The sequence below is a fragment of the Mesorhizobium calcicola genome, from assembly GCF_042682105.1.
Lineage (GTDB): Bacteria > Pseudomonadota > Alphaproteobacteria > Rhizobiales > Rhizobiaceae > Mesorhizobium > Mesorhizobium calcicola.
On record NZ_JBHUGY010000080.1, the window covers coordinates 1 to 55,086 of the forward strand.

58 protein-coding genes and 3 pseudogenes (1 of these 61 only partly in view) are annotated in these 55,086 nt (G+C 62.1%); 29 read left to right on the top strand and 32 right to left on the bottom strand.

Features of this window, described 5'->3' with window-relative positions; genetic code table 11:
- The 3 genes and pseudogenes from ACFSQT_RS38430 to ACFSQT_RS38440 form a co-directional block, all read right to left on the bottom strand.
- Positions 1-640: pseudogene (locus ACFSQT_RS38430) on the bottom strand (DUF7007 domain-containing protein); the annotation flags it as partial.
- Entirely contained in the window at positions 579-1,046 is a 468-nt protein-coding gene (locus ACFSQT_RS38435; RefSeq protein WP_379027550.1) for a hypothetical protein, read from the bottom strand. The pseudogene ACFSQT_RS38430 and the gene ACFSQT_RS38435, both read right to left, overlap by 62 nt.
- A gap of 620 nt (positions 1,047-1,666) precedes the next feature.
- Entirely contained in the window at positions 1,667-2,053 is a 387-nt protein-coding gene (locus tag ACFSQT_RS38440; protein ID WP_379027188.1) for a hypothetical protein, read from the bottom strand.
- 39 nt (positions 2,054-2,092) lie between these two features.
- Between ACFSQT_RS38440 and ACFSQT_RS38445 the strand changes: the two genes are divergently transcribed.
- From ACFSQT_RS38445 to ACFSQT_RS38455, 3 genes are all read left to right on the top strand, one after another.
- Positions 2,093-2,326, top strand: a complete 234-nt coding sequence (locus tag ACFSQT_RS38445) for a hypothetical protein (protein WP_379027189.1) — start codon at positions 2,093-2,095, stop codon at positions 2,324-2,326.
- Positions 2,323-2,871, top strand: a complete 549-nt coding sequence (locus ACFSQT_RS38450) for an RBBP9/YdeN family alpha/beta hydrolase (protein WP_379025694.1) — start codon at positions 2,323-2,325, stop codon at positions 2,869-2,871. The genes ACFSQT_RS38445 and ACFSQT_RS38450 overlap by 4 nt, the downstream gene beginning before the upstream one ends.
- Before the next feature lie 146 nt (positions 2,872-3,017).
- Positions 3,018-4,175 (top strand): acyltransferase family protein, encoded by a 1,158-nt coding sequence (locus tag ACFSQT_RS38455; protein ID WP_379027190.1) that lies wholly within the window; start codon positions 3,018-3,020, stop codon positions 4,173-4,175.
- A 32-nt stretch (positions 4,176-4,207) separates the two neighbouring features.
- On the opposite strand, the gene ACFSQT_RS38460 is transcribed toward ACFSQT_RS38455, so the two are convergent.
- Together ACFSQT_RS38460 and ACFSQT_RS38465 are read right to left on the bottom strand one after the other, a co-directional pair.
- Complete coding sequence (locus tag ACFSQT_RS38460) at positions 4,208-4,981, bottom strand: HpcH/HpaI aldolase family protein (protein ID WP_379027191.1); 774 nt, start codon at positions 4,979-4,981, stop codon at positions 4,208-4,210.
- A gap of 109 nt (positions 4,982-5,090) precedes the next feature.
- Positions 5,091-5,411, bottom strand: coding sequence for a DUF1476 domain-containing protein (locus tag ACFSQT_RS38465; RefSeq protein WP_379027192.1), 321 nt, complete (start codon positions 5,409-5,411; stop codon positions 5,091-5,093).
- Positions 5,412-5,685: 274 nt separating this feature from the next.
- On the opposite strand from ACFSQT_RS38465, the gene purC reads away from it, so the two are divergent.
- The 7 genes and pseudogenes from purC to ACFSQT_RS38500 all read left to right on the top strand — a co-directional run bounded on the left by purC (position 5,686) and on the right by ACFSQT_RS38500 (position 9,492).
- Positions 5,686-6,480 (top strand): phosphoribosylaminoimidazolesuccinocarboxamide synthase, encoded by a 795-nt coding sequence (purC, locus tag ACFSQT_RS38470; protein WP_379027193.1) that lies wholly within the window; start codon positions 5,686-5,688, stop codon positions 6,478-6,480.
- A gap of 29 nt (positions 6,481-6,509) precedes the next feature.
- Complete coding sequence (gene purS, locus ACFSQT_RS38475) at positions 6,510-6,752, top strand: phosphoribosylformylglycinamidine synthase subunit PurS (RefSeq protein ID WP_379027534.1); 243 nt, start codon at positions 6,510-6,512, stop codon at positions 6,750-6,752.
- An 18-nt stretch (positions 6,753-6,770) separates the two neighbouring features.
- Entirely contained in the window at positions 6,771-7,025 is a 255-nt protein-coding gene (locus tag ACFSQT_RS38480; RefSeq protein ID WP_379027194.1) for a hypothetical protein, read from the top strand.
- Positions 7,022-7,690 carry a phosphoribosylformylglycinamidine synthase subunit PurQ gene (gene purQ, locus ACFSQT_RS38485; protein WP_379027195.1) on the top strand — a complete coding sequence of 223 codons (669 nt, stop codon included), beginning with the start codon at positions 7,022-7,024 and terminating at the stop codon, positions 7,688-7,690. Before ACFSQT_RS38480 ends, purQ begins: the two co-directional genes overlap by 4 nt.
- Before the next feature lie 87 nt (positions 7,691-7,777).
- Positions 7,778-8,443 (top strand): glutathione S-transferase family protein, encoded by a 666-nt coding sequence (locus ACFSQT_RS38490; RefSeq protein WP_379027196.1) that lies wholly within the window; start codon positions 7,778-7,780, stop codon positions 8,441-8,443.
- Positions 8,440-8,847 (top strand): hypothetical protein, encoded by a 408-nt coding sequence (locus ACFSQT_RS38495; protein WP_379027197.1) that lies wholly within the window; start codon positions 8,440-8,442, stop codon positions 8,845-8,847. The genes ACFSQT_RS38490 and ACFSQT_RS38495 overlap by 4 nt, the downstream gene beginning before the upstream one ends.
- 4 nt (positions 8,848-8,851) lie before the next feature.
- A pseudogene (locus ACFSQT_RS38500) lies at positions 8,852-9,492 on the top strand (Pr6Pr family membrane protein).
- Positions 9,493-9,527: 35 nt separating this feature from the next.
- Here the strand turns inward: ACFSQT_RS38500 and ACFSQT_RS38505 are convergent.
- Positions 9,528-9,779: a DUF1127 domain-containing protein gene (locus ACFSQT_RS38505; RefSeq protein WP_379027198.1), complete on the bottom strand. Its 252-nt coding sequence runs from the start codon at positions 9,777-9,779 to the stop codon at positions 9,528-9,530.
- Between the two features lie 93 nt (positions 9,780-9,872).
- Here ACFSQT_RS38505 and ACFSQT_RS38510 point away from each other — a divergent pair, with 93 nt between their 5' ends.
- The 4 genes from ACFSQT_RS38510 to ACFSQT_RS38525 all read left to right on the top strand — a co-directional run bounded on the left by ACFSQT_RS38510 (position 9,873) and on the right by ACFSQT_RS38525 (position 14,621).
- Positions 9,873-11,291: an aminotransferase-like domain-containing protein gene (locus tag ACFSQT_RS38510; protein ID WP_379027199.1), complete on the top strand. Its 1,419-nt coding sequence runs from the start codon at positions 9,873-9,875 to the stop codon at positions 11,289-11,291.
- Between the two features lie 163 nt (positions 11,292-11,454).
- A complete protein-coding gene (gene purL / locus ACFSQT_RS38515) occupies positions 11,455-13,686 on the top strand; it encodes a phosphoribosylformylglycinamidine synthase subunit PurL (RefSeq protein ID WP_379027200.1) in 2,232 nt (743 codons plus the stop codon).
- Between the two features lie 47 nt (positions 13,687-13,733).
- On the top strand, positions 13,734-14,255 hold the full coding sequence (locus ACFSQT_RS38520; protein WP_379027201.1) for a hypothetical protein: 522 nt from the start codon (positions 13,734-13,736) through the stop codon (positions 14,253-14,255).
- 132 nt (positions 14,256-14,387) lie between these two features.
- Positions 14,388-14,621, top strand: a complete 234-nt coding sequence (locus tag ACFSQT_RS38525; RefSeq protein WP_142868106.1) for a BolA/IbaG family iron-sulfur metabolism protein — start codon at positions 14,388-14,390, stop codon at positions 14,619-14,621.
- Here the strand turns inward: ACFSQT_RS38525 and ACFSQT_RS38530 are convergent.
- Entirely contained in the window at positions 14,618-14,890 is a 273-nt protein-coding gene (locus tag ACFSQT_RS38530) for a hypothetical protein (protein ID WP_379027202.1), read from the bottom strand. The two genes, ACFSQT_RS38525 and ACFSQT_RS38530, sit on opposite strands and share 4 nt — an antisense overlap.
- Between ACFSQT_RS38530 and grxD the strand changes: the two genes are divergently transcribed.
- Complete coding sequence (gene grxD, locus ACFSQT_RS38535) at positions 14,889-15,224, top strand: Grx4 family monothiol glutaredoxin (RefSeq protein WP_379027203.1); 336 nt, start codon at positions 14,889-14,891, stop codon at positions 15,222-15,224. The genes ACFSQT_RS38530 and grxD overlap by 2 nt on opposite strands.
- 144 nt (positions 15,225-15,368) lie before the next feature.
- A complete protein-coding gene (locus ACFSQT_RS38540; protein WP_379027204.1) occupies positions 15,369-16,637 on the top strand; it encodes a multidrug effflux MFS transporter in 1,269 nt (422 codons plus the stop codon).
- Between the two features lie 98 nt (positions 16,638-16,735).
- Here ACFSQT_RS38540 and ACFSQT_RS38545 read toward each other — a convergent pair whose 3' ends face one another.
- The 5 genes from ACFSQT_RS38545 to ACFSQT_RS38565 form a co-directional block, all read right to left on the bottom strand.
- On the bottom strand, positions 16,736-17,143 hold the full coding sequence (locus ACFSQT_RS38545; protein ID WP_379027205.1) for a hypothetical protein: 408 nt from the start codon (positions 17,141-17,143) through the stop codon (positions 16,736-16,738).
- 73 nt (positions 17,144-17,216) lie between these two features.
- On the bottom strand, positions 17,217-18,044 hold the full coding sequence (locus ACFSQT_RS38550; protein WP_379027206.1) for an inositol monophosphatase family protein: 828 nt from the start codon (positions 18,042-18,044) through the stop codon (positions 17,217-17,219).
- On the bottom strand, positions 18,034-18,921 hold the full coding sequence (gene ttcA / locus ACFSQT_RS38555) for a tRNA 2-thiocytidine(32) synthetase TtcA (RefSeq protein WP_379027207.1): 888 nt from the start codon (positions 18,919-18,921) through the stop codon (positions 18,034-18,036). The genes ACFSQT_RS38550 and ttcA overlap by 11 nt, the downstream gene beginning before the upstream one ends.
- Before the next feature lie 227 nt (positions 18,922-19,148).
- Positions 19,149-19,766, bottom strand: coding sequence for a 30S ribosomal protein S4 (gene rpsD, locus ACFSQT_RS38560; RefSeq protein WP_013895883.1), 618 nt, complete (start codon positions 19,764-19,766; stop codon positions 19,149-19,151).
- A gap of 482 nt (positions 19,767-20,248) precedes the next feature.
- Entirely contained in the window at positions 20,249-20,437 is a 189-nt protein-coding gene (locus ACFSQT_RS38565; protein ID WP_379027208.1) for a DUF3008 family protein, read from the bottom strand.
- 165 nt (positions 20,438-20,602) lie between these two features.
- Here ACFSQT_RS38565 and ACFSQT_RS38570 point away from each other — a divergent pair, with 165 nt between their 5' ends.
- Positions 20,603-21,985 (top strand): RNB domain-containing ribonuclease, encoded by a 1,383-nt coding sequence (locus ACFSQT_RS38570; protein ID WP_379027209.1) that lies wholly within the window; start codon positions 20,603-20,605, stop codon positions 21,983-21,985.
- A gap of 39 nt (positions 21,986-22,024) precedes the next feature.
- On the opposite strand, the gene ACFSQT_RS38575 is transcribed toward ACFSQT_RS38570, so the two are convergent.
- The 3 genes from ACFSQT_RS38575 to ACFSQT_RS38585 all read right to left on the bottom strand — a co-directional run bounded on the left by ACFSQT_RS38575 (position 22,025) and on the right by ACFSQT_RS38585 (position 24,757).
- Positions 22,025-22,968, bottom strand: a protein-coding gene (locus ACFSQT_RS38575) for an IS630 family transposase (RefSeq protein ID WP_379018015.1) whose coding sequence is annotated in 2 segments (ribosomal slippage) — positions 22,025-22,632 and positions 22,632-22,968 — 945 coding nt in all. Because the reading frame shifts where the segments join, the coding sequence is not laid out codon by codon here.
- Between the two features lie 84 nt (positions 22,969-23,052).
- Positions 23,053-23,841 carry a glutamate racemase gene (gene murI, locus ACFSQT_RS38580; protein WP_379027210.1) on the bottom strand — a complete coding sequence of 263 codons (789 nt, stop codon included), beginning with the start codon at positions 23,839-23,841 and terminating at the stop codon, positions 23,053-23,055.
- Entirely contained in the window at positions 23,834-24,757 is a 924-nt protein-coding gene (locus tag ACFSQT_RS38585) for an RNA methyltransferase (RefSeq protein ID WP_379027211.1), read from the bottom strand. The genes murI and ACFSQT_RS38585 overlap by 8 nt, the downstream gene beginning before the upstream one ends.
- Before the next feature lie 583 nt (positions 24,758-25,340).
- Between ACFSQT_RS38585 and ACFSQT_RS38590 the strand changes: the two genes are divergently transcribed.
- The 4 genes from ACFSQT_RS38590 to ACFSQT_RS38605 all read left to right on the top strand — a co-directional run bounded on the left by ACFSQT_RS38590 (position 25,341) and on the right by ACFSQT_RS38605 (position 29,819).
- The gene (locus ACFSQT_RS38590; protein ID WP_379027212.1) at positions 25,341-26,318 is read left to right on the top strand and encodes a right-handed parallel beta-helix repeat-containing protein; all 978 of its coding nucleotides are present in this window, start codon (positions 25,341-25,343) and stop codon (positions 26,316-26,318) included.
- Between the two features lie 441 nt (positions 26,319-26,759).
- The gene (locus ACFSQT_RS38595; RefSeq protein WP_379027213.1) at positions 26,760-27,737 is read left to right on the top strand and encodes a right-handed parallel beta-helix repeat-containing protein; all 978 of its coding nucleotides are present in this window, start codon (positions 26,760-26,762) and stop codon (positions 27,735-27,737) included.
- 218 nt (positions 27,738-27,955) lie between these two features.
- Positions 27,956-29,167, top strand: coding sequence for an NADP-dependent isocitrate dehydrogenase (locus ACFSQT_RS38600; RefSeq protein WP_379027214.1), 1,212 nt, complete (start codon positions 27,956-27,958; stop codon positions 29,165-29,167).
- A gap of 25 nt (positions 29,168-29,192) precedes the next feature.
- Entirely contained in the window at positions 29,193-29,819 is a 627-nt protein-coding gene (locus tag ACFSQT_RS38605) for a glutathione S-transferase family protein (RefSeq protein ID WP_379027215.1), read from the top strand.
- A gap of 34 nt (positions 29,820-29,853) precedes the next feature.
- On the opposite strand, the gene ACFSQT_RS38610 is transcribed toward ACFSQT_RS38605, so the two are convergent.
- The 4 genes from ACFSQT_RS38610 to recA form a co-directional block, all read right to left on the bottom strand.
- Complete coding sequence (locus ACFSQT_RS38610; RefSeq protein ID WP_379027216.1) at positions 29,854-30,648, bottom strand: PhzF family phenazine biosynthesis protein; 795 nt, start codon at positions 30,646-30,648, stop codon at positions 29,854-29,856.
- A 79-nt stretch (positions 30,649-30,727) separates the two neighbouring features.
- Entirely contained in the window at positions 30,728-31,894 is a 1,167-nt protein-coding gene (locus ACFSQT_RS38615) for an acyltransferase family protein (protein WP_379027217.1), read from the bottom strand.
- Between the two features lie 160 nt (positions 31,895-32,054).
- Positions 32,055-34,721, bottom strand: coding sequence for an alanine--tRNA ligase (alaS, locus tag ACFSQT_RS38620; protein ID WP_379027218.1), 2,667 nt, complete (start codon positions 34,719-34,721; stop codon positions 32,055-32,057).
- Positions 34,722-35,016: 295 nt separating this feature from the next.
- Complete coding sequence (recA, locus tag ACFSQT_RS38625) at positions 35,017-36,114, bottom strand: recombinase RecA (protein WP_379027219.1); 1,098 nt, start codon at positions 36,112-36,114, stop codon at positions 35,017-35,019.
- Positions 36,115-36,498: 384 nt separating this feature from the next.
- Here recA and ACFSQT_RS38630 point away from each other — a divergent pair, with 384 nt between their 5' ends.
- Both ACFSQT_RS38630 and ACFSQT_RS38635 read left to right on the top strand, forming a co-directional pair.
- Entirely contained in the window at positions 36,499-37,443 is a 945-nt protein-coding gene (locus ACFSQT_RS38630; protein ID WP_379027220.1) for a carbohydrate kinase family protein, read from the top strand.
- A gap of 77 nt (positions 37,444-37,520) precedes the next feature.
- Positions 37,521-38,438 carry a pseudouridine-5'-phosphate glycosidase gene (locus tag ACFSQT_RS38635; protein WP_379027221.1) on the top strand — a complete coding sequence of 306 codons (918 nt, stop codon included), beginning with the start codon at positions 37,521-37,523 and terminating at the stop codon, positions 38,436-38,438.
- Positions 38,439-38,598: 160 nt separating this feature from the next.
- Here ACFSQT_RS38635 and ACFSQT_RS38640 read toward each other — a convergent pair.
- Positions 38,599-38,922, bottom strand: a pseudogene (locus ACFSQT_RS38640) (TfoX/Sxy family protein).
- A 91-nt stretch (positions 38,923-39,013) separates the two neighbouring features.
- Between ACFSQT_RS38640 and ACFSQT_RS38645 the strand changes: the two are divergent.
- On the top strand, positions 39,014-39,511 hold the full coding sequence (locus tag ACFSQT_RS38645) for a GFA family protein (protein WP_379027222.1): 498 nt from the start codon (positions 39,014-39,016) through the stop codon (positions 39,509-39,511).
- 32 nt (positions 39,512-39,543) lie between these two features.
- Here the strand turns inward: ACFSQT_RS38645 and sufA are convergent, their stop codons facing one another.
- The 7 genes from sufA to ACFSQT_RS38680 all read right to left on the bottom strand — a co-directional run bounded on the left by sufA (position 39,544) and on the right by ACFSQT_RS38680 (position 46,643).
- Positions 39,544-39,924: a Fe-S cluster assembly scaffold SufA gene (sufA, locus tag ACFSQT_RS38650; protein WP_013532156.1), complete on the bottom strand. Its 381-nt coding sequence runs from the start codon at positions 39,922-39,924 to the stop codon at positions 39,544-39,546.
- A gap of 109 nt (positions 39,925-40,033) precedes the next feature.
- Positions 40,034-40,426: an SUF system Fe-S cluster assembly protein gene (locus ACFSQT_RS38655; protein ID WP_379027223.1), complete on the bottom strand. Its 393-nt coding sequence runs from the start codon at positions 40,424-40,426 to the stop codon at positions 40,034-40,036.
- A 21-nt stretch (positions 40,427-40,447) separates the two neighbouring features.
- Positions 40,448-41,692 carry a cysteine desulfurase gene (locus ACFSQT_RS38660; protein ID WP_379027224.1) on the bottom strand — a complete coding sequence of 415 codons (1,245 nt, stop codon included), beginning with the start codon at positions 41,690-41,692 and terminating at the stop codon, positions 40,448-40,450.
- A 4-nt stretch (positions 41,693-41,696) separates the two neighbouring features.
- Positions 41,697-42,965, bottom strand: coding sequence for a Fe-S cluster assembly protein SufD (gene sufD / locus ACFSQT_RS38665; protein ID WP_379027225.1), 1,269 nt, complete (start codon positions 42,963-42,965; stop codon positions 41,697-41,699).
- 25 nt (positions 42,966-42,990) lie between these two features.
- The gene (gene sufC, locus ACFSQT_RS38670; protein WP_352602716.1) at positions 42,991-43,746 is read right to left on the bottom strand and encodes a Fe-S cluster assembly ATPase SufC; all 756 of its coding nucleotides are present in this window, start codon (positions 43,744-43,746) and stop codon (positions 42,991-42,993) included.
- Between the two features lie 27 nt (positions 43,747-43,773).
- On the bottom strand, positions 43,774-45,291 hold the full coding sequence (sufB, locus tag ACFSQT_RS38675) for a Fe-S cluster assembly protein SufB (RefSeq protein WP_379027226.1): 1,518 nt from the start codon (positions 45,289-45,291) through the stop codon (positions 43,774-43,776).
- A gap of 188 nt (positions 45,292-45,479) precedes the next feature.
- Entirely contained in the window at positions 45,480-46,643 is a 1,164-nt protein-coding gene (locus ACFSQT_RS38680) for a cysteine desulfurase family protein (protein ID WP_379027227.1), read from the bottom strand.
- A 239-nt stretch (positions 46,644-46,882) separates the two neighbouring features.
- Here ACFSQT_RS38680 and ACFSQT_RS38685 point away from each other — a divergent pair, with 239 nt between their 5' ends.
- Together ACFSQT_RS38685 and ACFSQT_RS38690 are read left to right on the top strand one after the other, a co-directional pair.
- Entirely contained in the window at positions 46,883-47,557 is a 675-nt protein-coding gene (locus ACFSQT_RS38685; protein WP_379027228.1) for an alpha/beta hydrolase, read from the top strand.
- A 17-nt stretch (positions 47,558-47,574) separates the two neighbouring features.
- A complete protein-coding gene (locus ACFSQT_RS38690; protein WP_379027229.1) occupies positions 47,575-48,243 on the top strand; it encodes an FMN-binding negative transcriptional regulator in 669 nt (222 codons plus the stop codon).
- Positions 48,244-48,263: 20 nt separating this feature from the next.
- Here ACFSQT_RS38690 and ACFSQT_RS38695 read toward each other — a convergent pair whose 3' ends face one another.
- From ACFSQT_RS38695 to ACFSQT_RS38710, 4 genes are all read right to left on the bottom strand, one after another.
- The gene (locus ACFSQT_RS38695) at positions 48,264-49,016 is read right to left on the bottom strand and encodes a phosphatase PAP2 family protein (protein WP_379027230.1); all 753 of its coding nucleotides are present in this window, start codon (positions 49,014-49,016) and stop codon (positions 48,264-48,266) included.
- Between the two features lie 111 nt (positions 49,017-49,127).
- Positions 49,128-50,777 carry an ArnT family glycosyltransferase gene (locus ACFSQT_RS38700; protein WP_379027231.1) on the bottom strand — a complete coding sequence of 550 codons (1,650 nt, stop codon included), beginning with the start codon at positions 50,775-50,777 and terminating at the stop codon, positions 49,128-49,130.
- Positions 50,778-50,832: 55 nt separating this feature from the next.
- The gene (locus ACFSQT_RS38705; protein ID WP_379027232.1) at positions 50,833-51,168 is read right to left on the bottom strand and encodes a lipid-A-disaccharide synthase N-terminal domain-containing protein; all 336 of its coding nucleotides are present in this window, start codon (positions 51,166-51,168) and stop codon (positions 50,833-50,835) included.
- Entirely contained in the window at positions 51,161-51,895 is a 735-nt protein-coding gene (locus ACFSQT_RS38710; RefSeq protein WP_379027233.1) for a glycosyltransferase family 2 protein, read from the bottom strand. Before ACFSQT_RS38710 ends, ACFSQT_RS38705 begins: the two co-directional genes overlap by 8 nt.
- A gap of 324 nt (positions 51,896-52,219) precedes the next feature.
- On the opposite strand from ACFSQT_RS38710, the gene tyrS reads away from it, so the two are divergent.
- The 3 genes from tyrS to ACFSQT_RS38725 all read left to right on the top strand — a co-directional run bounded on the left by tyrS (position 52,220) and on the right by ACFSQT_RS38725 (position 54,220).
- Complete coding sequence (gene tyrS / locus ACFSQT_RS38715) at positions 52,220-53,473, top strand: tyrosine--tRNA ligase (RefSeq protein ID WP_379027234.1); 1,254 nt, start codon at positions 52,220-52,222, stop codon at positions 53,471-53,473.
- A 148-nt stretch (positions 53,474-53,621) separates the two neighbouring features.
- Positions 53,622-53,810 (top strand): type II toxin-antitoxin system HicA family toxin, encoded by a 189-nt coding sequence (locus ACFSQT_RS38720; RefSeq protein WP_379027235.1) that lies wholly within the window; start codon positions 53,622-53,624, stop codon positions 53,808-53,810.
- 5 nt (positions 53,811-53,815) lie between these two features.
- Positions 53,816-54,220 (top strand): type II toxin-antitoxin system HicB family antitoxin, encoded by a 405-nt coding sequence (locus tag ACFSQT_RS38725; RefSeq protein WP_379027236.1) that lies wholly within the window; start codon positions 53,816-53,818, stop codon positions 54,218-54,220.
- Between the two features lie 44 nt (positions 54,221-54,264).
- Here the strand turns inward: ACFSQT_RS38725 and ACFSQT_RS38730 are convergent, their stop codons facing one another.
- Positions 54,265-55,086 carry the 3' portion of a hypothetical protein gene (locus ACFSQT_RS38730; protein ID WP_379027237.1) on the bottom strand. 2,577 nt of this gene lie beyond the right edge of the window, so 822 of the gene's 3,399 nt are visible here — the last part of the coding sequence; the start codon falls outside the window, past its right edge — the gene reads right to left on this strand; its stop codon occupies positions 54,265-54,267.

A 55,086-nucleotide genomic window follows, 5' to 3' on the forward strand; every position in this document is an offset into this window, starting at 1 on the left:
AGGGACCATCATAGGCGGCATGCTTCGTCTCATCGATGACGAAGCCGAAGCGGCCGACAGCGTAGTCGTCGCTCGGCACGAGAAAGCGACGCTGTTCAACCCCTTCCTCGCGCTTGCCGCCGATGGTGGCGATCACCTCGGTCATCCCGGCATGATCTGAACGGAGGGCGGTGAGAGCGATCCAGTCGTCGGCATGCACCCGCGCGAACTCTTGGGCATCCTTCTCGTGGGACTCGCCGGGAGCGAGAGAACGACCGGAGATCGCTTCCCAGGCATCAGGCCAGGAGTCGCGGACTGCTGTGTCGGCGGCTCTTCGCTCGTAGGTCGTGAACAGGTCCGGAAAGGTGAGCGCGACGATCGCCCATTCCGCGTCCTCTTCGTAACAGGCGTCTTCCGCCCGCAGCATAGGATGGACCCTCGCATTGCGCGCGGCAGAGAGCTTGAAGCCGCCATGTCCGGCCGTGGTATGGGATACGATCTCGTCCGCGTAGACGGTGGCGCCTTGCGACGCGCCCCATGGCGTGCTGCAGTCCATGCACACAGTTTGGCGGTCAAGACCTCGCAGCTCGCGGCTGTGGTCAGCCTGCTCGATCATGCGGCCCAGAAAGGCCACTTCGTCCTCGACGCAGCCTTGCCTCGACGACTTGCACATACTGCGCAAGCCTCTTGAAGCCAATGCCAACGTTGCCGTTGGCTTTCGTGAACTCCTGGTAATCTCTGTCCAATGATTCGCGCTGATGCCAATCGCCGTTGATCCGGCTCGCGATGCTCTCCCTGCCCATTGTTCGGAGCCAATCGCTGAACTTTCGTTGCCCCGAAGCAGTATTGCGGACGGTCTTGGCAGTCCGGCCGGATCCGAGCTTGCTCAACTCTCCCTCGACCAAGCCATCGATGATGTTGGCGGCATCGTCATAAGGATGCAGCCCGTGCTGGAGTTCGTCGCCCTGGGGTGCCGAAGCTTGTTGATACCCAACCCGACGTACGGTTGGCCATGGCTCGCTTGAACTCCGAAATATCTTTCTGCAGTTGTTTTTTCTGCTGCTCATTGCCGTTGAGTCGACTCGCTATGCTCTCCTTTCCCTCTCTTTTCAGCCAGTCACTAAGCTTGCGCTGATTGCTAGCGATCTTGAGGATAGGCGCCCTCTCTTTGGCAGTCGCTGCCGGTCCAAGCTTCCAAGCTTACGCAAGGCTTCGTTGGTCGCGTCGTCGATGATGTCGGCGTCGCTCTCATAAGCGCTCAAAGTACGGCGCCCCATGACGCGGGGCCCGGATCCGAGCGCTTCGAACCCTGCCGAGTCAGGCTGAATCCTTCGGAGATGATTGAGGGCCGTAAAGAGGCGGCCCTTGGGGTCATTCTCCTCGCCAAATGCCATGATGTCCTCGGCTATTTCTTCGGTTCGAAACCGAGACGTCAGGGATGGCTTCTGGTTGGCCGTGAGCCACTTGGAAAAGCTATTAAGAATCTGCGTATGAGACCTGATAGTTTTGTCGGGCACCTCAAGTGCCCGGGCTGCTGCCGCGAACTGGTGAATGAGTAGCGGGTCTCCGGTAGGAGCAGGCGGCTGAGAACGACGAGGTGGCGCAGAAGGCCGAGGCAACAACTCGCCGGCGCGGAACTTCCGAAGCGCTTCCAATGCCGCACGCACTCGCTTGATGCCCCCCGCGTTCACAATTCATCCGCATGGGCTTTCAACTGAACAGGGCTTTCAACCAGACCGGCCAGTGTCAAGTTTTTAGAGTTGAGGAACTCGCTGAACCGGCTCAGTTGCTGCACCATCCCCTGAAGGGTACCGGAAGCATAACTTCCTGCCGCCGCGCGCACGAACTCGGAAATGAGGGCTGCGTCCTCTTCGGACGCACGGGTGCGCTTATAGGCGTAGATACGAAGCTCTGAATCGACTGCATCCGACGCTGAGCCGCCCAACGACTTTTCACCGCGACTTCCTCCAAACACTTTGCCAAGCCCCGACTTAACCCGAGAAAGCAGTCCACCGCCTTTTCTATCCTTCGTGCGCGCGGCAGGCTTCGGTTCCGATGACGCTGTGTCGCGCATGCTACCCAGTGCCCTGTTGCGCAAGTCAGATGGAGAACCTTGCATGGCCGCGCCAAAGTGAGCGAAGCAAGGAAGTCCGCGCAGCCAATCATACTACGTCGTGCCAGTTCCAAAATCAGGATTCTCGCACACGACTTTCCTGACGACAAATCGTCCATCGACATCGTTCACACAAGGCTTGAAGAAGCGAACATCGTGTTCACTATTTGTGATCAAAAGCGCGATTCATCGCCGTTGCACGAAGCGACGCCGCTCGCTATTTCAGCGCCATGAAGGTCAAAGACGCAGATATCCTCATCGTGCCGGGCTACACCAATTCCGGCCCCGACCATTGGCAGAGCCGCTGGCAGTCGAAGCTGTCGACGGCGCGCCGCGTCGAGCAGGCGGAGTGGTCCAAACCGGTGCGCGAGGACTGGACGGCGAGCGTGGCCAAGGCGGTCAACGAGGCCGAGCGGCCGGTCGTCATCGTAGCGCACTCGCTGGGTGTCGCCACGGCGGTGCAAGCCATGCCGCAGTTCCAGAAGCCGGTCGCCGGCGCCTTCTTCGTGGCGCCGCCCGATGTCGCCAATCCCAAGATCAAGCCCAGGCACCTGATGACCTTCGGTCCTTACCCGCGCGCGCCGCTGCCCTTTCCTTCGATCGTGATCGCCAGCCGCAACGACCCGTTCTGCGCATTCGATGTCGCCGAGGACATTGCCGGCGCCTGGGGCTCGCTGTTCATCGACGCCGGCGAGACCGGTCACCTCAACGCGGATTCCGGCTTTGGCCCGTGGCCCGAAGGCTCGATGACCTTCGCCAAGTTCCTGACGGATCTTTAGCAGGCCGAAACGCGCAGGAATGCCGCGACTTTTCCGCAGCGCGGCCAGCCAAAAACGTTGATTTGCAACACGGCTTTACGGCAGTGGGCGTGTCGAATAGGCTCTGGCTTCGAAGCGAGGGCAATTTCTTGCATAAGGATGGACGGTTGGAGTTGTTGCGAGGCGTCGCGGCAATTGTCGTGATGCTTTGGCACACGCTGCTTGCTTTTCGCCCCTCTGCAAGCGGCATTTTTGCAAATGGCCCGGCCGACTCACTTCAGACGAGCCTTGCCTTCGTTCTCTTCAACGGCCTGTCGGCCGTGTATCTGTTTTTCGTCATGTCCGCGTTCGTGCTGGTGAAGCGTTATTCCGGAACCCGCAAGATGCAGGATCTGCTGTTGGGCGCGGCCAAGCGCCTGCCGCGGCTGGCCGGCCCCGTACTTCTGACCGTGCTGGCCTCCTGCGCTCTCTACAGGCTCGACCTGTATTTCTTCAAACAGGCAGGCGCTCTTTCAGGGTCGCCTTGGTTGGCCGCGTTCGGCTATGCAACACCGGTGCTGTCGCCGACGACCGCAAGCTTTTCCGATGCCTTCATGCAGGGCGCATGGCGGACATTCATCTTTGGAGACAGCTACTACGACAGCAGCTTGTGGACTATGTGGTTCGAATTCTGGGGCAGCCTCATGACGTTCGCCCTCGCATCATTCGTTTTCTTCCTGCACGATCGCTCCGCAGTACTGTCTTGGTGCGTCGTTGGGATCAGCATAATCCTGGCATGGCTGGTGAACTTCGTTCTTGTCGCCTTTCCCCTAGGCCTCTCGTTGCATCTTCTTGTTGCCGGCAAATTTCGCCTGAACGTGTGGTCGAGGGCTTTCGTCGTGGCGCTCTCGCTGGCGCTCTTGGGCTATGGCGGCAATGCCGTTGGCGTATACCGGCCGCTGGCCGTGCTGGATGTCGACGGCTTTCCAGTGAACATGCGGCAACCCTGCGTCGCTATCCTGGCGAGCGTCATGCTTGTCTATGCGGTGTTGACCATAAAGAACCCGCCGGCGTGGCTGTCAGGCAAGGCGGCACACATTCTGGGCGATTTGTCGTTCCCGCTCTATCTTGTGCATTTGCTGGTCATTTGTTCGCTGGGCTCATGGGCATTTGTGGCCAGTGGCTCCGCCGCACTCGGCGCTGCGGCCACCATCCTGGCATCAGTCTTGGCCGCGTTGCCCCTCGTCGCTTTCAACAACTGGTGGGTCGCTGCGCTTGGAAATCTGTTCAACGGGTTGAGACGCGATGAGGCGATGGCCGCGGAGCCTAATATCGGAAAAACCTGACCGCGCATTGCGCCAAATGGCACATGGCGAGATCAGGAACCGATCGAATCCCGGACGCTCTTGATCAGGGTTTTCGCGCCAAGCCCGATCAGCGCGTGTTCGGAGCCCATGGCCAGCAGCCGGTAGCCCATCGAGACGACGCGGCCGGCAATCGCCGGCTCGATGACGTAGATCGCCGCATGTTTTCCGGCCTTGCGGGTACGCTCGGCGACCGACGCCACGGTTTCCATCATGCTTTCCAGCGTCGAATTGATGGTCGTGCCGTTGCTCCAGGCGATCGAGAAATCCGACGGACCGAGGAAGATGCCGTCGATGCCCGGCGTGTCGAGAATGCCATCGAGCGCGTCGAGTGCCGCGCGGGTCTCGACCATGGCGAAGGCCATGGTGCGCTGATTGGTGTCGCGCAGCCATTCGGCCTGGTCGCCCTTGCCGTGGCGCGGAAAAGCATAGGTCGGGCCCCAGGAACGCTCGCCGAGCGGCGGGTATTTCATGGCGGCGGCGAACAGTTTTGCGTCGGCCACCGAATTCACCATCGGAGCGATGACAGCCTCGGCGCCGAAATCGAGCGCGCGGCTTGCCATGTCGAAGCGGCCGACAGGAATGCGCACCAACGCCGGCTTGCCGGTGGCCAGCACCGGCACGAGACCGCGCAGCACGCTGTCCTCATGATGGCCGCCATGCTGCATGTCGAGCGTGACGGCATCGAAGCCCTGCTTGGCGACGATCTCGACGGTCAAGGCATCCGGCACGCCGGACCATGCGGTGAACAGCGTTTCATCGGCCGCGAGGCGGGACTTCAGGGACATCTGATCTTTTCCTTGTTAACGGCAGCAGTTTCAGCCGGAAACCGCAGCAAAGGCAAAGAAAAACCGCCCGGATAGGTCGGGCGGTCGATTGGTCCAGCGTGTGGTCGGATCAGGTGTTCTTGATCTGCTCGATAGCCTCCGCCATCAACTCGTCCATGGTGCGGCGGATCTGATGGTCCGACTGTTCGACACCGGCGGCGTCGAAATCCTTGCGGATCTTGCGGAACACGTCGTGATCACCGGCTTCCTCGATGTCGGCGACGACCACTTGCTTGGCATAGGCATCGGCATCGGCGCCCGACTTTCCAAGCTTTTCGGCGGCCCACAGGCCGAGCGCCTTGTTGCGGCGCGCCGAGGCCTTGAACCGAAGTTCCTCGTCGAAAACGAATTTGCGTTCAAAGCCCTCTTCGCGATCCTTCATGCTGCTCATGGCATCCCTCCGATGGAAATCGATTCGCTGGTGACGACGTATATGTGTTGACGAAGCACAAACCAAAAGGTCGCGAGCCGGTCAATACGCTTCGTTGCATGCTGCGCTGCGGCATTTCAGTCCCGAAAGCGGTTGATTCGACGGATTTGCCGATTGAGCAAACGATGTGATTGGGATAGACCCGGCATTGAACCCTACCGTAGCCGCATTATTTCAGGCAGACGGACAGGAAATGGTCGTTTGCCGCCTGCCCGGAACTCCAGAGAAAAATCAGATGAAAAATCGCCGCCGCATTTATGAAGGCAAGGCCAAGATCCTCTATGAGGGACCCGAGCCGGGTACGCTCATCCAGTTCTTCAAGGACGACGCAACCGCGTTCAACAAGAAGAAACACGAGGTCGTCGACGGCAAGGGCGTGCTCAACAACCGCATTTCCGAGCACATCTTCAACCATCTCAACCGCATGGGCATCCCGACCCACTTCATCCGCCGGCTCAACATGCGCGAGCAGCTGATCAAGGAAGTCGAGATCATTCCGCTCGAAGTGGTGGTGCGCAATGTCGCCGCCGGTTCGCTGTCCAAGCGCCTCGGCATCGAGGAAGGCACCGTTTTGCCGCGCTCGATCATCGAATTCTATTACAAGGCCGACGCGCTTGACGATCCGATGGTGTCGGAAGAGCACATCACGGCGTTCGGCTGGGCGAGCCCGCAGGAAATCGACGACGTCATGGCACTCGCCATCCGCGTCAACGACTTCCTCTCCGGCCTGTTCATGGGTGTCGGCATCCAGCTCGTCGACTTCAAGATCGAGTGCGGCCGCCTGTTCGAGGGCGACATGATGCGCATCGTCGTCGCCGACGAGATTTCCCCGGACTCCTGCCGCCTGTGGGACGTAGCGACGCACGACAAGCTCGACAAGGACCGTTTCCGCCGCGACATGGGCGGCCTCGTCGAAGCCTATCAGGAAGTTGCCCGCCGCCTCGGCATCATGAACGAGAACGAGCCCCCGCGCCCCACAGGTCCGGTGCTCGTCGCCTCGACCGAAGGCATCAAAGGCAAGCCGCACTAACCAGGAATTCGAACAGGAGCATGTCCAGCGTGATCAAGGCCCGCATTACCGTCACCCTCAAGAACGGCGTGCTCGACCCGCAAGGCAAGGCAATCGAACACGCGCTGTCCGGTCTCGGATTTGATGGCGTCGGCGCGGTTCGGCAGGGCAAGGTGTTCGACGTCGAGCTGGCGGAGAGCGACAAGGCCAAGGCCGAGGCCGACCTGAAAGCCATGTGCGACAAGCTGCTGGCGAATACGGTGATTGAGAATTATAGTGTGACGCTTGCCTAAGGTTGTGTCGGAGGCACTATGCCGGAAGTCACGAATGAACTGATGTTCGAGCTTCTAAAGCGCGTGCATCACGAAATCGGTGAGCTTCGTCAGGATGTTTCCGAGATGAAACGGGAACTCAATGTGATGCGCGGTCACATGGTGGCAACACAAAGCGATATCCATAACATCTACGGCATTCTCGCCCGACAAGACGAGCGCCTTGAACGCATAGACAGACGCCTTGACCTGCGAGAACTCGCCGAATCCCAGAGGCCTTACGAACCAAAATGAAATCCGCCGTCGTCCTTCTGCCTGGCCTCAACCGCGACCGCGACATGATCGCGGCGCTGACCAAGATTTCGGGGAAGCAGCCGGTCACGGTCTGGCAGACCGATACCGAAATCCCCGATGTCGACCTGATCACCATTCCCGGCGGTTTTTCCTTCGGCGACTATCTGCGCTGCGGCGCGATTGCGGCGCGCATGCCGGTCATGCGGGCGGTCGCCGAAAAGGCGGCCCAGGGCGTGATGGTCATCGGCGTCTGCAACGGCTTCCAGATCCTAGTCGAGGCCGGCCTGCTGCCGGGCGCGCTGATGCGCAACACCTCGCTCAAATTCGTCTGCCGGCAGGTGAAGCTCGAGATCACCAACGCCAACACCATGTTCACCCGGCGCTATCAGCCGGGCCAGATCATCCGCACGCCGGTGGCGCATCATGACGGCAACTACTTTGCCGACGCCGACACGCTTGCCCGCCTCGAAGGCGAAGGCCAGGTGGTGTTCCGCTATGCCGACGGCACCAACCCCAACGGCTCGATCAACGACATTGCCGGCATCATCAACGAACGCGGCAATGTGCTCGGCCTGATGCCGCACCCGGAAAACCTGATTGAAGCAGCCCATGGCGGTACCGATGGCCGTGGCCTTTTCGAGAGCGCGCTTGGCATTGCCGCCTGACATCATCGAGGCGGAAGCCTTGAAAACAGCCGGACATTCCAGCCCATTTTATTGGGCAAGTCCGCTTCATTGGGGAGAGAGACGGTCATGAAACTCTATTCGCGGCCGTTGTCGCCCTATTCGTCGATCGTGCGGGCGCTTGCCTACATCAAGGATGTGCCGCTGAAGATTATCGCGCCGCCGCCCGGTTTTCCGATCCCGGAAGAGTTTCGCGCCATCTCGCCGCTGAACCGGATCCCGGTGCTGATCACCGGCTCGGGCGAAACGATCCTCGAATCGGTGGTCATCGCCGAATATCTGGAAGAGCGCTTCCCGGAACCGGCGCTGCTGCCGCCCGATTCCAAGGATCGCGCGCTGGTGCGCATGTTCGCCCGCATCACCGATCTCGATGTGCTGACCCCGACGATGAAGCTTTTCGAGCTTCATTTCGTGCCGAAGCGCAACAATGCCGAGATCGATGCCCAGTTCGCCCGCCTGCATCACGGACTGGCGGCGATCGAGGCGCGCATGGCGCAAGGCCCCTTCGCGCTCGGCAACGACATCAGCTTCGCCGACGCCTGGCTGACGCCGACGCGGTTCATCTTCAACAATTTCCGCGCCATGACAGGTCGCCACGACCTGCTCGACGCCTATCCCAAATTCGATGCCTATGAGCAGATCGCCTCGCAGCATCCGGCCTTGTCGCGGGTGTGGGGCGAGATGACCGACGGTTTGAAGATTTTTCTGTCCGAACTTGAGATGGGTGCCGCTTGATCAAGAGCAAGACGATCGCCCTGGTTGCCATAGCAGGCTTTGCTCTCGCGTCTTGCCAATCGAGCCCGAAGAGCACGCCTGTCCCCTCGGGCAAAAGTGCCGCGTTGCTGGCCATGGAGCAGGTGGCGATCGCTGCCCACAAATGCTGGATCGCCAGCAAGGACCCGGCCTTCAAGCAATATCAGATGGCCAACGAACTGAATTCGTTCAGCGGCACGCCGCGTTTCCTGCTGGTGCCGGCCAAGCACTATGGCGGAAAACCGTTGCTGGTGGTGCAGGCGCAGGGCAATTCAAGCCGCGTCGACGTGTTCGGACCGCTCATGAACGACCCGCTCGGCGCGCGCATCGGCTCCGACATCGCCCGCTGGCAGGCGGGTAATCCCTCCTGCGCGGCTGCCGCATAGGACAATGGGCCGGTTCCTGCAGATCGCGGGTCTGGTCATCGGTCTGGCCGGGCTTGTCCTGCAGTTCTGCATCAGCATACCGGCGTCGATGGAAGCGGGCCGCAGCCTGCTCGGCTCCATCATCTTCCTTTTCAGCTTCTTCACCATCCTGACCAATATCGGCGCGTGCTCGTCCACACATCGCTGCTGTCGTCCACGGGCTACGCATGGCTGCCTGCCTTCGCAGGATACCGGATACGCGCTGGCGTCGCCGTTTCGATCACTCTGGTCTTCATCGTCTATGCGACGGTTCTGGCGCAGCTTTGGCAGCCGCAGGGGCTGTTCCTGCTCAGCGATGTCCTGCTGCACTATGTGACGCCGGTGCTGTTCTTACTGTGGTGGCTCGTCGCAGGCGCCGACGGGAGGACGCGATGGAGCGACATCTCCTGGTGGATGCTCTATCCCGTGGCCTATCTGATCTATGCGTTGGCTCGGGCGCCGCTTGCCGGCGAGGTGCCCTACCCCTTCCTCGATGTCGCCAAGAACGGCGCAGCCAGCGTCGCCATCTCGGCGGCAGCCGTCACCGGACTTTTTCTCGTGCTGTGCATTGCCGCCGTCCTTGTGGACCACGGCGTTGCACGCATCAGAACATCCAGCGTCCGTTAGTCATACGGACCTCCGGTCCGCATTTTGGGATATGGTTAGTCCCAGAACGGCCTGATGGCCTCGCGGTGGGCGTCGCAGCGCGACACGCCGATATCCTTGAGCTGATCATCGGTCATTTCCAGTAGAACCAGCCGGCTGCGCCGGCGCTCCAGCAGATTGTCGGTCCATTTCGCCAGCGACCGGACCACATGCACCAGACGGCTGACGAAGCCGCGCCGGCCCGATGGGCGTGTCGACTGGCCCGATAACTCGGATCTTGAAGGACGGATTGTCGCGATTGTATTCATTTTCTTTCTACCAGAGTTCCAAATTGCACCCTTTTTAGCGCAAGGTTGATATGTATTGACTCACAATTCGGTGCAATATAGAAAATTGTCACCATGACAAATTGGCTTCCAGATCTCACCGCCGGCTCCGGGCCGCTGTATCAGCGGCTTGCGGATTCCATCGAAACGGACATCGACCGGGGCGTTATCGATGCGGGGGCAAAACTGCCGCCGCAACGCGACCTCGCTTACGACATCGGCACCACCGTCGGCACGGTCGGCCGGGCCTATCAATTGCTGCGCGAGCGCGGGCTGGTGAGCGGCGAAGTCGGCCGCGGAACCTATGTGCTCGGCCAGCGCGCTGATGGCGCGAAGCCGGACCTGCTGGCTCCCGACGTCAGCGGCGAAGGCACGCGCACTATCGATGCGCCGCGCGGCAAGCTGCGTTTCGACAGCACGGCAGCGCCCGACATCGGCCAGGGCGCTGATGTCGCCGATGTCCTGTCGCGCACGGCGCAGGATCATCCGCACGAGATCTCAAGCTACACGCGGGATTTTCCGGACCGCTGGTACGAAGCCGGCGCCCGCTGGCTGTCGCGCAATTCCTTCCGCCCAAATGCCGACGCCATTGTCCCGACGCTCGGCACCCATGCCGCGGTGATGGCTGCAATCGCGGCGCTGACCACTCCCGGCGATTATGTCGCCTTCGAGCACCTCACCTATTCGCAGATTTCCCGCAGTGCCGGGCTGATCGGCCGCCGCACCGCGCTGGTGGCATCGGACGACGAAGGTCTCGACCCGGCCGATTTCGAGCGCGTCTGCGCGCAAAAGCATCCGAGGATGATCTTCCTGATGCCGACGGCGCAGAATCCGACCCTGACGACACTGTCCGCGGGGCGCCGCGAGGCGATCGCGCGTGTCGCGCGTGAATACAACGTCATCCTGATCGAGGATGATCTTTACGGCCACCTGACCGACGATCCGACACCATTGCTTGCCGAATTTGCCCCAGAGAGAACCATCGTCGCCGGCGGCCTGTCGAAATCGGTCGCCGCCGGAATCCGCGGCGGCTGGCTTTCCTGCCCACCCGCCTATCGCCACCGCATCCGCGTCGCCCACAAGATGATGACCGGCGGCATGCCCTTCCTGCTGGCGGAGGTGAATACAAGGCTGGTGCTGTCCGGCCAGGCCAGCGATATCCGCAAGCGCTGTATCGCCGAAATCGGCGCCCGCATCGCGATCGTGCGCGAGACACTGGCCGGCTTCGCGTTCAAGTCGCACGACAGGGTGCCCTTTGTCTGGCTGACCCTGCCCGACCCATGGCTTTCCGGCACCTTCAAGAACGCCTGCCTCGAACACGGCGTGCTGATCGACGACGAGGACGAGTTCAAGGCCGGCCGCTCCGGGCAGGTTTTCCACGGTGTCCGCTTCGGCGTTTCGCAGCCGAGGCAGCGCAAGGACATCGCCGAGGGCGTCACGGTGATCCGGCGTCTGCTCGATGAAGGCCGCGCCGGCTACGACAGCTTCTCCTGAGCGCAAGGCGCCTGGCGCGATAGGATTGCCGGCCGCAAGGGATCGCGCCGTGGCTTTGTCCGGCTTTCGCGCGTTTTTCGTCGATCCATGGGGTGTATCGGCCGCAAAGCTTGCGATAAGACGGGACTCAAAATCCCAACGCCCCGGATACAAATCGCTGCCCATGACCATTTCCAATTCCGTGCCGATCACCCCCGAGCTCATCGCCGCGCATGGGCTGAAGCCCGACGAGTATCAGCGCATCCTCGACCTTGTCGGGCGCGAGCCGAGCTTCACCGAACTCGGCATCTTCTCGGCGATGTGGAACGAGCATTGTTCCTACAAATCCTCGAAGAAATGGCTGCGCACGCTGCCGACCACCGGCCCGCAGGTCATCCAGGGGCCGGGTGAGAATGCCGGCGTGGTCGACATCGGCGACGGCGACTGCGTGGTCTTCAAGATGGAGAGCCACAACCACCCCTCCTACATCGAGCCCTACCAGGGTGCCGCGACCGGTGTCGGCGGCATATTGCGCGATGTCTTCACCATGGGCGCGCGGCCGATCGCGGCGATGAACGCGCTGCGCTTCGGCGCGCCCGACCATCCCAAGACCAGGCACCTCGTCTCCGGTGTGGTTTCCGGCGTCGGCGGCTATGGCAACGCCTTCGGCGTGCCGACGGTCGGCGGCGAGGTCAATTTCGACGCCCGCTACAACGGCAACATCCTGGTCAACGCTTTCGCGGCCGGCATAGCCAAGACGGATGCCATCTTCCTGTCGGAAGCCAAGGGCGTCGGCCTGCCGGTCGTCTATCTCGGCGCCAAGACCGGCCGCGACGGCGTCGGCGGCGCCACCATGGCGTCGGCCGAATTCGACGACAAGATCGACGAGAAGCGCCCGACCGTGCAGGTCGGCGACCCTTTCACCGAAAAGTGCCTGCTGGAAGCCTGCCTCGAACTGATGGCCTCGGGTGCCGTGATCGCCATCCAGGACATGGGTGCGGCCGGCCTCACCTGTTCGGCGGTCGAAATGGGCGCCAAGGGCGACCTCGGCATCGAGCTCGATCTCGACAAGGTGCCGGTGCGCGAGGAGCGCATGAGCGCCTATGAGATGATGCTGTCGGAAAGCCAGGAGCGCATGCTGATGGTGCTGCGCCCGGAGAAAGAAGAGGAAGCCGAGGCGATCTTCCAAAAATGGGGGCTCGACTTCGCCATCGTCGGCAAGACCACCGACGATCTGCGTTTTCGCGTGCTGCACCAGGGCGACGAGGTCGCCGACCTGCCGATCAAGGATCTCGGCGACAAGGCACCGGAATACGACAGGCCCTGGGTTGAACCCAAAAAGCCGGCGCCGCTTGCCGCCAACGACGTTCCGCAGGCCGATGTCGCCGAGGCGCTCTTGAAGCTGCTCGGCGGACCGGATCTATCGTCGCGCCGCTGGGTCTGGGAGCAGTACGATACCCTGATCCAGGGCAATTCGCTGCAGCTGCCGGGCGGCGATGCCGGCGTGGTGCGCGTCGACGGCCACCCCACCAAGGCGCTGGCCTTTTCCTCCGACGTGACGCCGCGCTATTGCGAGGCCGACCCCTACGAGGGCGGCAAGCAGGCCGTGGCCGAGTGCTGGCGCAACCTGACCGCCACCGGCGCGCTGCCGCTGGCGGCCACCGACAACCTCAATTTCGGCAATCCGGAACGGCCCGAGATCATGGGCCAGCTGGTCGGCGCGGTGAAAGGCATCGGCGATGCCTGCCGCGCGCTCGGCTTCCCGATCGTCTCCGGCAATGTCTCGCTCTACAACGAAACCAACGGCCAGGGCATCCTGCCGACGCCGACAATCGGCGGCGTCGGGCTGATCGCCGACTGGTCGAAGATGGTGCGAACCGGTTTTGCGGCGCAAGGCCAGATGATCCTGCTGGTCGGGGCGCCCGCTTCCTGGGGAACGCATCTCGGCCAGTCGGTCTATATGCGCGACATCTATGGCCGAACGGACGGTCCGCCGCCACCGGTCGATCTCGAGCATGAGAAGCGTGTCGGCGATCATGTCCGCGCCTTGATCGCGTCCGGCATCGTCACGGCGGCGCATGACGTTTCCGACGGTGGCATCGCCGTGGCCTTGGCTGAAATGGCGATGGCATCCGGCATCGGCGCCACCGTTCCCGGGCTTGTCGGGACCGACCCGATCCCGGTCTGGTTCGGCGAGGACCAGGGCCGCTATCTCGTGACGCTGTCGATCGATCCGCATGGCGACGAATGGGACGCCATTCGCAAGCAGCAGAGCGAACTCGGCATCTTCGCGCCATGGATCGGCTCGACCGGCGGCAGCGCGCTGAAGCTTGGCGAGGCGCAGGCGATCCCGCTCAGTGAATTGACCGCCGCCCACGAAGGCTGGTTCCCCCGCTTCATGGATCAGGCCAGTTGAGCAGAGCATGATCCCGAAAAGTGGGAACCGGTTTTCGGAAAAGATTCATGCTCAATCACAGGAAACTGGCTGCCCGGGCGCTGCTTGCAGTCGTTTTCTGGCCGTCGCTGTTCTTCTTCTGGTTCCTCGGACCGTTCGTCTTTTTCCTGCTGTCGACAACCTCGAGCGAGGTTTGCACGCGGCTTGAAACACGCGCTGAGTTCCTCGCCGCGGCCAACGGCACCATTCCGATGCTGGCCGTGCAGAACCTCATCTATGCGGTGCCGATCGTCTGCCTGGTGCTATGGGACCGGCTTTTGCCCGAGCCGGCACGGGCAAGGCATATCGTCACCTGCATCAAGCTTTTCGCCGCCTCGATGGTCGTTGGAGCGCTGTGGGAATACGGCTCCTCGCTTGTCTGCGATGGCTACGGCCAGCCATTCTTCTCGCCATTCTGGCAAATGACGAGCTATCTCCCCATTGTCAGCGTCGTGCTCAACATTCCGCTCTATATCCTGGCCTTCAGCCTTGGCCGCGCGTTCTCGACACGCGAGGATGTTGCAGGGGACGAAGCAAGCCCACCGGCTTGAGTCTGCCTTTGAAATCCTCGATCCGTCTTGCATGGCAGGACGGAACGGCTTCAATCCGGACCCGAAAGGCTCTAGGCTCTGGCGAGTCACATCGCATGGCCTGACACCGGCCGCTCGAAACAGGATTTTGCCATGGCAATGGATGCCCACGACATCGAAAAACTGATCAAGGACGGCATTCCGGACGCCAAGGTGACGATCCGCGATCTGGCCGGTGACGGCGATCATTACGCGGCCGAGGTAGTGGCCGAGAGCTTTCGCGGCAAGAGCCGCGTCCAGCAGCACCAGATGGTCTATGACGCGCTGAAGGGCAAGATGGGCGGCGTGCTGCACGCGCTTGCCCTGCAGACCAGCGTTCCCGACTAAGGTGTGTTGATATTCAGGTGATGCCGGCCTGCAAACGCTGGTTTTCTGCGCTCCAGCGGCAGTGATACGCCGATTGCCAGGCCAGCCTGATATCGGCCCGCTGACGTCAGGTTGGAGACCGGCGTCGCGAAGCCCGCTTGGCCCAACACGGCCCATCCTTTGCGCCATTTCGGCTGGGGCACGGCTAACGTCTTGTTTCGGGCAATCGTTGGGTTTATTTGAAAGATATGTTCGAGCCTGACTCCCACAGGCGGGAAAGGATATTCCATGAGCGGCATCAACGACTACATCGACAACGAAGTGAAGGGCAACGACGTCGTCCTTTTCATGAAGGGCACGCCCGGTTTTCCGCAGTGCGGATTTTCCGGCCAGGTCGTCCAGATCCTTGACTATATCGGCGCCGACTACAAAGGCGTGGACGTGCTGACCTCAGCCGAACTGCGCCAGGGCATCAAGGAATATTCCAACTGGCCGACGATCCCGCAGCTCTACGTCAAGGGTGAATTCGTCGGCGGCTGCGATATCGTGCGCGAGATGTTCCAGGCAGGCGAACTGCAGACGTTCCTCGTCGAGAAGGGCGTCAGCGTCAAAGGCGCCGCCTGATTTCTGTTTCGTGCATGTCTGGTCGACATGCACTGAGCACCGGGGGCAGCCCCACCTCGGCAATTTTATGTCCTGATACCGGGACCAAGACGAGCCAATGCGCCGGCCCGCCGGCGCGTTTTCGTTTGAGAGATCGGACTTGCCGTGGACCAGCCAACAGCAGCGCCGCAATCGGCAAGCAAACTGCCCATTCCGCGCTGGGAGTTCATCGCGCTGTGCGCCGCGCTGATGGCGCTGAACTCGCTGGCCATCGACATCATGCTGCCGGCCCTGCAACAGATCGGCGCTTCGCTCGGCGTCGAGAACGAAAACCATCGGCAATATGTCATAACAGCCTATATTCTGGGCTTCGGCGGCGGCCAGCTCTTGTTCGGTCCGATCTCGGATCGTTTCGGACGTCGCGCGCCGCTGGTTGCCGGGCTGATCATCTATGTGGCGGCGGCCGCCGCGGCCGCTGTTGCGCCAAGTTTTGCGACACTTCTGCTGTGCCGGGCCGTGCAAGGCATTGGTGCGGCCGCGACCCGCGTCATCGCGGTCTCGATCGTGCGCGACACGTTCGACGGCCGGCGCATGGCCGAGGTGATGTCGCTGATCTTCATGGTGTTCATGGCGATACCGGTCATTGCTCCCGGCATCGGCCAGGTCATCATGCTGTTTGCAACCTGGCATTGGATCTTCGTCACCATGGCTGTCGGCGCCCTGATCGTGTCGGCATGGTCTCTGCTGCGCCTGCCCGAAACGCTGCATCCTGAATATCGCCGGCCGCTGACCGTAAACTCCATCGTCGGCGGTTTCCGCATCGTGCTCACCAACCGCGTCGCGATCTGCTATGCCTTCGCCAGCACCTTCATCTTCGGCGCCATGTTCGGCTTCATCGCTTCGGCGCAGCAGATTTATGTCGACATATTCAATGTCGGCGAGATGTTCCCGGTCATCTTCGCCGGGGTGGCGGGGGTGCTTGCCTTCTCCAACTATCTGAACTCGCGCCTTGTCGGCCGTATCGGCATGCGCCGCCTGTCGCAAAGCGCGCTGCTGTTGTTTCTGGTCATCAGCCTGGCCTGGCTGGTCGTTTCGCTGGAAATGAAGATGCCGCTGTGGCTGTTCATCGCCTTCTTTGCCGGCGCCATGCTTCCGTTCGGTGCGCTCGGCGCCAATTTCAACGCGTTGGCCATGGAGCCGCTCGGCCAGCTCGCCGGCACGGCGTCGTCCATCCTGGGCTTCATGCAGACCTTTCTCGGCGGCATTCTCGGCACGCTGATCGGTCAGGCCTTCAACGGCACGGTAACGCCATTGGCCGCCGGCTTCTGCAGCGTCTCGGTCGCAGCGCTGCTGATGATTTTCATCGCCGAGCGCGGCAAGATGTTCCAGCCACAAAACCCACCCGTATCAGGGCACGTCACCGACTTGCATTAGAGCAATTCCAGGAAAAGTGTGAAACGGTTTTCCGTCCGGAATTGCGTCAAAACAATGAGTTGGAGCAGGTTGCCGGTTCCATGAACCGGTGAACTGCTCTAGGACGCGCCTTCAAGGGCAGCCGTGAAACGCGGGACAAGCATTCGCCCCGCGATTGCTCCGCCCATGCTGTCTGAAAAGGGCAATGGCAGAGCGTCGTCGAGAGCTTTGAGGATGGACGCCACGAAGGCTCGGCTGAGCTGGGTATCGGCCCCCAGATCGGAATAGGTGGCGCGAGGCTTGCCAATCAGTGTGCCGTTGCGGCGAAGCGAGAACCGCAGCGTCAGGGACATGCCGGCGGTTCCGGGCGGCGGCTTCCAACAAGCATAGATGGCGTCCGACATCTCCTTCATGGTGTCGATGGGATCGGGACTGCGACAGGGTCGCTCTTGCGATCTGGCTTCGCTGGAGCCGGCAAACAAGGCGATGGCAAGAGCCGCTGCGACAAACGCGGTCCGCGGGTTCATGCAAAAGCCTCCGGATTTGCGCGAGATTGCATCGATCTTTCAGCCGGCCGGTTCAGACGCTGGCCGTACGAATCTATTCTGCCCAGAGTTCGCGGCGCAACTCCTGCCAGCTTTCCCGGTCGGGCGCGACGAGCAGGCCACCGTCGAGATGCGACGGCAAATAGGCGCTGCCGTCGAAACGTGCGGCGTGGCCGCCGGCCTCGGCATGGATCAGCACGCCGGCCAGATGATCCCACGGCATCAGCTTGTTGTAGACGACGAAATGGGCGTGGCCGCTGGCCAGCAGGCGGTATTCGTGGGCCGCGCAGCGATAGGCGAATTGCGACAGGATCTTGGTCTGGTTGCGCGCCAGCCGCGACCGTTCCGGCTCGCGCATGTATTGCCAGGAGACAGAGCCGGTCATTTCCGCGATCGGCGCGGGTGCCGCGACCTGCACCGTCTCCAGGCTGCGATGCACATGCCTGATGTGGCTGCCGGCGCCCTTGGCGCCGATCAGCCAGTCCTTGCCGACCGGATCGTGGATGATGCCGGCAACGGTTTCGCCCTTGACCACGACAGCCAGCATGACGCCGAACAGCGGCACGCCGGAAGCGAAATTGAAGGTGCCGTCCACCGGGTCGATGACGAAAGCCAGATCGGCATCGCCCAGACCATCGAGCAGCGCCGGATTGTCGGAGCAGGCTTCCTCGCCGACGACCATCGCCGAGGGATAACGCTCGCGCAGCCTGACGGTGATCCGCCGTTCGGCATTGACGTCGGCCTCGGTCACCAGGTCGGCGGCCGAGGTCTTCTGCCGGATATCGCCGTCGCCCAGCCGGCGAAAGCGCGGCATGATCTCGACCTCTGCCGCCTCGGCCAGAATGCCGGCCAGCCAGTCGATCGCGGTGTCGTCAAATGTCATTGGAAATATCTTGCCGGAGGGTGTCGTTGAGGGCCGCGAAGTCGAACAGTGTTCTGTCGAGCAGATGCGACGGCCTGGTGTTGGACAGCGCGCGGATCATGGTATCCTTGCGGCCGGGCATGCGCTTTTCGATATCCTCGAGCATCGCCTTCATGGCGTTGCGCTGCAGGCCTTCCTGGCTGCCGCAGAGATCGCAGGGAATGATCGGGAACCGCATCGCCGCGGCAAATTTCTCAAGGTCGGCTTCGGCGCAGTAGCTCAGCGGCCGCAGCACCATGACGTCGCCCTCGTCGTTGAGCAGTTTCGGCGGCATGGCGGCGAGACGGCCGCCATGGAACAGGTTCATGAAGAAGGTTTCGAGAATGTCCTCGCGATGGTGCCCGAGTACCAGCGCCGAGCATCCCTCTTCCCGCGCGATGCGATAGAGATGGCCGCGCCTGAGCCGCGAGCAGAGCGAGCAATAGGTGCTGCCCTGAGGCAGCTTGTCGGTGACGACGGAATAGGTGTCCTGATACTCGATCCGGTGCGGTATGGCGTGGCTGTCGAGATAATCGGGCAGGATGTGTTTGGGGAAATTCGGCTGGCCCTGGTCGAGGTTGCAGGCCAGCAAATCGACAGGCAACAGCCCGCGCCATTTGAGGTCGAGCAGCATGGCGAGCAGCCCGTAGGAATCCTTGCCGCCCGACAGCGCAACCAACCAGCGCTGGCCGGGCTTGACCATCGAGAAATCCTCGATCGCCTGGCGGGTCAGCCGCAGCAGCCGCTTGCGCAGCTTGTTGAACTCAACCGAGGACGGCACATCGGCAAACAGCGGATGGAAGCCGCCTTCGCTGTCGGCAATCGGTTCAAGCGTTTCGACGTCTGGCAGCATGTTCATGGCATGTCGCTTTCGGTGGACCGGTCATCGTTTCAAGGAAACGCCGACCGCTCTGTCACTTTGTTCGCAGCAATTCCGGACGGAAAACCGGTTCCCACTTTTCCGGGAATTGCTCCGACTGGAGCGCCCGGATTAGCGGACATGGCCGACAAAGAAAAGGCCGCCTCGACGGGCGGCCTTTGGATGCTATCGCAATGCGTTCGCTCAGCGCGAACAGAATTCGTCGCTTAGCGCGAATAGAATTCGACGACCAGGTTCGGTTCCATCTGCACGGCGAACGGAACGTCAGCCAGGCCGGGAATGCGCGAGAAGGTCGCGACCATCTTGTTGTGATCGGCTTCGATGTAGTCCGGCACGTCGCGTTCGGCCAGACCGACCGATTCCAGAACGATGACCAGCTGCTTCGACTTTTCGCGGACTTCGACGACGTCGCCCGGCTTGCAGCGGTACGAGCCGATGTTGACGCGCTTGCCGTTGACGTTGACGTGGCCGTGGTTGACGAACTGACGGGCGGCGAAAATCGTCGGCACGAACTTGGCGCGGTAGACGACCGCGTCGAGACGCGACTCGAGCAGGCCGATCAGGTTCTCGGAGGTATCGCCCTTGCGGCGATCGGCCTCTTCATAGACCTTGCGGAACTGCTTTTCCGAAACGTCGCCATAGTGACCCTTCAGCTTCTGCTTGGCGCGCAGCTGCAGGCCGAAATCGGAAAGCTTGCCCTTGCGGCGCTGACCATGCTGGCCAGGGCCGTATTCACGCTTGTTGACCGGGGACTTCGGGCGGCCCCAGATATTTTCGCCAAGACGGCGGTCGATCTTGTACTTCGCGGATTCGCGCTTGCTCATCGCATTCCCTTTTCAAAAACAACACACCCGGAACCTCATGGTCCGGGTGAAGGAAACGCGCCCTCCTCTGGCCTCCGTTTTCGAGACCTGACAGGGTTTTCCCACGCAACGCGGCGGAAAACCCACGGGACACGTCATTTCAAACAAGATCGGAAACGGCTAGGCACTCCGATCTTGCGCATACAAAACAAACACCGGACATCGCTGCCCGGTGGTGGCGGCTGGTTAAACCGAGATTTAACCGGTGTCAAGCATTTGAATAGCGCGGCGAAACGCAACCCTATACCGTTCCCGGCGTAGATGCGATGCCGGATGTGGCGGGAGGTCGTTACGCCAACGGCACCACGGCGCTGCCACCGCTGGTGACACCAGTTGAAACCGGTTGATCGGGGAAAATACCCCATCCATCGCCATGATCGAAGTCCGCGGTTTCATCCGCGGGCTTTCATTTTGGCGCCTCTCCCAAGACGACGCGACCAGGATCAGCTGTCCGATTTCTTTTCCGGCAGTCCCTTGCGCTTCGTCTTGGCGAATTCCTCGAGCTGCTTTTCGCTCATCGATTCATACATTCCCTTCGAAGCGCCTTTGAGCTCACTCTTTTTCGTCTCGCCGCGCTTGGCTGACAGAGCGGCCCCGGCTGCTTTCTGCTGGGCTTTTGAGGTGGCTGGCATGGCTGTTTCTCCATTGCTGTCAGGAGAAACGCCCCGCTTCGTCGACGGTTCCAGCGCCAGTGGCTCGGTTCCCGGTCCGCTTGGTGCCAGCCCGCCACACGACCAGACTCGGCGATTTTCGTTGGCAGCCTTCCCGTGTCTGGAACCCCAGTGTAGGACGGCTGAATGAAATCTCTGACCGATCCCTCACAAGCTCTCTCCACTGGCCTGGCGAAAATCCGCACCGAATTCCACGTGCCAGATGGATTTCCGGTAGGCGTAATGGCCACCGCGGAGGCGGCGGCCAAACGTGTGCCCAACCAGCATGTCGATCGAACAGCGATGCGCTTCGTCACGCTCGATCCGGCGAGCTCCACCGATCTGGATCAGGCGTTCTCAATCGAGGCGAGCGGCGGCGATCTTCTGCTGCACTACGCCATTGCCGACGCAGCCTGGTTCGTCGAGGACGGCGACGCGATCGATCTCGAAGCCTGGACGCGGGGCGAGACGCTTTACTTGCCGGACGGCAAGGCCGGGCTCTACCCGCCGGTAATTGCCGAGGGTGCAGCGAGCCTGTTGCCGGATGGATCGCGGCCAGCGGTTGTCTTCACGGTTCGGGTCGCGCAGGACGGTGCGACGAAGTTGGACGGCGCGGAGCGGGCAATCATTCAAAGCCGCGCGAAGCTCGCCTATGACAGTGTGAAGGCCTCCGACGTTCCGGCCGGGTTCGCCGAGATGGCGCGACGCATGGCAATGAACGAAAAGCGTCGTGGTGCTTCGCGCGTCGACCCACCCGAGCAGGAGGTTGAAAGGCTAGCCGATGGTACATTCCGGCTTTCGTTCAGACCGCTGCTGCAATCCGAGCAAGACAACGCCGCGCTTTCGCTGGCTGCAAACATGGCGATTGCCGACGCCATGTTTGCGCACCATACCGGGTTGTTTCGGGTGATGTCGGAGCCAGATGCTTTCAGCGTGCAAAGACTGCGCAGCGCGGCACAGGCTCTCGGGCTGTCTTGGCCGGCCTCCACCAGCTTGCGCGACTATCAGCGAACCCTTGACCCGACCGATCCGCAACAGGCGGCGCTGATGCTGGAAATCCGCCATGCAAGCGCCGGCGCATCCTACCAACCCTATAAGGAAGGTGTTGTCCCTTGGCATGAGGCGATGGCGGCGACCTATGCCCATGCAACGGCGCCACTCAGGCGACTGGCCGATCGCTACGTCGTGCGCTGCGCGCTGGCTATCGCCAATGGCCAGCCGGTGTCCCAGGCTGTCACCGACGCGTTCGCCAGATTGCCGCAGGTGATGGGACGTGCGGATAGCCACGCTTCGCAGATCAACCACGCGGCTATCGACCTTGCCGAGGCGGTAATGCTGAAGGGACGCGAGGGCGAGACGTTCAAAGCTGCTGTCACCGACGTCGTCGACCATGGCGTGCGCGTTCAGCTTGCCGACATGCCTGTCGTTGCCAACGTAAAGGCCTCTGGGCTTAGACAGGGCGACGATCTGACGCTAAGGCTGGTCTTGGCCGATCCAGATCAACGCAGCATCGTCTTCGAACCCGTTTAAGTGGCAGACGGTTTCGCCGCCGTCTAGAGCACGTCCGGTTTAATCTGGGTCATAACCTGCGGCCTTGAAGTAGTTCTGGCATTCGGCTGGGGTGAAGAGGTCGACGAGCGATCCGACGGCGGTCCACAGGGCTGTGATTGTCCTCTCGGCTTTGGCCCGCATAAGAGCCTTGAGTTTTGAGAAGGCGTTTTCGATCGGATTGAAGTCGGGGCTGTAGGGCGGCAGGAACATGAGCCTCGCGCCGGTCGTCTCGATTGCATCGCGAACGCCGGCGGCCTTGTGGGCGGGAAGGTTGTCCATCACGACGATGTCGCCCTCCGACAGGGTCGGGACCAGCACCTGCTCGACATAGGCCAGGAATACGTTGCCGTTCATGGCGCCGTCATAGACGAACGGGGCGGTCATGCCCGTCAGCCGCAGTGCGCCGGTGAAGGTGGTGGTTTTCCAATGGCCGTGCGGCACGCCCGCCCGGCAACGCTCACCGCATGGCGCACGGCCCCGCAGCCGGGCCATCTTGGTCGATAGTCCAGTTTCATCGATGAACACCAGCTTTGCCGGATCGAGATCGAGTTGGCCGTCGAACCACGCACGACGGCGCTTCAGGATGTCGGGACGATCCTGCTCCAGTGCATGTGCGGACTTTTTTTGAACGTCCAGCCGTGCCGGCCAAGCCAGGCGCTTAAGGCGCTGCGACTGATCCGAGCCGATCGCTCGACCGCCAGCCGCTCTACCATCTCGTTCAGCGTGATGTCCTTGCGCTCATCGATCAACCCCACGATGAAGGCTTTATGCGCATCGAGGCTGGACGCGCGTCGACGGCCTTGCGGCCGCGGCGTCCGCTCGCCGATCTTCGCCCGTGCGATCCACCGGATTGCACTCGATATGCCGACGCCGAACCGCGCCGCCGCCTGCCGGGCAGACATGCCCGCGTCCGAAGCCTTCAAGACCCGCGATCGAAGATCGTCGCTCAGTGCTCTTCCCATCATCCACCTCATCAAAGTGGATGTTGAATCACCCGCGAAGCCCGACGTCACATCACAATCGATTCATTGATCGCGGGACGTGCTCTAGTTCACGACCAGCCCGAACCCCTGCATCAGCCGGCTGGTGGCGAAATCCACCTTGCCGGAGGTGAAGACCGCGATGTCAGGTTCACCCATCGGCAATGGCCCGTCGACCGGTGCCAGCAGCGACATGGCGCGGCGGGCGATCGCTTCGGCCGGATCGATCCAGTCGACCGGCCAGGGCGCGGTCTTGCGCATGCGATTGGCCAGGAACGGATAATGCGTGCAGCCGAGCACGACAATGTCGGTGCGGGCGCCGTCCTTCTCGACGAAGCATGGCGCGATCTCCTGGCGGACGATCTCCTCGTCGACGAACCCCTCGCGCATGTAGATTTCGGCCAGCGGCGCCAGCCGGTCGGAACCGACGAGCCGCACGTGGCATTTCTGCGCCCATTTGCTGATCAGGTCGCGCGTGTATTGACGCTTGACCGTGCCCGGCGTCGCCAGCACCGAGACGAGCCCTGAGCGCGTGCGCTCCGCCGCCGGCTTGATCGCCGGCACCGTGCCGACAAAGGGATGGCCGGGGAATTTCTCGCGCAACGCATCGATCACCAGCGTCGAGGCGGTGTTGCACGGGATGACCGAAATCTCGGGCTGGAATTTTTCCAGCAGCGCGCCGAACAGGCCAAGGATATGGGCGTTGAGGGCCGGTTCCTCCCAGGCGCCATAGGGAAAGGCGGCATCATCGGCGACATAGACAAAGCGGCGGTCAGGCATCAGAACGCGCGCCTCGCGCAGCACGGTGAGCCCGCCGATGCCGGAATCGAACATCAGGATCGGCCGCTCAGTCATTGTCGGTTCCCTTTCCGCCGAGCGGCGGCATGTCGTCGTCCTTGCCGGGGGCCTTGTCGGCGGCCGGGCGATCGCCTTCCGCCTTGCGGGCGCGCGCAACGGCCGCCGGCAATCGTCTTGGATCGTCGCCCGGAGAGCCCTCGCCGCGCGGCATCGCCGGTGAAAACCTGTCCAGCGACGAGATGATGCCACGCAGCACCTTCAGCTCCGGTTCGGCGAAACCGGCACGCGTCAGCACGGCGCGCAGATTGTCGACCATCTTCGGCTTCTTCGGTGCGGGGCGGAAATAGCCGCGCGCTTCCAATGCGCCTTCGAGATAGGCGAACAGGCCGTGCAGCTCTTCCTTGCTTGCCGGCTTCATGTCTGGGCCGGAAAAATTGGTTTTGGTCTCGTCTTCCAGGCCGGACTTCATCCATTCGTAGGACATCAGCAGGGCCGCCTGGGCGATGTTGAGCGAGGAGAAATCGGGATCGACCGGGAACGTGACGATCTCGTCGGCAAGACCGACCTCGTCATTGTAAAGGCCGAAGCGCTCCCGTCCGAACAGGATGCCGGTGCGCTGCCCCATTGCGTGACGGGCCCGGAGCACCCTGCCCGCTTCCACCGGGCCGCGTACGGATTTGAAGCCGTCGCGCTGCCTGGCCGTGGTGGCGAAAACAAAGTTCAGGTCGGCGAGCGCCGAGGCCAGATCGTCGAACACCTTCACGGCGTCGATGACATGATCGGCGCGGCTGGCGGCCGCGCGCGCCTTCTCGCTCGGCCAACCGTCGCGCGGATTGACCAGGCGCAACTCCGACAGGCCGAAATTGGCCATGGCTCGAGCGACCATGCCGATGTTCTCGCCGAGCTGCGGCTCGACGAGGATGATCGCCGGGCCAGCCGTCGTGAGGCCGCGCTGAAAGTCCGTTTCTGCCATGTGTTCCAGGTGATTGCGCTACGAAGTCTTCGCGTCCTGCCATATCGATACGGCTTTTTGAAGAGTTGTCGGTGACCTGGCGACAAATACCCTTGTCTCGCCGCCCCTGGGTTTGCGCGAAAAACCCAGATTCGCTTCACCGGCGGGTTCGGTCATGCCTGTACAAGCAGACCAGCCGCGTGCCCATCTTCTCGAAAGATTGTTGAGATGTGGGCATCGCAGCCGTTCTGGCAACGAAAAGGTATCCAATCCTATACTGCCTGATGGCTCGGCCAGAGCGGCCAAGTCACCGACAAATGCGCCGGCGGCCCGTTGCTCGCAGTTGCTATCGGCGACATCTTCCAGTTACAGAAATAACCTACGATCCAAATGTACATTTATTTACGATGATACATCGTATCACTGGAACATGAAATCAGAAACGAGCAATATCCAAACCGCTTGGGATTCAATGTGTATCGACAAAATGTATTTGGAAGATGGAGCGTGTCTTGCACGCTCCTGTCATTTGTCTATGCCCCAAGCATTTCGGCACAGGTTTCAATAGCCAACACAGGCGTTGGCCAAACTCTAGGAGGGGTAAATGAAAATCGTACGGTTTTTCCTTTCACTCGCTGTGTTGCTTCTGGCGTCGGTCTTCCTGATTGCGCCAGCTTCCGCGCAAGCGACACGGACGTGGGTTTCCGGCGTCGGCAACGACGCCGATCCGTGCAGCCGAACGGCACCTTGCAAGACGTTTGCCGGCGCCATCTCGAAGACGGCGACGGCTGGCGAGATCAACTGTCTCGACCCGGGCGGCTTTGGCACGGTCACCATCACCAAATCCATCACCATCGACTGCAAGACGACTGAAGGTGGCGTGCTCTCGACCCTGGTGAACGGCATCGTCGTCAACACGCCCGCCGGCTCCGCGGTGCATCTTCGCGGCATCGATATAGACGGTGGGGGCACGGGGCTCGACGGCGTGCGGATGCTTGGCCAAGGTCAGCTGCATATCGAGGATTCCAACATAGAGAGGGTGACCGGCAACGGCGTCGAATTCGCCCCCAACGGCAACAGCGAACTCTACATAAGCAACACGCGGATCGCCGAGACAGGCGCTGAAGGCGTTCTCATCAAAACGTCCTTTGCCGTTGGAATTAACGCCATCCTTTCGAAAGTGGAAATCACTAACAGCGCCAGTGGCATTCTTGTCGACGGCACCGGCAACACCGTTGCCATGAACCTGACACTGACCGACAGCGTGGTCAGCGGCAACACCGGCAATGGGGTGGCGATCAAATCCGTCGCCGCGGCATCGCCGGTGCGCGCGACGATTATCGGCAACACGATCAGCGCCAATGCCGGCAGCGGCGTCAACGCGAACGGTGCCGCTGCCAGCGGCAATGGAAGCGCCATCGCCTTTCTCGGCGAATCGACGATATTCGGCAATGTCACCGGGGCCAGCAACACCGGCAGCGGCGCCGTCCAGTCGTTCAAGAACAACATGATCTCCGGCAACGTATCCGACGGTACGCCGCTCGCGGCCTTCCCAGGCCCCGGCGGTACGCCATTGCAATAAGCGCCTGCCGCCCCCGCGGCAGCATGAAACAAAGGCGATGCCGGCCGCCCCTCCGGGGCAGTGCGGCATCGCTTTTTTGTTCCCGATCGCCACAGCAGCCTTGCGTCTTGCGCTGCCGCCGGTAGCACGCTCGGCCATGGCGCCCCGAACCGCCGACTAATGAGACCGGTCCGTGCTCGCTGTTTACGTTAACGATATTTTCCAGTCGCGGAGATCATCTGCGATCGGAACGCATATTTATCGACAATAACGCGCCGCATCGCTGGAAATCCAAATTAGGACGAGGTAGTATCCACCCCGCTTGGGTCCAGTGTGCATCGACGAATCGTATCTGGAAGATGGAGTGTGTCTTGCACACTCCTGTCGTTTATCTATGCCCCAAGCATTTCGACACGGGTTTCCATGGCTGACGAGGGCGTTGGCCAAATCTAGGAGGGGCGAATGAAGATCGTACGGTTTTTCCTTTCACTCGCTGTGTTGCTTCTGGCGTCAATCTTCCTGATTGCGCCGGCTTCCGCACAAGCGACTCGGACGTGGGTTTCCGGCGTTGGTGACGACGCCAATCCATGCAGCCGAACGGCACCTTGCAAGACGTTTGCCGGTGCCATCTCGAAGACGGCGACGAGCGGCGAGATCAACTGTATCGACCCGGGCGGGTTTGGCGGGGTCACCATCACAAAATCCATCACCATCGACTGCAGAAACGTTGAAGCTGGTGTGCTTGTGGCCGGCACGAACGCCATCATCGTCAGCACGCCTGCCGGCGCCGCAGTGCATCTTCGCGGCCTCGACATATTCGGTGTGGGCACCGGCCTCGACGCCATCCGTATGGTGGGTCAAGGTCAATTGCATGTCGAGGACTGCAACATAGAGCGGTTTACCGGCAACGGCGTCGAATTTCTCCCCAATGGGAACAGCGAACTCTACATAAGCAACACGCGGATCGCCGAGACAGGCGCTGAAGGCGTTCTTGTCAAAACGTCCTTTGCCGTTGGAATTAACGCCATCCTTTCGAAAGTGGAAATCACCAACAGCGCCAGTGGCATTCTTGTCGACGGTACCGGCAACACCGTTGCCATGAACCTGACACTGACCAACAGCCTGATCAGCGGCAACACCGGCAATGGGGTGGCGATCAAATCCGTCGCCGCGGCATCGCCGGTGCGTGCGACGATTGTCAACACCACTATCAGCGCCAATGCCAGCAACGGCGTTAACGCGAACGGTGCCGCTGCCAGTGGCAACGGAAGCGCCATCGCCTTTCTCGGCGCCTCGACGGTGTTCGGCAATCTCACCGGGGTCAGCAATACCGGTAGCGGCGCCGTCCAGTCGTTCAAGAACAACATGATCTCCGGCAACGTAGCTGACGGTACACCGCTCACAGCCTTCCCGGGCCCTGGTGATACGCCGCTGCAATAAGCGAACGCCGCCTCCGCGGCAGTATGAAACAAGACGATGCCTGCTGCCTCTCAGGGGGCAGTGCGGCATCGCTTTTTTTGTTCTCGATTGCGACAGCAAAGGCTTGGGTCTGCATTGCCCCGGTTTGCACGGCTCGGATCGCTTTGCTATAGGCGAAGTCCCTATCCTGGCGGGGCCGGCCCCACCATCACCCAACTGTTGAACGAGGCATTCTTTCCATGGCGAAGATCAAGGTGGCGAACCCGGTCGTCGAGCTCGACGGCGACGAGATGACCCGCATCATCTGGCAGTTCATCAAGGACAAGCTGATCCACCCTTATCTCGACCTCAAGCTTGAATATTACGATCTCGGCATCGAGCACCGCGACGCCACCAACGACCAGGTGACCATCGATTCGGCCAACGCCATCAAGAAATATGGCGTCGGGGTGAAATGCGCGACGATCACGCCAGACGAGCAGCGCGTCGAGGAATTCAAGCTGAAGAAGATGTGGAAGTCGCCGAACGGCACCATCCGCAACATCCTCGGCGGCACAATCTTCCGCGAGCCGATCATCATGAAGAACGTGCCGCGGCTGGTGCCCGGCTGGACCAAGCCGATCATCGTCGGCCGTCATGCCTTCGGCGATCAGTACCGCGCCACCGATTTCCGCTTTCCCGGCAAGGGCAAGCTGACGATCAAGTTCGTCGGCGAGGACGGCAACGTCATCGAGCACGATGTCTACGATGCGCCCGGCTCCGGTGTCGCCATGGCGATGTACAATCTCGACGAGTCGATCCGCGAGTTCGCCCGCGCCTCGCTGAACTACGGCTTGCTGCGCAATTATCCGGTCTATCTCTCGACCAAGAACACCATCCTTAAGGCCTATGACGGCCGCTTCAAGGACATTTTCCAGGAAGTCTACGAGGCGGAGTTCGAGGCCGAGTTCAAGTCGAAGAAGCTGTGGTACGAGCACCGGCTGATCGACGACATGGTGGCGTCCAGCCTGAAATGGTCCGGCGGTTATGTCTGGGCCTGCAAGAACTATGACGGCGACGTCCAGTCCGACACCGTTGCGCAAGGTTTTGGTTCGCTTGGCCTGATGACCTCGGTGCTGATGACGCCGGACGGCAAGACGGTGGAAGCCGAAGCCGCGCACGGCACCGTCACCCGCCACTACCGCCAGCACCAGAAGGGCGAGGAGACCTCGACCAATTCGATCGCCTCGATCTTTGCCTGGACGCGCGGCCTCGCTCACCGCGCCAAGCTCGACGACAATGCCGAGCTGAAGCGCTTTGCCGAGACGCTGGAAAAGGTCTGCATCCAGACCGTCGAAAGCGGCTTCATGACCAAGGACCTGTCGTTGCTGATCGGCCCAGACCAACCCTGGCTCTCGACCACCGGCTTCCTCGACAAGATCGACGAGAACCTGCAGAAGGCGATGGCGTAGCCGACCCGGAGCGGGAGGGGGCACCATGGGCAAGCCCGTCGTCTACGGCGCGGACTACAGCGTCTATGTGCGCATCGTCCGGCTCGTGCTCGAGGAGAAAGGCATCGGCTACACGCTTGCGCCGGTCGATGTCTTTGCCGCCGAGGGCATTCCCGCCTGGTATCTCGAACATCATCCGTTCGGCCGCATCCCGGCCTTCGAGCATGACGGGTTTCGCCTTTTCGAGGCGAGCGCGATTGCGCGCTATGTCGACGAAGCCTTCGACGGGCCGGCGCTGCAGCCGAGGGATCCGCGCGGCCGTGCACGGATGAACCAGATCATCGGCATGCTCGACGCCTATGCCTACAGGTCGATGGTCTGGGATGTCGCCGTCGAGCGGCTGGAGAAGGACGCGCCCGACGAGATCCTGATCGCCAACGGGCTTTCAAAGGCGAGCAAAGCGCTTCGGACGCTCGCCTCGCTGAAAGCGCCGGGGCCGTGGCTTTTGGGCGACCAGCTGACGCTGGCCGATCTGCACGCGGCGCCGATCATCGGCTATTTCATCAAAGCCGCCGAGGGGCAAAAGCTGCTCGCCGAGTTTCCCGAAATCCAGGCCTGGTGGGACCGGATCGCAGCCCGTCCAGGCTTTGCGGCGAGCGGTCCGGCGACCTGATGGCCTGCGCCCGCCATTCATTCCGCCCCGCCGTTCATTCCGGAAGATAGATTTCCGCCTTCATGAAGGTCTTGGCGCATCCCAGGATCAGCACACGGTCTCCAGCCAGATCACACAGCAGATGCCCGCCGCGCTGCGAACACTGGAATGCCGACAGATGGGCCTTCCCGAGCTTTTCAGACCAGTAGGGCACCAGCGTCGCATGAATGGAGCCGGTCACCGGATCCTCGGGAATGCCCGCTCCGGGAACGAAATAACGGGAGACGAAATCATGCGTTCGTCCGCGCGCGGTAATGACCAGGCCGAGCGGGTGGAAGGCTCCGATCCTGAGCAGATCGGGAACGAAGGACCGGACGGACAGCTCGTCGGCGAGCTCGACGAACAGGTTTTCAAAATTGCGAAAGCCCGCAACCGGATGTGGGGATAAAATCTGCTGCAGCGCCAGCATGGTTTCGCCATCGACGGGCTGCGGCGGAAAACACGGCAGATCGAGCTGGTAGGCGCCTTGCCGCTGGGAGACCCGCAACTCACCCACGCGCGTGGCAAAGGCCATGTCATCAGCCACATTGTGTTGCGAGGCCAGCACATGGGCGGTCGCCAGGGTGGCGTGGCCACAGAAGTCGACTTCGTGAACTGGCGTGAACCAGCGCAAATCCCAGCCCTTCCCATTCGGCCGCGCAAAGGCGGTTTCGGCAAGATTGTTCTCGTTTGCGATGGCCAGCATCACGTCGTCGGCCAGCCAGTCCTGCAAGATGAGGACGGCGGCAGGATTGCCCTGAAAGGCGCGGTCGGCAAAGGCGTCGACCTGATACATGGTCAGCGTGGGCACATCGTCCTCTGGATGTCCTGCGGGGGAGCCGGCTGTCAGGTCGGCCCCGCATAATGTCTGATTGCCGGTCGCGGGACCATCAGCCAGCGACGCGCAAGACAGGCAACGGCGTTTCTTCTGTTGGTATCGCAATGGGATTGCGCAGGCGCTCGGCAATGCGGCGCCCATGCTTCTGGAGCGGCTTTTCGAGATAGCGGGCCGATAGTTCCGCCAGGACTGCCGTAAGACCAAGGCCGACAACCACCAAGGAAATCGAATAGGCGTGCGCCCCGATTTTATCTCGGTCGCCGACGATGCCGGCAAGCAGCACTTTCGAGCTTATAAAGGCAATGTTGTGGAGGAGATAGATCGCGTAAGACCGGCTCCCTATCCAGACCAGAACAGAATGCTGCTTTCGCAACAACAGTCCTTCGTTGAACGATGCAGCCCATACCAGCGCGCCGCCGCCCAGCGCAATCAACGATACGGAAAACGAGACAACAGAGCCGGCAGCGAGCAGTGCCATACCTGTCAGGATGAACACCAACAACGGGATGCGAACTGCGTCATTTCGGAGAAAATCGGGCTTGAACAGCAGGCTGCCCGGATTGTTGTTTCGGCACAGTGCAATCAAAACGCCGACCAGCAGCGCATCGGTCCTGGTGATCCAAAGTGCCGAATGTATGTCCCGATCAAGCGGAAGCTGCAGCAACATCCCGCCGATGCAAATGGCCATCAGGTATTTTCTCGCGAAAACGATGACGAGCGGGAGAACGATATAGAACTGCTCTTCCAGGGAGAGCGACCAGTACAAACCCTGGTGGATGCCGCAAGGTTCGACCGCTTTTGTTGCGCACTCATAGAAGTGCCAGTTGGCCGAGTAGAAGAGAACGGCCACCGCATCGCTCAGGTTGCCGTAAAATGAGCCGAAGACCTCGGTCTTGTACCAAATGAGCGACAGCACAAGAACGGTGGCCAGAACGGTCCAGGATAGAGGCAGGAGGCGGTATGCCCTCCTGATCGCGAAGGACGCCAATATCCGCGCGGGGCGGGCACCGGGGGTAATTTCGCGCAAAAGCGACGTCGTGACCACGTAGCCGGAAATCACGAAGAATATGTCGACGCCGAACCAGAAGTTGGCCCTCTGAAACAGCGGCCCCCACACGGCCGACTCCCAGGGCAGATAAAACGGGATGTGGCTTAGAACAACCAACATGATCGAAAATGCGCGCAGCATCTCGATTTCGTTGTTCTTTGTCTGCGCCACCTTGCCCCCTGTCGGTCGTCCCTAACCGGCTCTCCCGGCGCCGACAATAGCCAATCATCGTCCGAAAGGAAAACCCATGGATCAACCGTCGCAGAGCAAACGGCCGGCGTCTCCGATCAAACCATAGCCGCCGAGAACAAGGACCTTCATGTCGTGGCTTTCAGGCTGCCTCCAGCGCAGCCTTGACCGCGGCGATCGCATCGGCTGCCTTGGAGGCATCCGGGCCGCCGGCCTGGGCCATGTCGGGCCGGCCACCGCCGCCCTGACCGCCCAATGCGGCGGAGGCCACGCGCACCAGATCGACGGCGCTGAAGCGGCTTAACAGATCATCGGTGACGGCGACCACGACGCTCGCCTTGTTGTCCTCAGCCGTGCCGACGAAGACGACGATGCCGGAACCGAGCGAACTCTTGCCGGCATCGGCCAGCGGCTTCAGATCCTTGGGCGAGACACCCGAGACCGCCTTGCCGAGGAAGCCGACGCCCGCCACGGTCTCGTTCTCCGACGGCGCACCCGCCGCGGCACCGCCGCCCAGCGCCAATTTCTTGCGCGCTTCGGTCAGTTCCCTTTCGAGCTTCTTGCGCTCATCGAGCAGCGCCTCGACCCGCGCCGGCACGTCGGCCGGCGAGATCTTCAGCGTCGCGGCGACCGATTTCAAACGCCGGTCCTGCTCGTCGAGATGCTTGCGCGCCGCCTCGCCGGTCAAAGCCTCGATGCGGCGCACGCCGGCGGCGACCGCGCTGTCCGACACGACGCGCACCAGACCGATGTCGCCGGTCGCCCTGACATGCGTGCCGCCGCAAAGCTCGACCGAATAGGGCCGGTTGGCCTTGGCGCCATGCAGGCCGGTGCCCATCGACACGACGCGCACTTCATCGCCGTACTTCTCGCCGAACAGCGCCATCGCGCCCTCGGCAATGGCGTCGTCGACCGACATCAGGCGCGTCGACACCGGGCTGTTCTGGACGACGATCTCGTTCGCCATGCGCTCGACCGCTTCGAGATGCTCGGGCGAAATGGGCTTGTTGTGCGAGATATCGAAGCGCAGGCGCTCGGGCGCGACCAGCGAACCCTTCTGCGCGACATGGCTGCCCAGCACCTCGCGCAGCGCCTCATGGATCAGATGCGTCGCGGAATGGTTGGCGCGCAGCCTGGAACGCCTGTCATGGTCGACCTTCAGCTCGACGGCAGCGCCTGTCTTGACCGTGCCGCTGGCCACCTTGCCGATATGGACGAACAGCCCGTCGGCCTTCTTCTGCGTATCGGAAATCTCGATCGAGAAGCCTTCGCCTGAAATGACGCCGGTGTCGCCCATCTGGCCGCCGGACTCGGCATAGAACGGCGTCTGGTTGACGACCACGGCAACCGCGTCGCCCTTGCTTGCGCTGTCGACGGTCTTGCCGTCCCTGACGAGCGCCTGGACGAGGCCTTCCGCCTGCTCGGTCTCGTAGCCGAGGAACTCGGTGGCGCCGGCCTTCTCGCGTACCGGGAACCAGATCGTCTCGGTCGCCGCGTCGCCGGAACCTGCCCAGTGAGCGCGCGCCTCGGCCCTCTGCCGCTCCATCGCATTGGTGAAGCCGGCAAGATCGACCGAAATGCTGCGCTGGCGCAATGCATCCTGGGTCAGATCGAGCGGAAAGCCGTAGGTGTCGTAGAGCTTGAAAGCCGTCTCGCCATCCAGCATGTCGCCAGAGTGAAGCGTTTCCGTCGCCTCCGCGAGCAGGCCGAGGCCACGCACCAGCGTCTTGCGAAACCTGGTCTCCTCAAGTTTCAGGGTCTCGGTGATCAACTGCTCGCCGCGCACCAGTTCCGGATAGGCCTGGCCCATCTCGCGCACCAGGGCCGGCACCAGGCGCCACATCAGCGGATCGCGGGCGCCGAGCAACTGCGCATGGCGCATGGCGCGGCGCATGATGCGGCGCAGGACATAGCCACGGCCTTCGTTCGACGGCAGCACGCCATCAGCCACCAGGAAAGAGGACGAGCGCAGATGATCGGCGATGACGCGGAAGGACGCGACCGTCTCCTTGTCGGGACCGTGACCGATGGCGGACGACGCCGCATCGATCAGGTGACGGAACAGATCGGTTTCAAAAACGCTTTCCACCCCTTGCAGGACGGACGCCATGCGTTCCAGGCCCATGCCGGTGTCGATCGACGGGCGCGGCAGGTCGATGCGCTCCTCCTTCGTCACCTGTTCATACTGCATGAAGACCAGGTTCCAGAATTCGAGGAAGCGATCGCCATCCTCCTCCGGGCTGCCGGGAGGGCCGCCCCAGATGTGTTCGCCGCGGTCGATGAAGATCTCAGAGCACGGCCCGCAAGGTCCGGTGTCGCCCATCGCCCAGAAATTGTCCGAGGTCGCGATGCGGATGATGCGGTCGTCGGAAAAACCGGCGATCTTCTTCCAGAAGCCGGCCGCCTCGTCGTCCGTGTGATAGACGGTGACCAGCAGTTTGTCCTTGTCCAGCCCGAATTCCTTGGTGATCAGGTTCCAGGCAAGTTCGATGGCGCGCTCCTTGAAGTAGTCGCCAAAGGAGAAATTGCCGAGCATCTCGAAGAAGGTCAGGTGGCGCGCGGTGTAGCCGACATTGTCGAGGTCGTTGTGCTTGCCGCCGGCGCGAACGCTCTTCTGGGCGGTCGAGGCGCGCGAATAGGGTCGCTTCTCCAGGCCAGTGAAGACGTTCTTGAACTGCACCATGCCGGCATTGGTGAACATCAGCGTCGGATCGTTACGCGGCACCAGTGGGCTCGACGCGACGATCTCGTGACCCTCCTTGCGGAAGTAGTCGAGAAAAGTCGACCGGATCTCGTTCACGCCACTCATGAATGCTGCCTTTTCGAGAGAGCCGCCGGCAAACCGGCGGAAAATGGGCTCTGGGTCTTAGAAGATAGACTTGGCCTTTTAGCCGCCGCGCTTCACCCTGTCCAGAAACACGGAATTGGTCCAATTCACGGCCTTTGCCGACGGTTCGAACCGGCCGAGTTGGCGCCAAAACGCAAACCGCCGGCTCGAAGGCCGGCGGTTCGGAACGCGAAAACACAGAACTCAATTACATAAGCTTGAGATAATGGAACAAGATTATGGCCGAACTCCGGCCGGCATCTTGCGCACGAAACTGTTACATCGCGCCGGATTCCTCCTCGAAACCGTCGTCGCCGCTCTCGGAGCCGCCATTCTCGAGGAATTTCTCGGCGATCAGCCCGGCATTCTGCCTGAGCGCCAGTTCGATCTCGCGCGCCGTGTCGGGATTGTCGCGCAGGAACAGTTTGGCATTCTCGCGGCCCTGGCCGAGACGCTGCGAATTGTAGGAGAACCAGGCGCCCGACTTCTCAACCACGCCGGCCTTGACGCCGAGATCGACCAGTTCGCCGGTCTTGGACACGCCCTCACCGTACATGATGTCGAACTCGACCACCTTGAAGGGCGGCGCCAGCTTGTTCTTGACCACCTTGACGCGGGTCTGGTTGCCGACGACCTCGTCGCGGTCCTTGACCGAGCCGATGCGGCGGATGTCGAGACGGACCGACGCGTAGAATTTCAGCGCATTGCCGCCGGTCGTGGTCTCGGGCGAACCGAACATGACGCCGATCTTCATGCGGATCTGGTTGATGAAGATGACCATGGTGTTGGAACGCGAGATCGACGCGGTCAGCTTGCGCAGCGCCTGGCTCATCAGGCGGGCCTGCAGGCCGGGCAGCGAATCGCCCATCTCGCCTTCGATTTCGGCGCGTGGCGTCAGCGCCGCGACCGAATCGACCACCAGCACGTCGATGGCACCGGAGCGCACCAGCGTGTCGCAGATTTCCAGCGCCTGCTCACCGGTGTCGGGCTGCGAGATCAGAAGGTTTTCCAGATCGACGCCAAGCTTGCGGGCATAGACCGGGTCGAGCGCGTGCTCGGCATCGACGAAGGCGCAGATGCCGCCCTTCTTCTGGGCTTCCGCGACGGTGTGCAAGGCAAGCGTCGTCTTGCCCGAGCTTTCCGGCCCGTAGATCTCGATGATGCGGCCGCGCGGCAGGCCACCGACGCCAAGCGCGATGTCAAGGCCAAGCGAACCGGTCGGCACGGTTTCGATCTCGACGACCTGCTCGTTCGCGCCGAGCCGCATGATCGAGCCCTTGCCGAAAGCCCGCTCGATTTGCGACAGCGCCGCATCCAGAGCCTTTGATTTGTCCACCGCTTTGTCCTCTACCAGCCGCAAAGAATTCTGAGCCATGATACATCACCCCTTGGTCGTCAATGAAGGCCGGACAATCCGTAATCCCTGCCTATTTGTACCTTTTTTGTTCTCGTTTTGCAAGAGGGATCAACTCTTTGATAAGCAATCAATATCCGGATTTGTTCTTTTTTTGTGCCAGGGATTCGATCAGGAATGCACCCCGCATTGGGCCAGGCGGCGTGTTCGTTTCGATCTGCCGAATCGCTGCCTTGCGTGCAAAACTCGGCCACCCAGCCTAAAGCGTATTGCGTTTGAACGGAACCGGGCGCCGCGCTTCAGGTCCTTGTTTTCAAGCGTGTCGTTCGCCCATAACCGGGGCCGCTCTTGGGTGACACGCATTGGCGCTTGTGCGTCTGGAATAACAAAGGTCATATCGCCGGCATGCTGAAATCCGCAAGAATTCTAGCCATAGGTGGCGCCCATATCGACCGACGTGGTCAGGTGGCCGGTCCCTATGTACCGGCCGCGTCCAATCCCGGCACGATGCGCGAGGATGTCGGCGGCGGCGTCTTCAACGCCTTGCGCAGTGCGGTTCGTCGCGGCGTCTGCGCATCGCTGCTGTCGGTGCGCGGCGGCGATGCCGCTGCCGATACCGTTTCACGAGCCATCGCCGCCGCAGGCATTGCCGACCTGTCCGCCGTGTTCCTCGATCGCACGACGCCGAGCTATACAGCCCTGATCGACCGGGAGGGCGAACTGATCGTCGGCTTTGCCGACATGGCGCTCTATGACCTGGCATTCCCGAAGCAGGTCAGGCGCTCCAAGGTGCGGGAGGTTGTCGCTGCCGCCGATGCCGTCTTCTGCGACGCCAACCTGCCGACGGCGGCACTGGAGCGGCTTGTCGCACTCGCCGCCGGCAAGCCCGTCTTCGCCATTGCCATTTCGCCGGCCAAGATCGTGCGCCTGAGGCCCGTGCTCGGCAATCTGGCTGTCGTCTTCATGAACCGCCGCGAGGCGGTCGCACTGGCCGGCCTGGACGGTGCTGCTTCTCAACACGACATCGTCGACGGGCTGAAACGCGCCGGCCTCGGGAGCGCGGTGGTGACGGCGGGCGGCGCTGCCATGCTGGGCTTCGATGAAGCCGGCGCATTCTCGATCCTGCCGCCGACGCCAAGAAGGATCGCCGATGTCACCGGCGCCGGCGATGCGCTGGCAGGCGCAACGGTCGCTGCCTTGCTGCGTGGCATGCCCTTGCGCGCGGCCTTGCGCGAAGGCATCGCCGCGGCGACGCTGGCCATCGAAAGCGCCGACGCCGTCCCCGATTTCACCGCGGCGGGCTTCGCTGAAGCGCTGGCTCTTGTGCCCGATGCGCAGGAAGTGGCATGAGACCGGCAAATTCATAAGTGCCGGAGTGTTTTTCGCGCGTCCAAGTGGATGCGCCTTGCTCCGGGTTGGAGACGCAAATGACCCCAGAGACCGCCCGCCCCTTCATCGACATCCACACGCCTGTGGCACAGGGCCTGGCCGCGGGCCGACCGGTGGTGGCGCTGGAGAGCACCATCATCACCCATGGCATGCCCTACCCCGACAATGGCGCCATGGCGGCGGATGTCGAAAAGATCATCAGCGATGGCGGCGCGGTGCCGGCGACGATCGCCGTGGTTGGCGGCCGCATCAAGATCGGCCTGTCGGACGGCGAGCGCGAATCGCTGGCGATGACCGGTGATGCCATGAAGCTGTCGCGCGCCGACCTCGGCTTTGCCGTCGCGCAAGGTCGCACCGGCGGCACCACCGTCGCCGCCACCATGATCGCGGCGCATATGGTCGGCATAAAAGTGTTCGCCACCGGTGGCATCGGCGGCGTGCACAAGGGTGCGGAAAAGAGTTTCGACATTTCCGCCGATCTCGACGAGTTGGCGCGTACGCCGGTCATTGTCGTGTCAGCCGGCGCCAAGGCCATCCTCGACATCGAAAAGACGCTGGAAGTGCTGGAAACGCGCGGCGTGCCGGTCGTCGGCCATGGCTGCGAGACGATGCCGGCCTTCTGGTCGCGGCATTCGCCGTTCCGCGCGCCGCTGACCTTGCACAAGCCTGAAGAGATCGCGCATTTCTACCAGACACGGCAGGCGCTGGGGCTCGCGGGCGGCATGCTGATCGCCAATCCGGTGCCGGAAAACCACGAAATCCCGGCCGAAGAGATGGCGAGTTACATCGAAGCGGCGCAGAAGGCCGTGGAAGCGCTCAACGTGACCGGCAAGGCGGTGACGCCGTTCCTGCTGGGGAAAATCCTCGAACTGACCGGCGGCAGGAGCCTGAAGACCAACATCGCGCTGGTCGAAAACAACGCAAGGCTGGCGGCGCGGATTGCGAAAGCTTTGTAACGCAACCGAAATTCAGGCGGGCGGTGAAAGGCTTGGCGCGACTGCCGAGTTCCTTCACACCCCCTCTGTCCTGCCGGACAAGATGTCCGGCAGGACAGAGGGGGTGCTGCCCCGCCGGCGTTTCCAGCCCTGCACAGCCGCAAGGTCCAAAAGTCGTCGCCTACTTCCCCACCCGCAGCCCTGCCTCGTAAGCTCGCCGCGCCCAGAGCGTCATCTCGTCGGGATCGTCAAAGGCGCTGTCGGGAATGCTCCAGTAAGGCATGGAGACCAGTTTGCCGTGGCGAGAGCCGGTCTAGGTCCATTGCCGGCAGCCGGCGGCCTCGAAGTCGGGCGCGCTTTGCTCGTCGGCCTTCAGCATCAATTCGCCGCGCAGCACGATGGCGATGATGACACCGTCGAAATAGATGCCCTTGCCGCCGAACAGTTTGCGGATGCTGACCGGGCCGAGGCCCTCGAACAGTTCGGCAATGCGTTCATTGTCCATGCCGCGATCATGTCATCGGCATTTGACATTGTCATCGCGCAACCGAGATCATGCTGACAGTTTGAGAACATTCCGTCGGAGTCGTTTTGTCATGCCGCTTCTGCTCAAAGGGTCCTGCCGCTGCAATGCCGTGCGCTTCGAGGTGCAGAGCCACACGCCGGCGCCGTTCATGCTGTGCTACTGCTCGATCTGCCGCAAGCAGCAAGGCGGCGGCGGCTTCGCCATCAATCTCGGCGCTGACAGCGAGACCTTGAGCGTCAAGGGCAAAAGAAACCTTGGCGTCTACCGGGCAGAGATCGAGGACGACGAGCATCCGAAGTGCGAAATATCGACCGGCGAACGCAATTTCTGCCGCAAATGTGGGTCGGCATTGTGGCTCTACGATCCGACCTGGCCGGAGCTCGTGCATCCCTTCGCCTCGGCGATCGACAACGACCTGCCGGAGCCGCCGAGCCGGGTGCATCTGATGCTGAAATACAAGGCCAACTGGGTCGAACCCGTGATCGGCAAGGGCGACAAGACGTTCGATGTCTACCCGGAGGAATCCATCGCCGACTGGCACAAGCGGACAGGCATGTGGGTGGATTAGCGTTCCTCGCCCCGTAAACGGGGCGAAGAAAGTCAGGCCGAGGCGCGCGCTTCCGCGAGGGCCTTGAGGTCGGCCGGCTTCAGTTCGACGGATTCGCCGCAGCCGCAGGCCGAACTCTGGTTCGGGTTGTGGAAGGTGAAGCCGGTGCGCAGCGTCGTCTGTTCGAAATCCATCTCGGTGCCGAACAGGAAAAGCGCGGCTTCAGGCGCCACATAAACGTGCGCGCCGTCGCGCTCGATATGGTCGTCCTTGGTGTTGGGTTCGGTCACCAGGTCGACCGTGTATTCCATGCCGGCGCAGCCGCCCTTCTTGATGCCGAGGCGAATGCCATGCGCGTTGTCGCGGGTGGCGACGATCTCGCGCACCCGGTCGGCGGCCTTTTCGGTCATCGTGATGACGGCAAAGCGTCCCATTCTTTTTCTCCGCATTCACGCAGGTTCAAGGCCTGCCGAACGATTCCTCACCTAAAATGGTGAAGTTTTATGACTGGCGCAAGTGCGCCAAACTTTGTCGGGCTCGACGCTAGTACCAACCCACCGCGACCTGCGCCTCTTCCGACATGCGGTCGGGCGACCAGGGCGGGTCGAAGGTCATGTTGACCTCGACGCCGGAAACGCCCTCGACGGCGCCGACGGCGTTTTCCACCCAGCCGGGCATTTCGCCGGCTACCGGGCAGCCCGGCGCGGTCAGCGTCATGTCGATCTTGACCGAGCGGTCGTCCTCGATGTCGATCTTGTAGACGAGGCCAAGTTCGTAGATGTCGGCCGGGATTTCCGGGTCGTAGACCGTCTTCAACGCCGAGACGATGTCGTCGGTCAGCCGCGCCAGTTCGTCGGCGGGAATGGTCGAAGCGGAGACGACGCTGTTGGCGGCGGTTTCCCGAGCGGTCTCGGCAGCGATGCTCGCATCATCCATGGTCGTCACCCAAAAAAATCGTCATCCGAAGAATTTGCGCGCTTTTTCAAGCGCATCGGCCAAAGCGTCGACTTCGGCCCTGGTATTATACATGCCGAACGATGCTCTGCATGTGGAGGTTACGCCAAAGCGTTTCAACAGCGGCTGGGCGCAATGGGTGCCCGCGCGGACAGCCACACCCTGCCTGTCTATCACCATCGACACGTCGTGGGCGTGAATTCCTTGCAGCTCGAAGGAAATGATGGCGCCCTTGCCCGGCGCGTCGCCGAAGATGCGCAGCGAGTTGATGGCACGCAGGCGCTCATGCGCATAGGTCTTGAGGTCTTCCTCGTGCGCGGCGATGCGTTCGCGGCCGATCTTTTCCATATAGTCGAGCGCAGCGCCCAGCCCGATCGCCTGCACGATCGGCGGCGTGCCGGCTTCGAAACGGTGCGGCGGTTCGTTGTAGGTGACGATGTCCTCCGTCACCTCCTCGATCATCTCGCCGCCGCCCATGAAGGGCCGCATGCCCGCAAGAATGTCCTTCTTGCCGTAGAGCACGCCGATGCCCGACGGGCCGTAGACCTTGTGGCCGGTGAAGACGAAGAAGTCGCAGTCGAGATCCTGCACGTCGAGCGGCATGTGCACGGCGCTCTGGCTGCCATCCACGAGGACGGGAATTCCACGCGCATGCGCAATGCGCACGATTTCCTTGATCGGCGTCACCGTGCCCAGAGCATTCGACATCTGGGTGATGGCGACCAGTTTGGTGCGATCGGTCAGCCGCTTCTCGAACTCCTCGATGTGGAAGACGCCGAGATCGTCGACCGGCACCCAGACCAGTTTCGCGCCCTGCCGCTCGCGGATGAAATGCCACGGCACGATGTTGGAGTGGTGCTCCATGATCGACAGCACGATCTCATCGCCCTCGCCGATGTTGGGCATGCCATAACCATAGGCGACGGTGTTGATGGCCGACGTCGTGTTCGAGGTGAAGACGATGTTGTCGGTGCTCGGTGCGTTCAGGAAACGACGCACCGTCTCACGCGCCTTCTCGTAGGCGTCGGTCGCGGCGTTGGAGAGGAAATGCAGGCCGCGATGGACGTTGGCGTATTCCTGGCTGTAGGCGTGCTGGATTGTATCCAGCACCACCTGCGGCTTCTGCGCCGAGGCGCCATTGTCGAGATAGACCAGCGGCTTGCCGTAGACCTCGCGCGACAGAATCGGGAAGTCGCGGCGGATCGCCTCGACGTCGTAGAAATCTCCGATCTTGCCCGGTGCGTTCATAGCTTCACCCGTGTGTCACGAACCATTCGTCGAGCTTGGCTTCAAGCGCATCGACGATCGTTTCGTCGTCCAGTTCCTCAATCACCTCGGCGACGAACGCCTTGACCAGCAGGCCGCGTGCGGTCTTTTCGTCGACGCCGCGCGCCATAAGGTAGAACAGATGGTCGTGGTCGATCTCGGTGACCGTCGCGCCATGGCCGCAGACGACGTCGTCGGCGAAGATTTCGAGCTCCGGTTTGGTCGAGAACTCGCCATCGTCCGACAGCAACAGCGTGTTGCAGGCCATCTTGGCGTTGGTCTTCTGCGCATATTGATGAACGTTGATGCGACCCTGGAAAACGCCGCGCGCTTTGCCCGTCACCACGTTGCGGATCACTTCCGTCGAGGCCGTGTGGGGAACGGCGTGGTCGAGCACCATGGTCACGTCGGTATGGGTGTCGCCGGCCAGGAGATTGATGCCACGCAGCGTGAAGTCGGCGCCTTCACCGGTCGTCCTGACCATGACCTCCTGGCGCACAAGCTTGCCGCCGGCGTTCATGACGAACAGCGTCAATTTCGCGTTCTTGCCGATATGGGCCTTGAACTGCGCCAGATGCGTTGCCGTTTCCGGCTGCTCCTGGACGATCAGCCACGTCACCTCGGCGCCCTCGCCGAGCACGAGCTGGCTCACCGAGCTGACGAGAGCAGCACCCTCGCCGGCCTGACGCTCTACTATAACAGCCTTGGCGCCAGCGCCGACGCGCACCATGAGGCGCCCATGCGTCTGGCCGCCGGCCTGCAGGTTCTGCAATTCGATCGGCTTTTCCAGTTCGGCGCCGTCGGCGATGTCGACAAAATAACCGTCGGCGACGAAAGCCGTGTTCAGCGCGCCGATGGCGTCATCGCTGCCATAGGGATCAAGCCCCGGCGCGATGCTGCCGTCGGTCAGTTTTTCCGCCAGGCGCTGCACGGTGACGCCCTCGACATCAGGCGTCTTCGTCCCCGACTTGCCATTCAGGATCGCCAGTACGGCGGAGCCTTCGACGATCGGTGCGAGAGCTTTGGGCGCGGCGGCGGGGTCGAAGTCCGGCACTGCGGTCAACAACCGGCGCAAATCGGTGTAGTGCCAGGATTCGATGCGCCGGGTCGGCAGGCCGTGCTTGACCCTCTCTATGGCGTCGTCGCGCTTCAGCATCACCGCGCCGTCGCCCGGCAGCAGCGACAGCCGGTCGCCGAACGCGTCGATCAACGCTGTTTCGGCCGGTGTCCGCTGGGGCTGAGTGTGCATATTCATCAGTTTGACCTTGCCTTCTGGCATCTCACGCGGCTTCGCCGATCACGCCGGCATAGCCATTGGCTTCGAGGTCGAGCGCCAGCGACTTGTCGCCGGACTTGATGACCTGACCCCTGTAGAGCACGTGCACGCTATCGGGCACGATGTGTTCGAGCAGGCGCTGGTAGTGGGTGATGACCAGGAAAGCGCGGTCGGGTGCGCGCAGCGCGTTGACGCCGTCGGAAACGATCTTCAGCGCATCGATGTCGAGGCCGGAATCGGTCTCGTCGAGCACGCAAAGCTTCGGCTCCAGCAGCTTCATCTGCAGGATCTCGGCGCGCTTCTTCTCGCCGCCGGAGAAGCCGACATTGAGCGGCCGCTTCAGCATCGCCATGTCCATGCTGAGCGAGGCGGCGGCTTCCTTCACCCGCTTCAGGAATTCCGGGATCTTCAGCGGCTCCTCGCCACGCGCCTTGCGCTGCTCGTTCATCGCCACCTTCAGGAATTCCATGGTCGCCACGCCCGGTATCTCCATCGGATACTGGAAGGCCAGGAAGATGCCCGACGTGGCGCGTTCGGCCGGATCCATTTCGAGGATCGACTGGCCGTTGTAGAGGATGTCGCCCTCGGTCACCTCATAGTCCTCGCGACCGGCGAGGATGTAGGACAGCGTCGATTTGCCCGAGCCGTTCGGACCCATGATCGCGGCGACCTCGCCGGCTTTCACCGTCAGGCTCAAGCCGCGGATGATTTCGGTGCCGTCATCGACGATACGGGCGTGCAGGTTTCTGATTTCAAGCATTCTTTTGTTTCCTGAATAACTGTCCGGTCAGCCGACCGAGCCCTCAAGCGAGATTCCGATCAGCTTCTGCGCCTCGACGGCGAACTCCATCGGCAGCTGCTGGATCACGTCCTTGACGAAGCCGTTGACGATCAGCGCGATCGCTTCCTCTTCGGGGATGCCGCGCTGCATGACGTAGAATTTCTGGTCCTCGGATATCTTCGACGTCGTCGCTTCGTGCTCGAACTGCGCCGTCGAATTCTTGGCTTCCATGTAGGGCACGGTGTGGGCGCCGCACTGGTCGCCGATCAGCAGACTGTCGCAGTTGGTGAAGTTGCGGGCGTTGGTCGCCTTGCGGTGCGCCGAAACCTGGCCGCGATAGGTGTTCTGCGAGAAGCCGGCGGCGATGCCCTTGGAGATGATGCGGCTCGACGTGTTCTTGCCGAGATGGATCATCTTGGTGCCGCTGTCGACCTGCTGGTAGCCGTTGGAAACGGCGATCGAATAGAACTCGCCGGAAGAATCGTCGCCGCGCAGGATGCAGCTTGGATACTTCCAGGTGATCGCCGAGCCGGTCTCGACCTGCGTCCACGAGATCTTCGAACGATCGCCGCGGCAGTCGCCGCGCTTGGTGACGAAATTGTAGATGCCGCCCTTGCCCTCGGCGTCGCCGGGGTACCAGTTCTGCACCGTCGAATATTTGATCTCGGCATCGTCGAGTGCCACCAGTTCGACGACCGCGGCATGCAGCTGGTTCTCATCGCGCTGCGGTGCCGTGCAGCCCTCGAGATAGGAGACGTAGGCCCCCTCCTCGGCGATGATCAGCGTGCGCTCGAACTGGCCGGTGTTCTTCTCGTTCATGCGGAAATAGGTCGACAGTTCCATCGGGCAGCGCACGCCCTTGGGCACGAAGACGAAGGAACCGTCGGTGAACACGGCGGAATTCAGCGTGGCGTAGTAGTTGTCGGAAGTCGGCACGACCGAGCCGAGATACTTCTTCACCAGTTCCGGATGCTCGCGGATGGCCTCCGAGATCGAGCAGAAGATAACGCCGGCCTGCGCCAGCTCCTTCTTGAAGGTGGTGACGACGGAGACGGAATCGAACACCGCATCGACGGCGACGCGGCCCGATTTGTAGACATTGTCGCTGACTTCCTCGAGTTCCGAGGCGTCGGTCTTCTGCACACCGGCGAGGATTTCCTGCTCCCGCAGCGGGATACCCAGCTTCTCATAGACCTTCAGCAATTCAGGATCGACATCGCTGAGCGACGTCGGGCCGGGCGTGCTCTTCGGCGCCGCGTAGTAGTAGATGTCCTGGAAATCGATCTTCGGGTAGTGAACGCGCGCCCAGGTCGGCTCGTCCAGCGTCAGCCAGCGGCGATACGCTTCCAGACGCCATTCCAGCATCCAGGACGGTTCGTCCTTCTTGGCCGAAATGAAACGGATGATGTCTTCGCTCAGGCCCTTGGGGGCCTTGTCCATCGCGATTTCGGTCTGGAATCCGTATTTGTATTGGTCGACGTCGATCTTTCGGACCCGATCGATCGTGTCCTGCACAGCAGGCATATGCGTTCTCCATCCACGCCGGGGTCAAGGCCCAGCAGTTTTCAAACTATGGCACCGCCGAATGAACGCCGAAGAGGCATTCGCGGCAGCGTAAGTTCCATATAGTGCGCTTCGACCGGAAATTCACCCGGCCAGCACGAAACGCACGGCTTTACCAGGCCGAAGGCCTGTCTTTATCCGGCCGCTGCTCATGCGGCCTTTTCCCTGTTCGTTCGACGCGCGGCGATTCCGGCCAGCGCGGTGCGGAACAGCTCGATGTCCTCGGCACCCGTCGCAGCCCCGATCGACACGCGCAACGCGCCAAGGCTGTCGCCATACCCCATGGCTTTCAGCACATGGCTCGGCCCGACCTTGCCCGACGAACAGGCGGAGCCGGCCGACAGCGCCACGCCGGCGAGATCGAAGGCGATCTGCGCGGTTTCGGCTTTGATGCCCGCAATAGCGAAGAATGTCGTGTTGGCAAGCCTTGGCGCGCCGGTTCCGAAGATTTCCACGTCCGGCACCAGCATTTTCACGATGGCCTCGATCTCGTCGCGGCGATGCCGCACCGCGTCCATGGCCTGCAGTCCATTGAGAGCCTCGCGTGCCGCCGCGCCAAAGCCGGCAATGGCGGCGAGGTTTTCCGTGCCGCCGCGATGACCCTTTTCCTGGCCACCGCCGTTGATCAGCGGCTTCGGCATCATCAGATCGGAGGCGGCGACGATGGCGCCGACGCCCTTGGGACCACCGATCTTGTGTGAGGACAGTATCAAATAATCGGCGTAACCCACTGACAGATCGATCGAAACGCGTCCCGCTGCCTGGACCGCGTCAACGACGAGGACGCCGCCCGCGGCCTTGACGATCCCGGCGATACGATCGATCGGCTGGATGACGCCGGTCTCGTTGTTGGCGGCATGGATGGCGACCAGCGGCAGGCCCTCGGCCTTGTCATGACGGCCAAGTGCCGCCGCCAACGCATCGAGATCAGCAATGCCATTGGCATCGACGCCGATCCGGGTCACCTGCGCTGCCGGGAAGCGCCCGCCATTCAGCAGGCAGGGATGATCTGCCTCGGACACGTAGAGACGGCTCATGCGCACGCTGCCGCGTCCCATCTGCCAGTCAGGCGTCAGCAGCGTCGAGGCGGCTTCGGTCGCGCCGGAGGTGAACACGACATGTTCAGGCTTGGCGTTGACCAGTGCCGCCACGTCGCGCCTTGCGGTCTCGATCAGGCGGCGTGCGGCGCGCCCCTCGGCGTGAACCGACGACGGGTTGGCGGCGACATCAAGTGCGGCGACCATAGCCTCGCGCGCCGCGGCAAGCAGCGGCGCACTGGCATTATGGTCAAGATAGGCGCGTATTCCGGCCATTTTCGTCCGTTTGGTCCCGTCAGAAGCCATTCCGCTGTCGTATGGCGTTATTTCCTTGAAATTCCAAGGCGAGCCGTCCTATTTACGCGGCTTGCGGCGCGGGTGGCCGGGCTCGACGTCTGGCCACTCAGTTTTGAACAATTCTAAACTAGCTTCTAAGAAGACGCTCGCCCTGCGTCAAGGCCAGAGGAAGACACGTTCCGGGCGCCGCGCATTCTTATACCCAAGTGGAGTATTTCATGCCTGAGGTCATTTTCACCGGTCCTGCCGGCCGTCTGGAGGGACGCTACCAGCCTTCCAAGGAGAAGAGCGCGCCGATTGCCATCATCCTGCACCCGCATCCGCAATTCGGCGGCACGATGAACAACAAGATCGTCTACGACCTCTTCTACATGTTCCAGAAGCGGGATTTCACCACGCTTCGCTTCAATTTCCGCGGCATCGGCCGCAGCCAGGGCGAGTTCGATCACGGCACCGGCGAGTTGTCGGACGCCGCCGCCGCGTTGGACTGGGTGCAGTCGCTGCATCCGGATTCCAAGAGCTGCTGGGTCGCCGGTTATTCCTTCGGCTCCTGGATCGGCATGCAGCTTTTGATGCGCCGGCCGGAGATCGAAGGCTTCATCTCGATCGCACCACAGCCCAACACCTATGATTTCTCGTTCCTGGCGCCCTGCCCGTCATCAGGCCTGATCATCCACGGCGATGCCGACAAGGTGGCGCCGCCGAAGGATGTGCAAGGCCTGGTCGACAAGCTGCACACGCAAAAGGGCATCACCATCACGCAGAAGACCTTGCCCGGCGCCAACCATTTCTTCGCCAATGACGCCGACCTGCTGCTCGCGGAATGCGCCGACTATCTCGATCGCCGGCTGGCTGGCGAATTGTCGGATCCGCGGCCGAAGCGGTTGAGATAAGCAAGGAGCGGGCAGCGATGTACGAGCCTCCTCATTTCAGGGAAACGCGGCCGGAAATCCTGCACGGGCTGATCCGGGCGCATCCGCTGGGCCTGTTGATTTGCAACGGTGCCGAGGGGCCGGTCGCCAACGCCATCCCGTTCCTGCTCGACGCCCCCTCGGGGCTTAATGAAGACCTCCCGGCGAACGGCAGGCTGCGCGCCCATCTGGCGAAGGCCAATCCGCAATGGCAGCTGTTGGCCGACAATCCGGCCTCACCGGTGCTGATCGTCTTCCAGGGCACCGATGCCTATGTGACGCCCTCCTGGTACGAGACCAAGCGCGAGACCGGCAAGGTGGTGCCGACCTGGAATTATGCCATCGTGCAGGTCCGCGGCACCGTCAAGGTGATCGATGACCAGGACTGGCTGGCGCGGCAGATCGCCGACCTGACCGCATCCCAGGAAGGCGCTCGCGCCGCGCCCTGGGCGGTGACCGATGCGCCGGCGCCCTTCATCCAGTCGCAGATCAAGGGCATCATCGGGCTGGAAATCGAGATCAGCGAGATCCACGGCAAGTGGAAGGTCAGCCAGAACCGGCCTGTCGCCGATCGCGCCGGCGTTGCGCAGGGACTCGAAAGCGAAGACCACCGCTCGCCCGACATGGCCCGCCTGGTCAGATCCTACGGCGGCCTGGACGGCAATTAGGCTGCGGCAAGCCCGAGCACTCAGCCAACTCTCGTTGCCGGGCCGATCAGCCGAAACGTCTTCTTGCGGACCGGCAATCCCGACCGTGCCGCCGGACGGAAGATGAAGCCGAGCCGGGCGAAGACCAGCCCGCACGCCAGCGCGAAGGCGCAGCCAAGGCCGAAGCCGGCAACGGTGTCGCTGGGATAATGCGCGCCGACGAAGACGCGCGTCGAGGCGATGCAGGCCGTGATCGCCAGGGCGATGTACCAGCGCCGCGGAAACAACAGCAGGGCAACCCCGAACACGGCGCCCATGGTCGTGGCGTGACCTGACGGGAAGCCGGCGAAGCGCGCATCAAAGGCAAAGGGATGCAAGGCCAGCACACCAAAATCGTCGAAATACAGCGGGCGGGCCCGACCGATCGCATATTTCAGCAGGTTGACGGCCAGGCCCGACAGGCCGGCGGCGCTCAGCACCAGAAATGCCAGGCAGGTCCAGTTGTAGACCAGCATCAGCGACCGTCTTGAGAGGCTTCGCCAGTCCGTCAGGTTCGCGGCGACGAGCAAAAGCGCCGATGGAATGAGATACCAGCCACCCAGGCCGAACTGCGTGAAAAAGTCGGCCAGACGGACGAACCCTGGCGACCATTGGCCGTGTAGCATTCCCGCCGGGGTATCGAGGCGAACAAACGCTGCCGCCGTCAGCAAGGCCCAGGCCAGACCCCAGACCGGCCACACTGTATCAGGGTATCTGGCGGGACGGGCGGCAAAGCGCTTTGTTGCGATCTGCATCGTATCGCGAAAATTGTCGAGGGATCGGCGCCCCACTCCAAGGAGCATACCGGAAACGGAAGGGCGCGATTTCACGAGCATAGGAAATTCGACCCTGTCATCGACGAGCCGTCATTGGGCCACACGATAGAGGCCGAGCGACAGTTTGTCTCCCGACGAATAGTTGAGGCCGTCGATCAGGGCAACGCGGTTCACCGTTTTGCCTTGTGCCGCCAGCAGGCCATTCAGTTTTTGCTCGTCAGCAACCGATGCCAGCCCCAGCGCACAGGCCGGATCGGTAAACAGATGCCTGGCGACGCCCTCGACATTGGTCAGCACCGTTTTCGTGCCGACCAGGAACACCAGGCTCGGTTCCTGGTATCGCGACGAGGCCAGCACGGTGGTGTCGCAGGGCTTGTTGGCGCGCACCGCCGCCTCGATGGCCGGGCTCAGCCAGATCGGCTTCAGCGACGGCGCGATGACGCCGAACAGCAGCGCATAGGTGATGCCCGCGCAAACGGCGATGGCGCCGATGCGGCCGAGCGGCACTTGCAACTGCCGCGAGAAGGCGAAGTAGCCGGCGCCGAGCGCGGCGGCCGCAGCCGGGATGCTCCACCAGGAGAACGTGCCTGTGAGGTAGATCGGCGCTCCGACGCTGACTGCCGCCAGACCGAGGCTGACCACGGCGAGACCGAACGCGGTCGACCACCACAACCAATCCTGCCAGCGCCGGAGCGGCGCATTCGCATCCTGCGGCTGCAATGTCAGCAACCAGCCGATCAGCAATGCCATGCCGGGATAGGCCGGCAGGACATAGTGTGGCAGCTTGGTCGGGATCAGCTCGAACACCAGCCAGAACGGGATGTACCAGGCGAGGCAGAAGCGCAGCCGGGGGTCATCGCGCAAGCGGTTGAGGGCCTGGAGCCCGGCGCCGACCGCGATCAGGCCAAAGGGCCACATGAACAGCGAATAGGTCAGCATGTAGAAGCCGGGCGGCAGGCCGTGCGATTCCTCTCCCGATGCGACCTTGCCGAGCATGTCCTTGCCGACGGCCTGCTGCAGGAAGGCGCCATGGCTTTTCCAGGTGATCAGGGCAAGCCAGGGCAGTACGATCAGCACGACGAGTGCCAGGCCGCGCCCCGCCTTGAGCTTCGACAGCCAGCGCCCGTCGCGCTCGAAGGCAAACAGCACGGCGATGGTGAGTGCCGACAGCAGCGGCGCGATCGGTCCCTTGATGAGGATCGCAGCACCCTGCGCGACCCAGAAGATCCACCAGAGATGGCCGGCGACAGGTTGGTTGCGGCGCGACGCCAGATAGATCTGCGCCAGCGCGCCCTGCGCCGCCACGCAGCAGGCCAGCAGCATCGCATCGGTCTTGGCGTCGCGGCCTTCGAAGGCGGTGGCGAAAATCGCCGCCATGACCAAGCCGGCGGCGATGCCGGCACTGGCCCCGAACAGATTGGTGCCGGTCCAGACGATGCCGACAACGGCAATGGCGATGCCGAGCGCCGAGACCAGGCGATAGACCCAGATCGGCGCTTGGGCGCCCTCGCCGCTCAGCGCCACGGCCGCCGATTGCAGCCAGTAGATGCCGATCGGCTTCTGGTAGCGCGAGGCGTCCTGAAAGCGGATGTCGACGTAGTCGCCGCTCTCGGCCATCTGCTTGGTGGCCTGGACGAAGCGCGACTCGTCGCGGTCGATCGGCGGCAGCGACGCCAGTCCCGAAACCGTCATCACCAGGCTGAACAGGAAGAGAAGGATGTAATTCCTGTTCACCGCCATGTTCCAGCCTCTGTCATTTTCTCTCGATGTGCCGGGCTGCTCAATCGACCGCTGCTCAATCGACCTTGGTCATCGCCGCCGCCTTGCGCTCGTTCGCGATCAGCCAGAGGTTGCGGATATAAATGAGCATGCCCATGGCCTGGCCGGCGATGAACACCGGATCCTGGCGCACGATCGCATAGATCAGAAGCAGGCCGCCACCGAACAGGGAAAAGAACCAGAAGGCGACCGGCACCACGCTGCGCTTGGCCTTTTCCGAGGCGAGCCACTGCACGACGAAGCGCATGGTGAAGAAGAACTGCGCGACGAAGCCGAGCAGAATCCACGCATCGAACTGCTTGATGAAAACCTGGTGAAGCCAGGTCACCAGGTCCTGAAGCACGTTAACCACGGCTGATTTCCTCTACTTTGGGCATTCTGCGGCGCCGGCGGCGTAGCCACCAGACGCCGCCCAGATCGAGCGCGCCCTGCAGGCCGCGATCGAAAATCCCGTAATTCGACTTGCCATGCCGGCGCGAGCGATCGATGACATCGCAATGCACCACGCGATAGCCCTCCTGGATGACCAGGGCGGGAACAAAGCGATGGGTGCCGTCGAAGAACGGCAATTTGCGCAGGATATCGGCATGGACCGCCTTGAGGCCGCAGCCGGTGTCGCGCGTCTCATCATGCAGGATGGCATTTCTCAGCCAGTTGGCGAAACGTGAAGCCAGTTGCTTGACCTTGCTGTCACGGCGCTTGAGGCGTTGCCCTTGCGCGGCGCCGAAATCGGGGCCGGCCTGCCGCAAGGCATCGACCAGCACCGGAATGTATTGAGGGTCGTTCTGGCCATCGCCGTCGATCGTGGCGACGACGCTGCCGCGCGCCGCCCAGGCACCCGAACGCACCGAAAGGCTCTGGCCGGCGGATTTCCGGTGCCGCAATTCGCGCACCGGAAACGGGCGAAGTGCCGCTTGAGCCGCGAGCACGGCAGCGGTGTCGTCGGTCGAGCCATCGTTGACGATGATCAGTTCGAAGTCGCGCCCGGCCATGGCGGCCTCGATCTCGTCGATCAACAGCGGCAGATTTGCCGCCTCGTTCCTGCAAGGAATGACGATGGATATCAATGCGTCCGGCATGTCGCGTCGGGGCTCTGTCGTCGGATATGGCATTTATGGATGCCGGGCGGTGCCGCTGAGGTCGTGGACTGCAAGAACCTTTTGGCGCGGCGCCTCATTACGCCAGCCCAAACGATGAAGCAAGCATGAGGTCGGATCGTCGCCGACGGCATCCGCGCGGCCGCAAAACCGGATTCCACTTTTGCTGACCGCTATCCCCGAGTTAAGCGCGATCGGACGCAAAACCGGATTCCACTTTTGCTGACCGCGCTTGGGTGCTAAACGCGCGCGTTCATGCACGCCATGCCCGGGCCAGACTGGCCGGACGCTTTCGGGAAAGAAAAAATGCCTGCCTTCAAATCCGACTTCCTGCGCACAATGAGCGAGCGCGGTTTCATCCACCAGACTTCGGATGATGCCGGCCTCGACAATCTCTTCGCCACGGAGACGGTAACGGCCTATATCGGCTTCGACGCGACCGCCAGGAGCCTGCATGCCGGCTCGCTGATCCAGATCATGATGCTGCACTGGCTGCAGCAGACAGGCCACCGGCCGATCGCGCTGATGGGCGGCGGCACCTCGATGATCGGCGATCCGTCCTTCAAGGACGAGGCGCGCAAGCTTTTGACCCCGCAGGACATCGACGACAACCTCGTCGGCATCCGCCGCAACTTCATGCCGTACCTCAAATTCGGCAGCGGGCCGAACGATGCGATCATGGTCAACAACGCCGACTGGCTGATGGAGATCAACTACGTCAATTTCCTGCGCGACGTCGGCCGTCACTTTTCGGTCAACCGCATGCTCGCCTTCGATTCCGTCAAGCTGCGGCTCGATCGTGAGCAGTCGCTGTCGTTCCTCGAATTCAACTACATGATCCTGCAGGCCTATGATTTCGTCGAGCTCTACAAGCGCCTCGGCTGCCGCCTGCAGATGGGCGGCTCCGACCAGTGGGGCAACATCATCAACGGTATCGATCTCGGCCGCCGTATGGAGGACGCGCAGCTCTATGCGCTGACCACGCCGCTGCTCACGACATCGTCGGGCGCCAAGATGGGCAAGTCGGCCTCCGGCGCGGTCTGGCTCGATGCTGAGATGCTGAGCCCTTACGAGTTCTGGCAATACTGGCGCAACACCGAGGACGCCGACGTCGGCCGCTTCCTGAAACTCTACACGACGCTGCCGCTGGACGAGGTCGCGCGGCTCGAGCATCTCGGCGGATCCGAGATCAACGAGGCCAAGAAGATCCTCGCCACCGAGATCACAGCCTTGCTGCACGGCCGCGCGGCGGCGGAACAAGCCAGCGATACGGCGCGCAAGACATTCGAGGAAGGCGCACTCGCCGAATCGCTGCCGACTGTCGAGGTGGAAAATGCCAGGCTCGAAGCCGGCGTCGGCGTCCTGTCGCTGCTCGTCACCGCCGGACTGGCGGCGTCGAACGGCGAGGCGCGGCGGCATGTGCAAGGCGGTGCGGTGCGGCTGAACGATCAGCCTGTCAGCGACGAGCGCCGGCTGGTGAAGCTTGAGGATTTGAGTCCGGAAAACGTCGTAAAGCTTTCTCTGGGCAGGAAAAAACACATTCTGGTGCGACCGGTCTGAGGCGCCACGTATTGGTTCTGCGGTAAGCTCGTTAGCGGCTTTGACAACGACGACGATCGCCGGGCGATCATCGCAACGTCATATGCAACCAATTCGGTTTGACCCCATTTCATTGACATCATGCGCAGCGGTGTGTATTGATACACACATGAAGAGCGGCGATGTGATTGCAAAGTTGGTCGCCGATGGATGGTTCGAAGTTGCTCGAAAAGGCAGTCATGCTCAATTCAAGCACAACGACAAACCGGGACGGGTCACCGTTCCACACCCCAAACGAGACATTCCCATCGGCACCTTGCGTAGCATCGAAAAGCAATCCGGATTGACGCTGAGGTGAGAGACGTGAAGCAGTATATCGGACTTATCCATAAGGATGCCGAAAGTGACTTCGGCGTGTCTTTTCCTGATTTTCCCGGCGTGGTTACGGCAGGTAAGGACTTAGACGACGCCCGAGTTATGGCCGAAGAGGCCCTCGCCTTTCATGTCGAAGGGCTTGTTGGGGACGGAGAGGCTATTCCAGAGCCCTCGTCTCTGGCTGAGGTTATGGCGTCAGCTGTCAACCGTGATGGTGTGGCCATTCTGGTTGGCGTCAAAACCGAGGTAAAAAAGGCGGTGCGAGTAAACGTCACTCTACCGGATGACGTTCTTCAGCGGATCGATGCGTTTGCTGAAGCGCACGGCTATACCCGATCTGGTTTTCTCGCCAAGGCGGCAGAGAAGGCAATGCAGCAGCAAGAGACTGCCTGACTTTCATTAAAGAGCCCCAGCCCTTGCCTTCGAAGCGCTAATGCTCACCGATATTCGAAGATCGACCTGAATATCCCGGGCGCGATCACCGACAGCGGGTTGATGTCCAGCTGCGGCTTGTTGGCATTGCCCTTGAGCCGGTAGGTGACGCCGATCAGGCCGCGGTCGCGGCCGTTGCCGAGAAGCGCGCCAACGATCGGCAATTCGCCGAAGATGCGATTGAGGCCATAGACCGGCATGAACGTGCCGGTCATGTCCATGTTGTTGTCCTGGTCGTAGAGCATGCCCTGGAACGTCGTGCCGATACGGGGGCCGCGCAGCACGCCATTGGCCAGTTTCAGATAGCCGCTGCCCTTGTCGATCTCGGCGTAGCCGCGTTCGAACTGCACCCGCGACGTATCCAGATTGCCCTTGACCGCCTGATTGAGGCTGCGGCTGTCGCCGGCCGGCGTGGTCGAGACGATGGAGGCCAGTTTCGGTTCGTTGACCACGAAAAAGTTGCTGGTATCCACCTTGCCCGTCAGCGATCCGTCGCTCGGCCCCGCCAGCGAAAGGGTGATCGCGCCGCCTTCCATGTGCTCGTAGATGTTGAGAAACCGAAGGATGGCGCCGGCGTCCGCGGACTGCATGTTGAGCGTCCGCCGGCCGGCGCCGGTCGTGTTGCTGATGGTGATCGCGGCGCCCGAACTTGCCGTGGCGCTGACCTTCAGCCCGTTCACGCGCGAGCCGGCAGCGCTGTAGTCAAGCTTCAGGTTGGACAATTGCTCATCGTGGAAACCGGTCAGCTGGTCGACATCGGCGCTGACGGAAATGGCGTCGGACCCTGTGGTCTTGGTCGCCGTGTCGACGTCCGAGGTGAACTGCTT

Coding starts and splice junctions, on each gene's coding strand:
- ACFSQT_RS38565 (WP_379027208.1), bottom strand. CDS start 20,437: ATGCCAGCCACCTCAAAAGCCCAGCAGAAAGCAGCCGGGGCCGCTCTG.
- ACFSQT_RS38600 (WP_379027214.1), top strand. CDS start 27,956: ATGGCGAAGATCAAGGTGGCGAACCCGGTCGTCGAGCTCGACGGCGAC.
- sufD (WP_379027225.1), bottom strand. CDS start 42,965: ATGAATATGCACACTCAGCCCCAGCGGACACCGGCCGAAACAGCGTTG.
- ACFSQT_RS38655 (WP_379027223.1), bottom strand. CDS start 40,426: ATGGATGATGCGAGCATCGCTGCCGAGACCGCTCGGGAAACCGCCGCC.
- ACFSQT_RS38570 (WP_379027209.1), top strand. CDS start 20,603: ATGAAATCTCTGACCGATCCCTCACAAGCTCTCTCCACTGGCCTGGCG.
- ACFSQT_RS38690 (WP_379027229.1), top strand. CDS start 47,575: ATGTACGAGCCTCCTCATTTCAGGGAAACGCGGCCGGAAATCCTGCAC.
- ACFSQT_RS38435 (WP_379027550.1), bottom strand. CDS start 1,046: ATGAGCAGCAGAAAAAACAACTGCAGAAAGATATTTCGGAGTTCAAGC.
- ACFSQT_RS38550 (WP_379027206.1), bottom strand. CDS start 18,044: ATGACATTTGACGACACCGCGATCGACTGGCTGGCCGGCATTCTGGCC.
- ACFSQT_RS38525 (WP_142868106.1), top strand. CDS start 14,388: ATGGCAATGGATGCCCACGACATCGAAAAACTGATCAAGGACGGCATT.
- sufC (WP_352602716.1), bottom strand. CDS start 43,746: ATGCTTGAAATCAGAAACCTGCACGCCCGTATCGTCGATGACGGCACC.
- ttcA (WP_379027207.1), bottom strand. CDS start 18,921: ATGAACATGCTGCCAGACGTCGAAACGCTTGAACCGATTGCCGACAGC.
- ACFSQT_RS38440 (WP_379027188.1), bottom strand. CDS start 2,053: ATGCGCGACACAGCGTCATCGGAACCGAAGCCTGCCGCGCGCACGAAG.
- sufB (WP_379027226.1), bottom strand. CDS start 45,291: ATGCCTGCTGTGCAGGACACGATCGATCGGGTCCGAAAGATCGACGTC.
- ACFSQT_RS38545 (WP_379027205.1), bottom strand. CDS start 17,143: ATGAACCCGCGGACCGCGTTTGTCGCAGCGGCTCTTGCCATCGCCTTG.
- ACFSQT_RS38645 (WP_379027222.1), top strand. CDS start 39,014: ATGCCGCTTCTGCTCAAAGGGTCCTGCCGCTGCAATGCCGTGCGCTTC.
- purC (WP_379027193.1), top strand. CDS start 5,686: ATGAAAAATCGCCGCCGCATTTATGAAGGCAAGGCCAAGATCCTCTAT.
- ACFSQT_RS38710 (WP_379027233.1), bottom strand. CDS start 51,895: ATGCCGGACGCATTGATATCCATCGTCATTCCTTGCAGGAACGAGGCG.
- ACFSQT_RS38605 (WP_379027215.1), top strand. CDS start 29,193: ATGGGCAAGCCCGTCGTCTACGGCGCGGACTACAGCGTCTATGTGCGC.
- ACFSQT_RS38465 (WP_379027192.1), bottom strand. CDS start 5,411: ATGAGCAGCATGAAGGATCGCGAAGAGGGCTTTGAACGCAAATTCGTT.
- ACFSQT_RS38460 (WP_379027191.1), bottom strand. CDS start 4,981: ATGTCCCTGAAGTCCCGCCTCGCGGCCGATGAAACGCTGTTCACCGCA.
- ACFSQT_RS38490 (WP_379027196.1), top strand. CDS start 7,778: ATGAAACTCTATTCGCGGCCGTTGTCGCCCTATTCGTCGATCGTGCGG.
- grxD (WP_379027203.1), top strand. CDS start 14,889: ATGAGCGGCATCAACGACTACATCGACAACGAAGTGAAGGGCAACGAC.
- ACFSQT_RS38450 (WP_379025694.1), top strand. CDS start 2,323: ATGAAGGTCAAAGACGCAGATATCCTCATCGTGCCGGGCTACACCAAT.
- ACFSQT_RS38510 (WP_379027199.1), top strand. CDS start 9,873: ATGACAAATTGGCTTCCAGATCTCACCGCCGGCTCCGGGCCGCTGTAT.
- ACFSQT_RS38695 (WP_379027230.1), bottom strand. CDS start 49,016: ATGCAGATCGCAACAAAGCGCTTTGCCGCCCGTCCCGCCAGATACCCT.
- sufA (WP_013532156.1), bottom strand. CDS start 39,924: ATGGGACGCTTTGCCGTCATCACGATGACCGAAAAGGCCGCCGACCGG.
- recA (WP_379027219.1), bottom strand. CDS start 36,114: ATGGCTCAGAATTCTTTGCGGCTGGTAGAGGACAAAGCGGTGGACAAA.
- ACFSQT_RS38660 (WP_379027224.1), bottom strand. CDS start 41,692: ATGAACGCACCGGGCAAGATCGGAGATTTCTACGACGTCGAGGCGATC.
- ACFSQT_RS38480 (WP_379027194.1), top strand. CDS start 6,771: ATGCCGGAAGTCACGAATGAACTGATGTTCGAGCTTCTAAAGCGCGTG.
- ACFSQT_RS38720 (WP_379027235.1), top strand. CDS start 53,622: ATGAAGAGCGGCGATGTGATTGCAAAGTTGGTCGCCGATGGATGGTTC.
- rpsD (WP_013895883.1), bottom strand. CDS start 19,766: ATGAGCAAGCGCGAATCCGCGAAGTACAAGATCGACCGCCGTCTTGGC.
- ACFSQT_RS38680 (WP_379027227.1), bottom strand. CDS start 46,643: ATGGCCGGAATACGCGCCTATCTTGACCATAATGCCAGTGCGCCGCTG.
- ACFSQT_RS38520 (WP_379027201.1), top strand. CDS start 13,734: ATGCTCAATCACAGGAAACTGGCTGCCCGGGCGCTGCTTGCAGTCGTT.
- ACFSQT_RS38685 (WP_379027228.1), top strand. CDS start 46,883: ATGCCTGAGGTCATTTTCACCGGTCCTGCCGGCCGTCTGGAGGGACGC.
- ACFSQT_RS38585 (WP_379027211.1), bottom strand. CDS start 24,757: ATGGCAGAAACGGACTTTCAGCGCGGCCTCACGACGGCTGGCCCGGCG.
- purL (WP_379027200.1), top strand. CDS start 11,455: ATGACCATTTCCAATTCCGTGCCGATCACCCCCGAGCTCATCGCCGCG.
- purQ (WP_379027195.1), top strand. CDS start 7,022: ATGAAATCCGCCGTCGTCCTTCTGCCTGGCCTCAACCGCGACCGCGAC.
- ACFSQT_RS38595 (WP_379027213.1), top strand. CDS start 26,760: ATGAAGATCGTACGGTTTTTCCTTTCACTCGCTGTGTTGCTTCTGGCG.
- ACFSQT_RS38530 (WP_379027202.1), bottom strand. CDS start 14,890: ATGGAATATCCTTTCCCGCCTGTGGGAGTCAGGCTCGAACATATCTTT.
- alaS (WP_379027218.1), bottom strand. CDS start 34,721: ATGAGTGGCGTGAACGAGATCCGGTCGACTTTTCTCGACTACTTCCGC.
- ACFSQT_RS38700 (WP_379027231.1), bottom strand. CDS start 50,777: ATGGCGGTGAACAGGAATTACATCCTTCTCTTCCTGTTCAGCCTGGTG.
- ACFSQT_RS38630 (WP_379027220.1), top strand. CDS start 36,499: ATGCTGAAATCCGCAAGAATTCTAGCCATAGGTGGCGCCCATATCGAC.
- murI (WP_379027210.1), bottom strand. CDS start 23,841: ATGACTGAGCGGCCGATCCTGATGTTCGATTCCGGCATCGGCGGGCTC.
- ACFSQT_RS38635 (WP_379027221.1), top strand. CDS start 37,521: ATGACCCCAGAGACCGCCCGCCCCTTCATCGACATCCACACGCCTGTG.
- ACFSQT_RS38505 (WP_379027198.1), bottom strand. CDS start 9,779: ATGAATACAATCGCGACAATCCGTCCTTCAAGATCCGAGTTATCGGGC.
- tyrS (WP_379027234.1), top strand. CDS start 52,220: ATGCCTGCCTTCAAATCCGACTTCCTGCGCACAATGAGCGAGCGCGGT.
- ACFSQT_RS38590 (WP_379027212.1), top strand. CDS start 25,341: ATGAAAATCGTACGGTTTTTCCTTTCACTCGCTGTGTTGCTTCTGGCG.